57 protein-coding genes and 1 pseudogene (1 of these 58 cut by a window edge) are annotated in these 57671 nt (G+C 46.4%); 47 read left to right on the top strand and 11 right to left on the bottom strand.

Annotated features, from left to right (window positions below; genetic code table 11):
• The first annotated feature begins 183 nt into the window (after positions 1-183).
• The 12 genes from MHB54_RS08245 (at position 184) to MHB54_RS08185 (ending at position 14201) form a co-directional block, all read left to right on the top strand.
• Complete coding sequence (locus tag MHB54_RS08245; RefSeq protein WP_053324717.1) at positions 184-1209, top strand: ATP-grasp domain-containing protein; 1026 nt, start codon at positions 184-186, stop codon at positions 1207-1209.
• A gap of 320 nt (positions 1210-1529) precedes the next feature.
• The gene (locus MHB54_RS08240; RefSeq protein ID WP_264454856.1) at positions 1530-3245 is read left to right on the top strand and encodes an IucA/IucC family protein; all 1716 of its coding nucleotides are present in this window, start codon (positions 1530-1532) and stop codon (positions 3243-3245) included.
• Positions 3233-5017, top strand: a complete 1785-nt coding sequence (locus tag MHB54_RS08235) for an IucA/IucC family protein (protein ID WP_264454126.1) — start codon at positions 3233-3235, stop codon at positions 5015-5017. Before MHB54_RS08240 ends, MHB54_RS08235 begins: the two co-directional genes overlap by 13 nt.
• Positions 5014-5790 carry an HpcH/HpaI aldolase family protein gene (locus tag MHB54_RS08230; protein WP_076265224.1) on the top strand — a complete coding sequence of 259 codons (777 nt, stop codon included), beginning with the start codon at positions 5014-5016 and terminating at the stop codon, positions 5788-5790. Before MHB54_RS08235 ends, MHB54_RS08230 begins: the two co-directional genes overlap by 4 nt.
• Positions 5787-7040, top strand: a complete 1254-nt coding sequence (locus MHB54_RS08225; protein ID WP_076295766.1) for a type III PLP-dependent enzyme — start codon at positions 5787-5789, stop codon at positions 7038-7040. Before MHB54_RS08230 ends, MHB54_RS08225 begins: the two co-directional genes overlap by 4 nt.
• Positions 7000-8922 carry an IucA/IucC family protein gene (locus MHB54_RS08220; RefSeq protein WP_264454125.1) on the top strand — a complete coding sequence of 641 codons (1923 nt, stop codon included), beginning with the start codon at positions 7000-7002 and terminating at the stop codon, positions 8920-8922. The genes MHB54_RS08225 and MHB54_RS08220 overlap by 41 nt, the downstream gene beginning before the upstream one ends.
• 218 nt (positions 8923-9140) lie before the next feature.
• Positions 9141-9482, top strand: a complete 342-nt coding sequence (locus tag MHB54_RS08215) for an iron-sulfur cluster biosynthesis family protein (protein WP_023987184.1) — start codon at positions 9141-9143, stop codon at positions 9480-9482.
• Positions 9483-9894: 412 nt separating this feature from the next.
• Positions 9895-10452, top strand: a complete 558-nt coding sequence (locus MHB54_RS08205) for an SLOG family protein (protein ID WP_023987185.1) — start codon at positions 9895-9897, stop codon at positions 10450-10452.
• 157 nt (positions 10453-10609) lie between these two features.
• Entirely contained in the window at positions 10610-12475 is a 1866-nt protein-coding gene (locus MHB54_RS08200) for a rhamnogalacturonan lyase (RefSeq protein ID WP_413630606.1), read from the top strand.
• A 175-nt stretch (positions 12476-12650) separates the two neighbouring features.
• The gene (locus MHB54_RS08195) at positions 12651-12884 is read left to right on the top strand and encodes a hypothetical protein (RefSeq protein ID WP_023987187.1); all 234 of its coding nucleotides are present in this window, start codon (positions 12651-12653) and stop codon (positions 12882-12884) included.
• Positions 12885-12995: 111 nt separating this feature from the next.
• A complete protein-coding gene (locus MHB54_RS08190) occupies positions 12996-13865 on the top strand; it encodes a DL-endopeptidase inhibitor IseA family protein (RefSeq protein WP_023987188.1) in 870 nt (289 codons plus the stop codon).
• Positions 13866-13955: 90 nt separating this feature from the next.
• On the top strand, positions 13956-14201 hold the full coding sequence (locus tag MHB54_RS08185; protein WP_023987189.1) for an HPr family phosphocarrier protein: 246 nt from the start codon (positions 13956-13958) through the stop codon (positions 14199-14201).
• A gap of 77 nt (positions 14202-14278) precedes the next feature.
• On the opposite strand, the gene MHB54_RS08180 is transcribed toward MHB54_RS08185, so the two are convergent.
• Together MHB54_RS08180 and MHB54_RS08175 are read right to left on the bottom strand one after the other, a co-directional pair.
• The gene (locus MHB54_RS08180) at positions 14279-15067 is read right to left on the bottom strand and encodes a formate/nitrite transporter family protein (RefSeq protein WP_013308962.1); all 789 of its coding nucleotides are present in this window, start codon (positions 15065-15067) and stop codon (positions 14279-14281) included.
• An 89-nt stretch (positions 15068-15156) separates the two neighbouring features.
• Entirely contained in the window at positions 15157-15939 is a 783-nt protein-coding gene (locus MHB54_RS08175) for a Cof-type HAD-IIB family hydrolase (protein ID WP_023987190.1), read from the bottom strand.
• Positions 15940-16137: 198 nt separating this feature from the next.
• Between MHB54_RS08175 and MHB54_RS08170 the strand changes: the two genes are divergently transcribed.
• From MHB54_RS08170 to MHB54_RS08095, 16 genes are all read left to right on the top strand, one after another.
• Positions 16138-17169, top strand: a complete 1032-nt coding sequence (locus MHB54_RS08170; RefSeq protein ID WP_053324723.1) for a WXG100 family type VII secretion target — start codon at positions 16138-16140, stop codon at positions 17167-17169.
• A gap of 517 nt (positions 17170-17686) precedes the next feature.
• Positions 17687-18133: a tellurite resistance TerB family protein gene (locus tag MHB54_RS08165; protein ID WP_023987192.1), complete on the top strand. Its 447-nt coding sequence runs from the start codon at positions 17687-17689 to the stop codon at positions 18131-18133.
• A gap of 28 nt (positions 18134-18161) precedes the next feature.
• Positions 18162-18755: a TerD family protein gene (locus tag MHB54_RS08160; RefSeq protein ID WP_013308969.1), complete on the top strand. Its 594-nt coding sequence runs from the start codon at positions 18162-18164 to the stop codon at positions 18753-18755.
• A 47-nt stretch (positions 18756-18802) separates the two neighbouring features.
• Positions 18803-19378: a TerD family protein gene (locus tag MHB54_RS08155; RefSeq protein WP_023987193.1), complete on the top strand. Its 576-nt coding sequence runs from the start codon at positions 18803-18805 to the stop codon at positions 19376-19378.
• Between the two features lie 31 nt (positions 19379-19409).
• Positions 19410-19991, top strand: coding sequence for a TerD family protein (locus MHB54_RS08150; RefSeq protein ID WP_023987194.1), 582 nt, complete (start codon positions 19410-19412; stop codon positions 19989-19991).
• 102 nt (positions 19992-20093) lie between these two features.
• A complete protein-coding gene (locus MHB54_RS08145; RefSeq protein ID WP_028542071.1) occupies positions 20094-21362 on the top strand; it encodes a TerD family protein in 1269 nt (422 codons plus the stop codon).
• A gap of 26 nt (positions 21363-21388) precedes the next feature.
• Complete coding sequence (locus MHB54_RS08140) at positions 21389-22123, top strand: TerC family protein (RefSeq protein ID WP_023987196.1); 735 nt, start codon at positions 21389-21391, stop codon at positions 22121-22123.
• A gap of 167 nt (positions 22124-22290) precedes the next feature.
• The gene (locus MHB54_RS08135; RefSeq protein ID WP_068938761.1) at positions 22291-23478 is read left to right on the top strand and encodes an HpcH/HpaI aldolase/citrate lyase family protein; all 1188 of its coding nucleotides are present in this window, start codon (positions 22291-22293) and stop codon (positions 23476-23478) included.
• Positions 23479-23530: 52 nt separating this feature from the next.
• Positions 23531-24877 carry a phosphoribosyltransferase family protein gene (locus MHB54_RS08130; protein ID WP_023987198.1) on the top strand — a complete coding sequence of 449 codons (1347 nt, stop codon included), beginning with the start codon at positions 23531-23533 and terminating at the stop codon, positions 24875-24877.
• On the top strand, positions 24874-26025 hold the full coding sequence (locus MHB54_RS08125; RefSeq protein ID WP_023987199.1) for a cysteine protease StiP family protein: 1152 nt from the start codon (positions 24874-24876) through the stop codon (positions 26023-26025). The genes MHB54_RS08130 and MHB54_RS08125 overlap by 4 nt, the downstream gene beginning before the upstream one ends.
• The gene (locus tag MHB54_RS08120; RefSeq protein WP_023987200.1) at positions 26022-26858 is read left to right on the top strand and encodes an HAD family hydrolase; all 837 of its coding nucleotides are present in this window, start codon (positions 26022-26024) and stop codon (positions 26856-26858) included. The genes MHB54_RS08125 and MHB54_RS08120 overlap by 4 nt, the downstream gene beginning before the upstream one ends.
• Before the next feature lie 17 nt (positions 26859-26875).
• Positions 26876-27907, top strand: coding sequence for an ATP-grasp domain-containing protein (locus tag MHB54_RS08115; RefSeq protein WP_053324726.1), 1032 nt, complete (start codon positions 26876-26878; stop codon positions 27905-27907).
• A 58-nt stretch (positions 27908-27965) separates the two neighbouring features.
• Entirely contained in the window at positions 27966-28646 is a 681-nt protein-coding gene (locus MHB54_RS08110; protein ID WP_068938757.1) for a hypothetical protein, read from the top strand.
• A 98-nt stretch (positions 28647-28744) separates the two neighbouring features.
• A complete protein-coding gene (locus MHB54_RS08105) occupies positions 28745-29845 on the top strand; it encodes a toxic anion resistance protein (RefSeq protein WP_071559139.1) in 1101 nt (366 codons plus the stop codon).
• A 337-nt stretch (positions 29846-30182) separates the two neighbouring features.
• Complete coding sequence (locus MHB54_RS08100) at positions 30183-30728, top strand: hypothetical protein (protein ID WP_023987205.1); 546 nt, start codon at positions 30183-30185, stop codon at positions 30726-30728.
• A gap of 43 nt (positions 30729-30771) precedes the next feature.
• Positions 30772-31449 carry a vWA domain-containing protein gene (locus MHB54_RS08095; protein ID WP_340981517.1) on the top strand — a complete coding sequence of 226 codons (678 nt, stop codon included), beginning with the start codon at positions 30772-30774 and terminating at the stop codon, positions 31447-31449.
• Between the two features lie 311 nt (positions 31450-31760).
• Here MHB54_RS08095 and MHB54_RS08090 read toward each other — a convergent pair whose 3' ends face one another.
• The 4 genes from MHB54_RS08090 to MHB54_RS08075 all read right to left on the bottom strand — a co-directional run bounded on the left by MHB54_RS08090 (position 31761) and on the right by MHB54_RS08075 (position 35859).
• A complete protein-coding gene (locus MHB54_RS08090; protein ID WP_071559137.1) occupies positions 31761-32141 on the bottom strand; it encodes a DUF3899 domain-containing protein in 381 nt (126 codons plus the stop codon).
• Positions 32141-33784, bottom strand: coding sequence for a peptide ABC transporter substrate-binding protein (locus MHB54_RS08085; RefSeq protein ID WP_071559136.1), 1644 nt, complete (start codon positions 33782-33784; stop codon positions 32141-32143). Before MHB54_RS08085 ends, MHB54_RS08090 begins: the two co-directional genes overlap by 1 nt.
• A gap of 196 nt (positions 33785-33980) precedes the next feature.
• Positions 33981-34931, bottom strand: coding sequence for an ABC transporter permease (locus tag MHB54_RS08080; RefSeq protein WP_053324730.1), 951 nt, complete (start codon positions 34929-34931; stop codon positions 33981-33983).
• Position 34932: 1 nt separating this feature from the next.
• Complete coding sequence (locus MHB54_RS08075; RefSeq protein WP_023987210.1) at positions 34933-35859, bottom strand: ABC transporter permease; 927 nt, start codon at positions 35857-35859, stop codon at positions 34933-34935.
• Between the two features lie 318 nt (positions 35860-36177).
• Here MHB54_RS08075 and MHB54_RS08070 point away from each other — a divergent pair, with 318 nt between their 5' ends.
• The 5 genes from MHB54_RS08070 to MHB54_RS08050 all read left to right on the top strand — a co-directional run bounded on the left by MHB54_RS08070 (position 36178) and on the right by MHB54_RS08050 (position 40052).
• Positions 36178-36945, top strand: coding sequence for an amino acid ABC transporter substrate-binding protein (locus tag MHB54_RS08070; RefSeq protein WP_053324731.1), 768 nt, complete (start codon positions 36178-36180; stop codon positions 36943-36945).
• Between the two features lie 40 nt (positions 36946-36985).
• Entirely contained in the window at positions 36986-37645 is a 660-nt protein-coding gene (locus MHB54_RS08065) for an amino acid ABC transporter permease (RefSeq protein WP_023987212.1), read from the top strand.
• Positions 37646-37660: 15 nt separating this feature from the next.
• Complete coding sequence (locus MHB54_RS08060) at positions 37661-38413, top strand: amino acid ABC transporter ATP-binding protein (RefSeq protein ID WP_025683111.1); 753 nt, start codon at positions 37661-37663, stop codon at positions 38411-38413.
• Positions 38414-38831: 418 nt separating this feature from the next.
• On the top strand, positions 38832-39437 hold the full coding sequence (locus MHB54_RS08055; RefSeq protein WP_053324732.1) for a VC0807 family protein: 606 nt from the start codon (positions 38832-38834) through the stop codon (positions 39435-39437).
• A gap of 6 nt (positions 39438-39443) precedes the next feature.
• Complete coding sequence (locus MHB54_RS08050) at positions 39444-40052, top strand: TetR/AcrR family transcriptional regulator (protein ID WP_023987215.1); 609 nt, start codon at positions 39444-39446, stop codon at positions 40050-40052.
• A 138-nt stretch (positions 40053-40190) separates the two neighbouring features.
• Here MHB54_RS08050 and MHB54_RS08045 read toward each other — a convergent pair whose 3' ends face one another.
• Positions 40191-40478, bottom strand: coding sequence for a DUF6809 family protein (locus MHB54_RS08045; RefSeq protein WP_023987216.1), 288 nt, complete (start codon positions 40476-40478; stop codon positions 40191-40193).
• Between the two features lie 297 nt (positions 40479-40775).
• Here MHB54_RS08045 and MHB54_RS08040 point away from each other — a divergent pair, with 297 nt between their 5' ends.
• Together MHB54_RS08040 and MHB54_RS08035 are read left to right on the top strand one after the other, a co-directional pair.
• Positions 40776-41021 (top strand): helix-turn-helix domain-containing protein, encoded by a 246-nt coding sequence (locus tag MHB54_RS08040; RefSeq protein WP_023987217.1) that lies wholly within the window; start codon positions 40776-40778, stop codon positions 41019-41021.
• 230 nt (positions 41022-41251) lie between these two features.
• Entirely contained in the window at positions 41252-41464 is a 213-nt protein-coding gene (locus tag MHB54_RS08035) for a helix-turn-helix domain-containing protein (RefSeq protein ID WP_023987218.1), read from the top strand.
• A gap of 64 nt (positions 41465-41528) precedes the next feature.
• Here the strand turns inward: MHB54_RS08035 and MHB54_RS08030 are convergent.
• Positions 41529-41630: pseudogene (locus MHB54_RS08030) on the bottom strand (GNAT family N-acetyltransferase); the annotation flags it as partial.
• Positions 41631-42101: 471 nt separating this feature from the next.
• Between MHB54_RS08030 and MHB54_RS08025 the strand changes: the two are divergent.
• On the top strand, positions 42102-42740 hold the full coding sequence (locus MHB54_RS08025) for a glycoside hydrolase family 11 protein (protein ID WP_023987219.1): 639 nt from the start codon (positions 42102-42104) through the stop codon (positions 42738-42740).
• A gap of 217 nt (positions 42741-42957) precedes the next feature.
• Here the strand turns inward: MHB54_RS08025 and MHB54_RS08020 are convergent, their stop codons facing one another.
• Positions 42958-44271 (bottom strand): hypothetical protein, encoded by a 1314-nt coding sequence (locus MHB54_RS08020; protein ID WP_023987220.1) that lies wholly within the window; start codon positions 44269-44271, stop codon positions 42958-42960.
• Between the two features lie 226 nt (positions 44272-44497).
• Here MHB54_RS08020 and MHB54_RS08015 point away from each other — a divergent pair, with 226 nt between their 5' ends.
• From MHB54_RS08015 to MHB54_RS07990, 6 genes are all read left to right on the top strand, one after another.
• Entirely contained in the window at positions 44498-45724 is a 1227-nt protein-coding gene (locus MHB54_RS08015; protein ID WP_034095150.1) for a M20 metallopeptidase family protein, read from the top strand.
• A 28-nt stretch (positions 45725-45752) separates the two neighbouring features.
• Positions 45753-46592, top strand: a complete 840-nt coding sequence (locus tag MHB54_RS08010; RefSeq protein WP_023987222.1) for an enoyl-CoA hydratase/isomerase family protein — start codon at positions 45753-45755, stop codon at positions 46590-46592.
• 61 nt (positions 46593-46653) lie between these two features.
• A complete protein-coding gene (locus MHB54_RS08005) occupies positions 46654-47418 on the top strand; it encodes an enoyl-CoA hydratase/isomerase family protein (protein WP_226887840.1) in 765 nt (254 codons plus the stop codon).
• 91 nt (positions 47419-47509) lie between these two features.
• Entirely contained in the window at positions 47510-47905 is a 396-nt protein-coding gene (locus MHB54_RS08000; protein WP_023987224.1) for a serine dehydratase beta chain, read from the top strand.
• Positions 47906-48105: 200 nt separating this feature from the next.
• Positions 48106-48654 carry an L-serine ammonia-lyase, iron-sulfur-dependent, subunit beta gene (locus MHB54_RS07995; protein ID WP_340982137.1) on the top strand — a complete coding sequence of 183 codons (549 nt, stop codon included), beginning with the start codon at positions 48106-48108 and terminating at the stop codon, positions 48652-48654.
• A gap of 8 nt (positions 48655-48662) precedes the next feature.
• A complete protein-coding gene (locus MHB54_RS07990; protein WP_340981514.1) occupies positions 48663-49169 on the top strand; it encodes a TetR/AcrR family transcriptional regulator in 507 nt (168 codons plus the stop codon).
• Positions 49170-49513: 344 nt separating this feature from the next.
• Here the strand turns inward: MHB54_RS07990 and MHB54_RS07985 are convergent, their stop codons facing one another.
• Positions 49514-50866, bottom strand: coding sequence for an MATE family efflux transporter (locus MHB54_RS07985; protein ID WP_023987228.1), 1353 nt, complete (start codon positions 50864-50866; stop codon positions 49514-49516).
• A 137-nt stretch (positions 50867-51003) separates the two neighbouring features.
• Between MHB54_RS07985 and MHB54_RS07980 the strand changes: the two genes are divergently transcribed.
• Both MHB54_RS07980 and MHB54_RS07975 read left to right on the top strand, forming a co-directional pair.
• The gene (locus MHB54_RS07980; protein WP_023987230.1) at positions 51004-51690 is read left to right on the top strand and encodes a TetR/AcrR family transcriptional regulator; all 687 of its coding nucleotides are present in this window, start codon (positions 51004-51006) and stop codon (positions 51688-51690) included.
• A 1560-nt stretch (positions 51691-53250) separates the two neighbouring features.
• On the top strand, positions 53251-53829 hold the full coding sequence (locus MHB54_RS07975; RefSeq protein ID WP_310169224.1) for a sugar O-acetyltransferase: 579 nt from the start codon (positions 53251-53253) through the stop codon (positions 53827-53829).
• A 93-nt stretch (positions 53830-53922) separates the two neighbouring features.
• Here MHB54_RS07975 and pdxR read toward each other — a convergent pair whose 3' ends face one another.
• Positions 53923-55404 carry a MocR-like pyridoxine biosynthesis transcription factor PdxR gene (gene pdxR, locus MHB54_RS07970; RefSeq protein ID WP_310169223.1) on the bottom strand — a complete coding sequence of 494 codons (1482 nt, stop codon included), beginning with the start codon at positions 55402-55404 and terminating at the stop codon, positions 53923-53925.
• 125 nt (positions 55405-55529) lie between these two features.
• On the opposite strand from pdxR, the gene MHB54_RS07965 reads away from it, so the two are divergent.
• The 3 genes from MHB54_RS07965 to panB form a co-directional block, all read left to right on the top strand.
• Positions 55530-56315, top strand: a complete 786-nt coding sequence (locus MHB54_RS07965; protein ID WP_310169222.1) for a PhzF family phenazine biosynthesis protein — start codon at positions 55530-55532, stop codon at positions 56313-56315.
• A gap of 74 nt (positions 56316-56389) precedes the next feature.
• Positions 56390-57607: an MFS transporter gene (locus tag MHB54_RS07960; protein ID WP_340981508.1), complete on the top strand. Its 1218-nt coding sequence runs from the start codon at positions 56390-56392 to the stop codon at positions 57605-57607.
• A 30-nt stretch (positions 57608-57637) separates the two neighbouring features.
• On the top strand, positions 57638-57671 hold the beginning of the coding sequence (gene panB, locus MHB54_RS07955) for a 3-methyl-2-oxobutanoate hydroxymethyltransferase (protein ID WP_023987235.1). It continues 803 nt past the right edge of the window; 34 of the gene's 837 nt are visible here — the first part of the coding sequence; its start codon is at positions 57638-57640; its stop codon lies off the right edge, out of view.

The following is a 57671-nucleotide window of genomic DNA, read 5'->3' as shown; positions in this document are numbered from 1 at the left end:
TCTCTCCCTGCAAAAACCATCTTATTTTTCCTAAAAAGCTTATTATTGACAAGGTGACTGAAATTGCCATAAAATAGATTTTGTTTGAAACTGATAATCATTATCAATATTATTTCCATCAAATCAATCCGATGAAAGCACAACCAGGAGCGAACGCCTTCATTCGGTCGGGGAGGATTTTCATTGTTTCCGAAAGGAATTCATAATCTGCAAAACCGACTCATCATAAGCAAAGCAAGAGAAATGGGAATGACCTGCGAGCCACTTCTCGCAGAATGTGAAGATTTTTTGGAATTATCCTATGGGGATAAGCGCAGAGTCATTAATAAAACCAGATCGCATCGTCTACCCTTGATCGCTGGACTGCTCGCCAAGAACAAGCAGGTTTGTAATATGCTACTGCATGAGCGGGGAATGCCTGTGCCGCCGTTTATCGTTATCGAGGCAATGGGTGACAAGGCAACGCAGTTTCTGAAACTGCATCGTTCCGTTGTAGTGAAGCCGCTGGACGCAAGCGGCAGTGCAGGTGTGACACTGGACGTTCGAACAAACGAGGAACTGGAAGCGGCTATTGCCCGGGCGGCTACCCATAGTAACAGCATCATGCTGCAGCAATTCGTAACGGGTGTGGATTACAGGGTACTGGTCATTAACGGGGAAGTGGCGGCAGTAAATGAGTATCGACCTGTCTATGTAGAAGGGGACGGCACCTCAACCATCCGGGCGTTGATTCGAATGTTGAATCAGCAGCGAATCCAGCATACCAGTATAGGGAAGTTCGAGGCCTTTCCCAAGATTAATGAAGACGCAGAGCCTTTGCGAAAGGTTCTGCTTGGACAGGGAATCACACTGGAGGAGGTACCTGCGGCAGGAAGGGAGATCGAGCTATATGATCTTCGCAATTCGGCCGCCGGGAACATCAGTGAATTTTATATGGACTGTACGGAAGCGATTCTTCCTGACAATGCACAAATGGCAATTGAGGCCGCAGGAGCCCTCCGGATTGATGTGGCTGGCATTGATATCCGTTGTGAGGATATCCGCCAGCCGCTGACAAGAGATCAGGGAGGCATTCTGGAAGTCAACGCATTGCCGGACCTGACCCACCATGTCTTTCCTTTTGGGGGGACCACACGTGATGTTGTCCGGTTGTACCTGGAGTATCTTTTTCAGATGGAACATCATTTCGAAAAGTCGATTGCAGAATAAGGGCAAATCATTGCTTGTTCTGGCTGAAAGGCCCGCTTGCGTTTTGCGTTGTTCTTGCTCCTATGGTGTGATCGGTATATTCGAATGTACGTGCCTGCCCGCCGCAAGCGGTGGCATCCATCCAGCATTCCGCTGCTGGTCAGCAGTGTAGGTACTCTAGATGGATTGGTCTGCTAATGGTTCAACGGGTCAGAACACCAGCAGATACGGCCAGATGGGCGGCACTGAAAGAGATTAGTATGGGTCTCGGCTGTGCCATCCTGTGACCTTGTCCCTTGTTTTATTTATAACCCGAAAGAAGGTTGGCAACATTGTTCGAGATGGAAAACAGGCTCAGGTCTGAAGCAGAGCAGCAGGCGAATATACACTCTTGTAAGCTGCTGCTCAATTGTTATATCCGGGAGCTTGCGGTGGAGAAGGAGGGCGACATTCGGATTGATCCGAATGCGATGACGTACGCAGTTGCTTTTCAGGCCAGCGGGGTGATGATAACCGGACAATTAGCGTATTACTCGGCTATGGGAGAGCATGAGTACCGAAGCGTACAACAGCACGGGCAAGCGGTGCATTATCAGGACCTGGTTCGCTGGATCACACGGGAGTTGAGTGAAGACACGGCGTATGGAAACAGCCGGCATGAGCAAGGCAGGTTGACCCATGCGGCTGATGTGCGTGATTTTGCGGAAAAGGTAGATAACAGCGTGAATAATCTTGCACTGTATATCGAGCAGGCTGCTGGACTTGGCATATATGATTACTGTACTTCCGAACAGTCTCTGGTATATGGTCATCCCTTTCACCCGTTTCCGAAAAACTCCAAAGGCTTCACCGAACACGACGTACGGATGTACAGCCCAGAACTGCGTACCTCGTTCCAACTCTGTTACGTTGCTGTGAGGAAGGATGTGTACATGCAGGAATGGGTGGATGATTACACTAGGATCAATCTGCATGCCAGCCTGCACGGGCATGTGGAACAAGCTTGGGAAGCAGAGTGGGGTGAGCATGGGGATGAGTATGAACTACTGCCTATCCATCCCTGGCAGTATGCGTACGTGTTGGGCTTGTCCGAGGTCCAGCAGTATATTCTGGATAAGAAACTCATTCCGATGGGCAGCGGCGGGCCGAAGGCCTACCCGACCTCCTCGGTACGCACCGTTTATATTCCAGAGCTGAATTGCAATATCAAGCTGTCGCTAAACATGCAGATTACCAACATGATTCGCACCAATAGTGCGGAGCAGATGCGAAGGACGCTGGACGCCTCCAGGTACATCAAGCAGCAGAATTGCTTCGGTGCAGATCAGCATACGCAGATTGCCTATGAGACAGGTGTAGCTACTTGTGACTTTCAGGAGGGAGAATTAACGAGTCTGTTTACCGTCGCATACAGACCGATTGAGTTTGACCCGGAATGTACATATGTCCTGTCGAGTCTGGTAGAAGCCCCCTTGCCGGGAATGCAATCACGACTTATGACGATGCTGGGTGGCGTACGTGCTGAAGCCGAGCGCTGGTTTGCACGTTATCTGACCTTGTCTTTGCTGCCCATTGTACGAGCGGCCGGAGAGCGCGGCATTCACTTTGAAGCTCACTTGCAAAATACTCTCGTGACGCTAAGGGACGGAATGCCTGAGGCATTTATCGTGCGTGACTTGGAAGGAGTCAGTGTCGATGAGGAGCTGATCCATGAGGAGGATACCGCTCCCTCCAGATTGCTGTTTTATCCACGGGACAAGGCTTGGGCGAGGACATCCTATTACTTTATCATCAATCATCTGGGTTCCCTCATTCATGCGATGGCAAGGGATGTGAACGTACCGGAGGAGCATTTCTGGGCAAAGGTCCGCGAAGTGCTGGTGAAGGAACTAGACCGAACTGGAAACGTATATGTGCAGCATTTGCTGACCGCGGACAGTTTTCTGGCGAAACAAAATCTGGTGAGCTGTCTCAGGGGGATCAGTCAGACCCCGGCGTATGTGCCGGTGAGCAATATAATGAACCGAATAGGGAGTGAAGTGGCGTGGGGTTCATAGGGTACAGGGCTGAGAAAGGTCACAAGACGGCAGTATACACGGATGTACAGGAACGGATCATGCGGCAGGCGCTGGAAGCCATGTGGTTCGAGGGTATCCTTGACTGTAAGGTGGGGGAAAACGAATGGTGTACTGTGGGGCGGAGTACGTCAGGGCAGGCTGTGACATACAGCTGTGAGGCGGAGCGAAAATTTTCATTTGGCCGAGTGAAGGTGGCGAAGGGCTCGATTCGAAGAGAGGGCGTTCCCTGCACCGATCTGGATCTGTTTCTGGAGGAAATGGTACTGAACCTTCTGGAGGGTGCGAATGTGACGGCCTTCATTCAGGAATTGCTGGAGACGATGGCGAAGGACAGTCAGTGCCGGGCTTTGCTGCCTGAGAAGATTCCGGATGAAGACCTGCACTATGATGCCCTCGAAAGCCATATGAGCGATGGTCATCTCTACCATCCAAGCTACAAGTCGAGGCTTGGCTTCACCCTAAAAGACAATCTTGCTTACGGTCCAGAGTTTAACTCGGATGTGACCGTATACTGGATTGCCGTGAAAGAAGGACTTGTGCAAACGTCTCTTTCCACAGGCTACACGTCAGAACAGTTGGTGAGACAACATCTCACAGAGGAGGATATCAGCCGATTTAATCGGATACTTCAGTCGGAAGACACGGAGGGTAACCGCTATATATTCATTCCTGTTCATCCGTGGCAGTGGGAACACCAGCTGGAATCGGTGTTTGCCCGGCAACGAATGGACAGAGATATCGTTTTTCTCGGCCCTTCGGACTCAACCTATCGCGCCCAGCAGTCCATTCGTTCCCTGTCGAACCGGATGAATTCGAAGGCACCGTATCTCAAGCTGTCGCTGAGTATTACCAATACATCGAGCATACGCATTTTGGCACAGCACACGACCCAGAATGCACCGCTAATCAGCGACTGGCTGGAAGCACTCATTCGAGAGGATGAGTTGTTGCAACGGGAAGAGTTTTCCATTCTGAAAGAGATCATGGGACTCTCGCTCCGGTACGAGAATTTGCCTGCAATCCAGTATGGACGGGCGTATGGCACAACAGGGGCGATCTGGCGTGAAAATGTATCTGTTCATCTGCAAGAAGGCGAGACTGCCTGGCCCTTAAATGCACTTATGCTGGTACAGTCGAACGGGGTACCGTTTATCCAGGGTGCAGTTAAGCATCATGGCATTCAGAAGTGGAGTGAAGCGCTCGTTAGAACGGTATCGCTGCCTATTATTCATCTGCTCTATGCACACGGCATCGCGCTGGAATCGCATGCCCAGAATATCATTTTGGTGCTGGAAAATGATCTGCCGAAACGGATCATCATCAAGGACCTTCATGATGGTGTCCGCTATGTACCCGAGAAGTTGCTGAATCCAGAACGAGCCCCGAAGCTGCACCCCGAACCGGAGACCCACCGCAAGTTCAATCGGTATTCCTTTATCTACGCGGGTGACGTGTCGGAAGTCCGGGACTATACGTATGATGCGTTCTTTTTTATTTGCATGACGGATATTGCGCTGACGCTGGAGAATTTCGGTCTGACGGAAGAAGCGTTCTGGCAGCTGTGCGCGGCCACGATTGTGGACTATCAGCGGGAGCACCCGGAGTACGAGGAACGGTTCGAGTGGTTTGATCTTTTTGCCGAGGATGCGCTGATTGAAGAGATGACCAAGCGCCGCCTGTATGGGGATGGGGAACTGTATTTCCGTAAGGCCAGTAATCCGCTGAAGTTGGCGAAGGACGTTCTCAGATGAGAACCAACACGCTGAAGGAGAAAATTGAACGTAAACAGCCGGTGTTTGGCCTCTTTGTCTCTATCCCACATCCGGTCATCATTGAGATGATTGGACATGCGGAGTATGATTTTGTAATTATCGACCTGGAACATGCCGCAACGAATATGGAATCGGTGGAAGAGCTGGTTCGTGCTGCGGAGCTGGCAGGAATGACCCCGCTGGTACGCATCTCGAAGGTAGAGCGAACAGAGATTCTAAAGGTATTGGACTGCGGCGCACAAGGCATTGTCATACCTCATGTGGAACAGCGGGAGCAGGTGGAGGAAGCGGTTCGTCATGCGTATTATCATCCGCTTGGCATGCGGAGTCTGAACAGTGGGCGACCGGGGGTATTCGGCAAGTATCCACTCACCGGGTATATTCAGGAAGCGAATGAACAGGTGATGGTTGTACCGATGATCGAAAGTGTGGAGGGCGTCCGGCAAAGTGCGAGCATTCTGTCTCATCCCCAGGTGAGCTGGGTACTAGAGGGGGCGGCAGACCTGTCGCAATCACTTGGTGTACCGTGGCAGACGGAACATCCAGACGTGCAGCGTGCGCTAGGCGCATTATACGAAGACGCGAAGGAGTGCCAGGTACCGTATGCAACGGTGGCCAGAAGCCAGGAAGGCATGGCGCTGTGGGCCGAACGAGGGGTATACATATACGTGTTGGGCGATGACCGGAATACGGCTTTTCGGGCATACGAACAGAAACGGAATGACTATGGAAATGCGGGTGGACTGATATGAAATCAAGCGTATGGAATATGATCCATGAACTGCAAAGGGATAGTGAAGACCCGGTATGTGCTTATGTCTACGATCTGGCTGGTATTCAGGAGCAGGTCCGTCACATGCTGCACACGCTGTCCAGAGGCACGCGGCTATTCTATGCCATAAAGGCCAATCCGGATCCTCGAATTATTGAGGCTTTGCTGCCCTGGGTTCACGGGTTCGAGGTAGCTTCCATTGGTGAGTTGCTCAAGGTGAGGAGTGTAAGTAGCGAGGTTCCAATCCTGTTTGGCGGTCCAGGGAAAAAGGAGAGTGAGTTGAAGCAGGCTATCGAGCATCAGGTGAGTTTCATTCATGTGGAGAGCCTGCTGGAACTGCGGCGTGTCATCACCATTGCTACAAGGAGAGAACAGGAAGTCCGCATTCTGCTGCGGATCAATCTGAGAAGCAGCACATTGCCGCGGACCCGGATTGTAATGGGCGGCGGTCCGAGTCCATTTGGCATGGATGAGGAGAGCGTGGAAGAAGCAGTCCGGGTCATTCGTGAGGAAGGCGCAGGTTTGGTGCGTTTATGCGGATTTCATTTTCACTCGTTATCGAACAATGTGGACGCGAGACTGCATGCCGAGATGATTGAGATGTATTTGCAAAAGGTGGAGATGTGGCAGCAGGCATATGACCTGCATCTTGAAGTAATTAACGCCGGAGGCGGGTTTGGCGTCACATATGATGGTAGCCCCGGGTTTGATTGGTCCCTGTTCACATCCTTAATTGAGCGCAGTGAAGCCAGAGGGCGCCTTGCTTCACGCGGCATACAGTTGTATTTCGAGCCGGGTCGCATGCTTGTCGCTGACCACGGTTATTATGCGGCAGAGGTTACGGACATCAAAACATCGCATGGTCAGCATTTTGCCGTGTTAAGAGGGGGTACACATCATAATCGTCTGCCCGCATCATGGGGACACGACCATCCATTTCACATTATGTCTACGGACCGGTGGAGGCATCTGTTCGCAAGACCAGAGGTATGGAACAGCAAAGTTCATATAGTCGGAGAACTGTGTACGCCCAAGGATCGTATGCATTCGGATGCGGAAGTAGAGCGGCTGCGGGTAGGCGATATTGTTGTGTTTGAGAAGTCGGGAGCTTATTGCTGGACCATTTCGCATCATGATTTTCTGGGCCATCCGCACCCGGCATTCCATTATTTGACGGAGGACGACAACCATGTCAACAGTGATGAAGCGTTCCAGTCTGCAAGACGCTGAGCGCCGGATTATGGAGGATCTGATCAATGCATTTCTAGCCGAGCAATTACTTCCGCTGGAAGGGCATCCGTTCATTGAACTCTCTACTTCACCAGAACCGTTCCGCCGAATGCTTCTGGGGGATGGTAATGGAGGTCCTTCGCAGAGCGGAGGGGGAACGGGTAACGGAACCGACGGCAATGTCGCAGGTAAGGATAAGCAGGATGAGAATGGGGCAGGTAGACATAGTGGACAGCTTATGCTGCATCAGAAAGGGATTTTGTTTCTGGTGAAAGCAGGCAAAAGGCAGGGATATCAATGGGTACAAGGTTCACCCGTCTATGGAGAGACACCGGATGGAGGCTGGAAGCTTCTTGAATCTCCGGCAGTCGTAGGACAGGCTGTGTTTCGGATGACGCTTTCGGATGAAGCATACGCGCATCCCGGGGTTGCGGAATTCTTGGCAGGCGTGAAAATAGCCACCGAGCAATTGGCACTGGGACTCCAGCAGGTACAACGTCTGGGAGAACAAGTTCCGTTCAATGCCTACGATTGGTTTATCAAGGGAGAGCAGGTGGCAGCGCTGCGAGATCGTCCATTTCACCCCACCTCCAAGGCCAAGGTGGGGTTCACAGAAGCGGATGTGACCCAGTATGCAGCGGAATTCAGGAAGGAGATCCCGCTGCGATGGGTGGCGGTGCGTTGGGATGCCGTACAACAGGGATGTAAGGAAGGATTGTCCACACTGGATGTACTGGATGAAGAACAGCGGAGCAGGCTGGAAGCAGAATTGGCCCGGAAGGGCCTGAATCTGCAAGAATACATGCCCATGCCAGTACATCCATGGCAGATGGAACATATCATCTTGCCACGTTTCAACGGAGAGATCGGGGACGGTACCATCGTTGTACTGGATATTGAATTGGGAGAGGTTCAGGCGACATCGTCCCTGCGCTCGATGGCCCCGATGGAAGAATCCACACAGATGCTCAAGCTTCCGGTCAGTGTGTTGTCTCTCGGGGCCGCCCGCTATCTCCCGGTGGTGAAGCTGCTGAATGGTCTGGCTGGGGAGAAGATGTTACGACAGGCGGTGGCCTGCGATGAATCGCTCACAGGTAAAGTGTGGCTCTGCGAGGAACGGAATTGGTGGGGATACATGCCGGAATCCATGGGATTGTTCGATGATCATCCTCGCCATCTGGCCGCCCAGATTCGCATCTATCCGCCAAAGTTGCTGGAAGAAGGTATGCAGGTCATTCCCATGGCTGCGCTTGGGGTGACGCTGGAAGGTCGCCATATGTTATCCGACCTGCTGGGCAGAGAGTTAACCAGTGAAGAGGTTATAGGATTCTACACCGATCTGACGGCGTTATTCTATGATGTGGTGATGCGGCTGTTCAAGGTAGGCGTTGTACCCGAAATTCACGGTCAGAACTGCTGTGTGGTCCTGCGGGACGGACGGGTGAACGGCCTGTTATTCCGTGACCACGACTCCGTACGTTTGCATCAGCCGTATCTGGACAAACACGGCATTGCGGACCCAGGTTATCATATCCGGCCGGGATACTCGAACAGCTTGTATAATGAGACGATCCGCAAGCTGATCTTCTACGTGCAGTCGCTGGGCACGCAGGTGAACCTAGCTGCGATTATGGAAGCGCTAAGCGAAGTGTATCCTATCCCGGAAGCGAAATTATGGGATATCACCGAGCAGGCGTGGAAGGAAGCGCTACGGGTGGTGCCGCTTCCTGAAGCTGACCGGGCCGAGCTGTTCCAAGCGGTATTCGAGAGCAGGGAATGGCCGGTGAAGCTCATTGTCCGTCCGCTGCTTGAAGCGGACGGGGTGCCTGGGGCGATGCCATCGGGCAAAGGCACAGGTCATAATCCTTTTTACAAAGGATAGAAGTTGTGACTAGAATGTTGGTTTAGATAAGATGAGAGATGACGGAGGTGACCCGGTGTAATCGGGTTGCCTTTTTATGTAAGAGTTCATTGATAGCAGTGAGTGCAGTCACATAGACACATTCGAAAACATGACTATAATGAACACATAGTTAAAATTTAGTCTTTATGGAGCTGACGGTTCCAAACATCTCATTTACAAAGGAGAGAATTCATCTCATGAGCATACATTTAGAATTGGATTCCTTGTCCGTTGAAAGACTAGAATTGGCTCTTTCAGGACGACCGGGAATGTTCAAGTTGTTTTATGACACCGAGGATTGTGGATGCAATGGCGTACTTGTCATCTTGGTTGTCACTACACCGAATACAACTGATAAAGTAGTTCAGTCTGAGCCTTATTCTTTTTGGGTAGATCAGCAGCAGGAGCAGCAGTTCGATAGCAGAATGCGGCTTGAGGCAGACCCTAGTTACCCGTCATTCAAGCTAAGTAGTGATGCCGGTTTATTTAGTAGCAACATTAGAATTAAAGATGTCCGCATAAAATCGTCTGAGGAGTGATAGGGAATGGAAAAAAATAATCTTACCCAATTTCAATAATATCAGGAGAACAAATTCAACAAACGTATTATTCGTAAGGAAGCGGCGGTAGTCAAAGGGGATATCATTCATATCACTGGGGACGAGCATTTTGCTTATCGCAACGGCGCAGATACTACGTCTAGCCTGTATGTCGTTTTAATGAAAATACCAAGTGAGGATTATGCTCAGAATAGATAATAAGAATTCATTAGGCACCCAAAAAGCATGAATGAATACCAAACTCCAAAAGACGAACCTGATCCAGCCCAATTGGAAGAGGTTCGTCTTTTGCGTTATATTCAATTCGTTCCTCCAAAAAACGAAGTGTTTAGTGGTCTGCTCTGAAGTGGTACAATAACCTTTATGATAATCGGAGAAGGACGTTGAGAAGATGAAAAACTTGCTTGTTTCGGGCTATCGTGCCCATGAGCTGAATATTTTCAGTCAGAAGCACGAAGGCATTCCATATATTAAAAAGGCGATTGCAGGCAGGCTTATTCCCCTGGTCGAAGAAGGGTTGGAATGGGTGATTACCCCCGGCCAATACGGGGTGGACTTGTGGGCCTGTGAGGTCGTTACTGCACTAAAACAGCAATATCCCCACCTCAAATGCTCTATTATGATGGCTTATCAAAATATGGAAGAAAAATGGAAAGAGGACAAAAAGGAATATTTTCAGCAGATTTGTGCCGAAGTTGACTATGTGGGAGTAGTCAGCCGCCAGCCTTATCAGGGAATATGGCAACTTAAGGCACGGGATGAACTCCTTTTCCGCAAAACAGACGGTTTATTGCTTGTTTACGATGAGGATGCGGGAGAGGGCAGCCCACGTTTTATGAAGGAACTTGCATTGAAAAAACAACAGGCAGAGGGCTATCAGTATATCAGCATCAGCTCGGAGGATATCCAGAGCATTGCGGATGAAGAACGATTATTCATGGACCTCTGATTTTTAAAGCATTAGCCCGGATTTTTGAACAAAAAGGACGTATTCGTCCCTTTACATTTATGTAAGCGCTATCATAAAATTTAAATAACAATAACTTATCAGTCACATAAAATAAATCTATTGAAAATACAAACCATGAAAGGAGCTAATGATTCAGATGAACAAAAGGTTTCGGTATACTGCGTTGCTCTGTCTCGGTGTAATGTTGAGTGGAGTGGTCACCCCGATGGATAGCCAGGTCTCTGCTGCTTCTACGAGGCAAATGGAAAAGCTAAGCCGGGGAGCTGTCGCTGTTAAGGTGCCTGAGGGTGTACTGGTGAGCTGGCGCTTGCTGGGCACGGAAGCGGATTCGGTCGGCTTTAATTTGTACAGAGGGACAAGCAAGGTGAACGATGCGCCGATTACATCGAGAACCAACTTTTTGGACAAGGCAGGTACGACCTCATCTTCGTATACCGTTCGTGCCGTGGTCAATGGAGCAGAGCAGGGCGCTTCTCCTGCGGTGAAGGTATGGAACAACAACTACCTGGATGTTCCGATCCAGCAGCCCGCGGGAGGCACAACTCCGGATAATGTGAACTACACATACCATGCCAATGATGCCAGCGTAGGGGATCTGGATGGGGATGGCGAGTATGAGATTGTGTTAAAATGGGACCCTTCCAATGCCAAGGATAATTCGCAATCCGGTTATACGGGAAATGTATTTTTGGATGGCTACGAGCTGGATGGAACACGCAAATGGCGGATCGACCTGGGACGGAACATACGGGCTGGAGCTCACTACACGCAATTTCTCGTCTACGATTTTGATGGAGATGGTAAAGCAGAGATCGTATGTAAAACAGCAGACGGCACAGTGGATGGTACAGGTGTAAAGATTGGGGACGCTTCGGCTGATTATCGAAACACGAGCGGATATATTTTGCAAGGTCCTGAGTTTCTAACTGTGTTCTCAGGTGATACAGGCAAGGCTCTTAGTACGATTGACTACGTGCCACCGCGCGGAACGGTATCGAGCTGGGGAGATAATTATGGTAACCGTGTGGATCGTTTTCTCGCCGGGGTTGCTTATCTGGATGGCGTGAGACCCAGCATAGTGATGGCACGTGGTTATTACACCCGCACCGTTCTGGTCGCATATGATTGGCGGAACGGTAACCTGAGCCGACGCTGGACCTTTGACAGCAACAGCTCCACCAATGCCGGGACGGCTGGACAGGGGAACCACAGTTTGAGCGTGGCGGATGTGGATGGAGATGATAAGGATGAGATCGTGTATGGCTCGCTGGTTGTAGACGATAACGGAGCGAAGCTGGCTAACACGGGGATGGGACATGGAGATGCACTTCATGTTGGCGATCTGGACCCCGACCGTTCAGGTTATGAAGTGTTCAAGGTGAACGAGGACAAAAATGCCACCTACGGAGCTGCCATGTACGACCCGCGTAATGGAAATATTTTATGGGGCGTAAATACAGGCAAGGATACCGGAAGAGGCATGTCGGCAGACATTGACCCGCGGACCAAAGGGAACGAGCAGTGGGCACCGGGTATTGGTTTGCGTTCAGCCAAGGGGCAGCTCATCACCAACACGCTACCGTCTTCCATTAATTTTGGCATCTGGTGGGATGGGGATCTCCTCCGTGAACTGCTGGATCATACCTCATCAAGCGCTGGAAAGATAGACAAGTGGAACTATACGAACTCGACTACTTCCAACTTGCTTACGGCAACAGGAACGAGTTCCAATAACGGAACCAAAGGAACACCGTCCTTGCAGGCCGATCTCTTCGGTGACTGGCGTGAGGAAGTCATTTGGCGCAAAAGTGATAATTCGGCGCTGCGGATCTACACAACACCATACGAGTCAGAACATCGATTCTATACGCTTATGCATGATCCAGTGTATCGCCTGAGTGTTGCCTGGCAGAACGTAGCTTATAATCAGCCGCCGCACACCGGGTTTTATCTCGGAGAAGGGATGTCCAAGCCCCAGCAGCCGAATATATATACTCCTTGATATGTCGTTCGAAAGTGGTCTGAAAGCAGGTAGAATGAACAAAAACAGAGAGGGCTCCTAGCTAATTGGAGCTCTTTTTGTCATGAGAGCCCAAAAGATAACGTATGATTTCCATAAAAATGGGAACATTAGTTCTTATTGATGGAACATATGTATGAAAAAGGAGGCGGAATCTGTGAGTTCTTTAACGACTGAAGGCATGATCGAGCTCGTAACTAATGTCGGATTCCCTGCTGCATTAAGTCTGATTCTGTTAAAATACATCCTCGTCACTTTGAGTCGCAGATTGGAGGAGCTGGACCGATCTGTTAAGCAACTGTCGCTATCCTTGGAAGAGATGGAGGCAAAGCAGTTGAAACAATCAGAACAGCCGTCCCCGGCAAATACGGACAAACTTCGTGCAGAATGAACAAAAAAAGGCAAATAGAAACAATTTAGCAACCCAATCGAGAAGCGAAATTCTTATAATAGAAACGTGTGCAGTTTATGCAGACATATGATTATGGAGGTGTATATGAGTATGAAAATAAATACGAAGCTATCCGCGCTGTGCATTGCGGCCACACTTATGAGCGTGGCACAGGCCGCCGCTGCCGCGCCCGCCGTGACCGCTCCAGCGGAAGCGACGCAACCGAGCGTGGCCAATCCGGCTGCATCCGTCCCAGCCCAGGTGCCAGCACCAGCAGCGTCTGCATCGGCTACGATGCCAGCCCCGGCGCAAGCGCCATCGGTTCCAGCAGCCTCGACCCCGGCTGCAGCCGCAGGTTCTGCTAAAGCCGCTACACCAGTAGCTCCGTCTGCACCAGCACAGCGTCCATCTACATCGGTAGCACCAGCGGCTGCTCCGTCCGTACCGTCGACTGTGAAGCCGTCTAAGCCGCAACAGCCGTCCACTTCGGCGCCAGCAGCCGCGGCTACCAGCGTGAAACCGACGCAGCTGGACAAGCTGAACCACGAGAGTGCGGTTCCGCTAGTGCTGGAGGCGCAGTCTCGTTATCAGTATGCGATTAGTGGTGGCAGCCCGGTAGGTGAGTCGTTCCAGTTGAACGGTAAAAGCTACCGCTATCTGTCCGAGGACATCGGCACGAAGACCAAATTGATCAGCTATCTGACGCAGGCTTACACAAAGCAGGCCAGTGAGCAATTTGTCGGTAAATTTTTCGTTGAAGTTAACGGCAGATTAGCTCAGTTGAACGCAGATGGTGGCAATTTGCTAGAGTTCAGCCGGGCTACGGCGAAAATGGTAACCATGACTCCGGTGAAGCGCAGCTACCTGCTAACCGTGCCTTATCCGGCAGAAACCAAGCAGCCGAATGCGAAAATCACCGTGAATTTTGAAAAGGTCGGCAGCTACTGGAAAATCAGCTCCGCGCCGCATGTCATTTTCTAAATTAAGATTTTGCAACAGGCTTCATATGGGGTAAAGTGATGTTAAGGCTTGTTTCGTAAGCCCCAATTCAATACAGGGGAGTGCTGTGCAATGATGACACCCATCAAGGTAAAAGACGTGAAGGATATTGAAAAAATCAATCAAATCGTTTCGAATTATACCTATGACATCTGGATTCATGGCAAAAGCGGCATGGCAGATGCCAAATCCATTTTAGGCATGTATGTGCTGAAGCTGGATGAGCCGCTAACTCTGGTTGTACCTGACAATGTTAATCCCAAGAAGCTGTTCAAGGAGTTGGAGGAGTTTATCCATTTTCCTGCTCAAGAAGGATAAAAGGCAAGAAAGCACCTGCTCTATTACTAAAATAACGCAAAGAAGCCGTGGAACCAAAGTCCCACGGCTTCTTTTTTTTAGTGTTCTTCCTCGTCCAAAAACGGGAGATTCACCGAATAGTACATAACCCCCATAAGCAACACGCCACCAACCAGATTTCCGAGCGTAACCGGAACGAGATTATGGATCACGCCAGCGACAGAAACCGTACCCGGATGATCCAGCACGAGCGCAATGGCGAAAGTACACATATTAGCCACGCTATGCTCATATCCCGAAATGAAAAAGCAGAATACAAACAGCATCATGGCAAACATCTTTGCACCATTTTCCTTCATAAACATTGGAACAAAAAAGGCAAGACAGACCAGCCAATTACACAAAATAGCTCGGAAGAATAGCTGCATTGCAGGCGCTTCCATTTTATGCTCAACCACGTTCAGTAGAAAGCTGTTCACGCTGGAGGAGTCAAACAGCCCGGTCAAGTAAATAAGGAGTGCAAATACCCCCGCACCCAGCAAATTACCTCCATAGCTGGCAGCCCATAATCGAAGCACCTGCCCCCAGCGCAGCTTTTTACGGAGAGCAGCATACGTGTAATAGAAGGTGTTACCTGTAAACAAATCCCCGCCGCCGTAAGCGATCAGAATGATGGCCGCTCCGAACGTGAGTGCCGCCATGGGATAAGTGAATGGAGAATGCTCCATGTAAAAAAAGTTGCCCGTCTTGAAGGCTACAATAACGCCGAACCCGATGAACATACTCGCCAGCATGGAACGTGCCAAATACCGGAGTAGGCTCTGCTTGTAAATTTTGTACTTCTTCATGGCTAGCTGTTCGACATTGCGTAAGCCTTCCGTCTCCATATTTAAGGACAACCTCCTATTTTCTCATATGTAAGTCTTTAAACAGACTTTATTTTTCCCGAAACATGCCCAGTCTATCAGCAATCCTATTAGCTTAACAAGCCAAGCTTTTGCAGTCCGTACAAAATACCGTCTTCATCTGCGCGTTTTGTGACCATTTTAGCTGCGGCTTTGGCTTCATCACAGCCGTTGCCCATCGCGACGCTGTTATGTATAGCTGTCAGCATCTCCACATCATTTAAGCCATCGCCAAAGGCGTATTGATTTTCATCGGCAATGCCCAGTCTGGATGTAATTTCGCGAATGCCCTTCGCTTTGGAGCCAGCATGAGGAACAACGTCCACAGAACTCGGATGCCAGCGCACAAAGTCAAACGCCTTGAATACCGCTTCATAGAAAGGCTCTTCTTCTGCTGTACACATCAACAGCGTCTGATAAATATCTCTTCCCTGGAAATAGAGCGGGTCGTATCCAACTGAAATCTTGGCCTTAAGCGTTTGGACTGATCTCTCCACAAGCTCATCGTTAGGAATATTGGCCTTCATGTCCATATGATCCATATATACGAGAGCATGATTATGTGTGAGGGCCAGATCGGTCATTGCTTGCAAGGCTTCTCTGTTCAACGGATTGGTAGCGACCACTTCCCCGCGAAGCACGACATATTGCCCATTAAAGCTGACGTAGGAGTCAATTTCCAACTGCTCGCGGATATCTTTGAACATAAAAGGCGCACGGCCTGTTGCGATGGCCACCTCATGTCCCAGCTCTTTCAAAGCAAAGACGGCCTTTTCTGCCGTTAACGGCATTTTCTTGTCATCGTCCAGTAATGTACCGTCGATATCGAAAAAGATAATTTTTTTGTCTGACATGTCCCTACACCTGACTTTCAATAATGTATTGTCGAAATAAACTCATATGGATTCATTATATCAAAGGAACTGCTTCTGAATACACAAATACGTATAAATCCTCATGAATGTCCGACCTCTATAGCTTACAATATGAAATAAGGATTACTGTAAAATATAATTTCTATCTCCTATTTTCATAGATGGGATGTGATCACCATGACAAAAATCCAAGTCACACCGGAGCAGCTGGACAGCGTGGCCTCCCAATTTGCCAATGCCCACGGCACACTGTATAACCAGTTAAACGGCCTGGATAGCACAATGAACCGCCTTCACAGCCAGTGGGATGGTATGGAGAGGAATCGTTTTTATAATGACTATCGTACGGCTAAATATACACTTTCTTCTGTATTAAATAAGGTTCAATCCATTGAAATTGAGCTGAAAAGCATCGCTTCGAAGTTTAGAAATGCGGATGGTGAAAGCACACGTGGCTTCTGGACAGCCCTAGCAGCGGCAATGAACGCTAGCGCAGCGCTGGCAGGCAGTGGAGAGGCTGGAGATCATGATGGTGAAATTGCCAAACAGCCCAAAAACATAGACAAATGGGATCAGGCAGACGCGGATAAATATCATCAATATGAGGAACTGCTGAAAAACGCCGAGGCCATCGGCGACAAGCAGGTTATGCAGAAAATTCATGACCAGATGAATGTCCTGCGGCTGCAATATGAGGACTCAGTTCCCCGTACAGATTACAATACAGGAGAGACCTCCAAGATCACATCCGATTCCCTTGTCGCCGTCACCGAACTGACAGGTAAAGACGGAAGCAAAACGGATATATCTATCGATAAAAAAGGGAATGTTGTGAGTTATGAGCAAAATACGGATAAATACGATTACTGGGTCCAAAAGCATACCCAATCAGCCGGAGAACACGCTCTAGGTAAAACGGCCCAGACCGTCACCGGATATGGAATAGGTCTTATTTTGTCGCGCGGGGCTGGAGTTAGTGGGGCAGGTTCGGGCATCGGTTCTGGCGCAGCCTCCGGGTGGGGGGAACACGTCGTCGGCATTGGTGGCGGCATGCTCAGTGACAAAGTACTCTTCTCTGTACCCGATGAGGGCGAAACTCGTACCATGATCTACCGAACGAATAAAGAAACCGGACATATTGAAAATATGATCATCGTCACCAAAGGTGAGAATGAAATGGAGTATCGCTATTGGGAGGATTATAACTAGGTCTTGAGCTGTGAACGATAATAGCGTGAATAGGAGTATCTATAAAATCTACAGTCTTTTTTTCTGGAACATGTGAGCGGCAGGTGGAAACTGTAAACTCGCTAGCTGGAGAAGTCTGTAGATTTTTTGGTTACCAATTTTTTTCGGAAAACCGATATATTAAATAGATAGAATACATATCCAAAGAGAAGTGAAAATTAAGTAGAACTAAATTTATAGATGGATAAACCGTGGATTATGGTCAAAGGCACAGTGCTTCTGTTGAAATTGGAAGGCTGTGCCTTTCTATCAACTCTACCATTTCACAGACTTGCAATTGGGGTACCAAATGATGGATGATGGAAGAGAGGGTTTTATGTAGAAATAGGGCTAAAGATAGAGAGGATACCAATAATAAATAGATCGGATTTACCGTATTTTTGTATATTATTGTAGAAAAAGATCGTAATTCAGGTTATAGTAAAGGAAGAAATTAACTAGGATACCTTTACCCAAATACGTAATTGTGGAGGGAAACATGAGTACATTTAAAAATTGGTTGAATACAACTAAAAAAGGACTTGGAGACCAAGTTAAGAAGTTTAAGAATAAAGATTTTATGGAAGCTGTTGTTGCAGGCTGTGCGTTAGTAGCATTTGCTGACGGTACGATTAGTCCGGAAGAGAAAACAAAAATGGCCGGATACATAAATATCAGTGAAGAATTGAAAGTGTTTGATATGGGTGAGGTCATCAACCGTTTCAATCACTATGTAGCGAACTTTGAATTTTCACCTCAAATCGGTAAACAGGAAGCACTGAAGGCGATTGGTAAATTGAATGGCAAGCCTGAAGTAGGCCGACTCGTCGTTGGCGTATGTAGCGCTATTGGCGCAGCTGATGGTGACTTTGATACCAATGAGCAGCGAATTGTGGCTGAGATTTGCGGCGCGCTTGGTTTGAATCCGTCTGAATTTAGTCTGTAAATTTTACGGAAGGGAGGTGTGTTAATCAGTGGCTGTAATTAATCTGGTCAAGGGCCAGAAAATTGATTTGACCAAGGGAAACACAGGACTAACCAAGGTTATAGCAGGATTGGGATGGGACCCTGTACAGTCCAAAGGATTTTTTGGCTTCAAGAAGCAACCCAATATTGATTGTGACGCTTCTGCCATTTTGCTGGACGCCAACGGAAAACTGACTCAGTCAGATAACGTAGTGTGTTTCCACAATAAAAAAAGTCCATGTGGCTCTGTCGTGCATTCCGGTGATAATTTGACCGGACAAGGCGACGGTGATGATGAACAAATTGCGATTGACCTGGCACGTATTCCTGCCAATGTCGACAAAGTGCTTGTTGTTGTGAATATATATGATTGCGTAAACCGGAAACAGGACTTCGGCATGATCGAGAAAGCGTATATCCGTATTCTGGATGGTGCTAATTCCAAGGAACTGGTGACGTTTAATTTATCTGATAATTATGAAGGGCTGACCGCACTGGTCTGTGGAGAACTCTATCGTCATAACAACGAATGGAAGTTTGCTGCAATCGGTGAAGGAACCCATGCCGTACATATTGATGTGCTGGCTCAGCGTTATATGTAATTTTAGGTTGCTCATACAAAACTTAATGTGAAAAGGGGTTCTTACTCATGGCAATTAACTTATCCAAAGGTCAAAAAATCGATTTGACGAAAACAAATCCAGGTTTGTCTAAAATCACAGTTGGTCTCGGTTGGGACACAAACAAATACGATGGCGGTAAAGATTTTGACTTGGACGTATCCGTGTTTTTGGCTAATGCGGAAGGTAAAGTAGAATCCGATAAGAACTTTGTCTTTTTTAATAACCCACAAAATGAGAACGGCTCTGTCATTCATACAGGGGATAACCGCACAGGTGATGGCGACGGAGATGACGAGCAAATTAAAATTGATCTGGGTAGCGTGCCAGCTAACGTTGAAAAGATCGCTTTTACGATTACAATCTATGAAGCACAAGAACGCAGCCAAAACTTTGGACAAGTGTCCCGTGCTTACGCTCGTATCGTAAATGAAGCAAACAATGAAGAATTGGTCCGCTTTGATCTGGGAGAAGATTTCTCGATCGAAACAGGCGTTGTTGTAGGCGAACTGTATCGCCATAGCGGTGAGTGGAAGTTCAATGCCATTGGTAGCGGCTACCAAGATGGTCTTGCAGGATTGACGCGCGATTACGGTTTGGCGTAAAAAATCTATACAAAGAAAGCAGGTATGCGGAATGACCATTAGCCTTTCCAAAGGACAGCGTATTGATCTGACCAAAACGAATCCCGGCTTGACTCGTGTCGTTGTAGGTCTTGGATGGGATACGAATAAATACAGTGGTGGCGCGGACTTTGACCTGGATGCTTCGGCTTTCCTACTTTATGAAGACGGTAAAGCCAAAGCTGCGGATGATTTTGTATTTTACAACAACCCGACAGGCGGAGCAGGATCGGTTACTCATACGGGCGATAACCGCACAGGTGAGGGCGATGGGGATGACGAGCAAATCATCGTTGATTTCTCGAAGATTCCTGCGAACATCCACCGTATCGGGATTACGGTTACCATTTATGATTACGAGGCACGCGCGCAAAACTTTGGTCAAGTGTCCAATGCTTTTGTACGTGTGGTAGATGCGGCAACAGATCGTGAAGTGCTGCGCTACGATTTGGGAGAAGATTTCTCCACCGAAACGGCCGTCGTATTCTGTGAATTTTACCGTCAGAATGCAGACTGGAAATTCCAGGCTATCGGTAGTGGCTTTGCTGGTGGATTGGGTGCGCTTGCTAAAAACTATGGCTTGGACGCTCAATAATATCCACTTGGGGTGGTGTCCATAGGGCGCTACCCTTTCTTTTTAAGCTATTACATTAGCGTACGCTGACACATGACAAACGGACAGAAAGGTGACACAATCATGGCTGCTATCGTAGTAAAGGGACAGAAGGCGGATTTGACGAAAACAAATCCGGGCCTGACCCATGTCAACGTAGGGATTGGCTGGGAGTCCCCAGCGTCTCTGGAGCTGGATACTTCGGCATTTTTGCTGGGTCCTGGAGGAAAAGTATCGGGCGATGAGGACTTAATTTTTTACAACAATCCGACCACGCCCTTTATCACCTATTCAGACGGACAACAGTCCGGTGACAAAAAGCAATTTGCCCTTGATCTGACGCGAATTCCTGCAAACATCGAGAAGATTGCGTTTACGCTAACGATTTATGATGCGGATCAGAAACGGCAAAATTTTGGACAGGTTCAAGGTGGGTTCATTCGTTTTGCTCATCCGGTTAGCGGAGAGGTTTTGCGGTTTAATTTGGACAGTGGATTTACAGTGGAAACGGCGATTGTCATTGGGGAACTGTATCGTCATAACGGGGAATGGAAATTCAACGCGATTGGCGCAGGTTTTTCCGGTGGATTGGATGCGTTGTGCGTTAATTTTGGGATTGAAGTGGAAAACAGTCCGGCTCCTCCCACGCCAGTGCCTACACCTCCGTCTCCAGCGCCTCGGCCAGCACCAACGCCGCCACCAGTACCACCTGCTCCGAAGCCAGAGCCATCTGCAACACCGGTGAATCTGAATCTGCGGAAAATTGAGCTGAAGAAGAAGGGCGACACCATCAACCTGAAAAAAGGCTCAGGCGGATTGGGTGAAATCCTGATCAATCTGAACTGGAATCAGGTGCAGCAAAGCAAGGGCTTTTTCAATCGCGGCTCCAAGGGTGTCGATCTGGATCTGGGCTGCTTGTATGAGATGAAGAACGGAGATAAAGGCGTTGTGCAGGCGCTCGGGGAAGTTTTCGGTTCTCTAAATCGCTTCCCGTACATTGCTCTGGATGGCGACGACCGTACAGGCTCTGTGAAAACAGGGGAAAATCTTCGCATTAATGGTGCTAAAATTTCTGAAATTAAGCGAATTTTGGTATTCACCTTCATCTATGAAGGAGTCACGAACTGGTCACAAGCGGACGGGGTAGTCACGCTGTACCAGAAGGATGGGCCGGACATTATCGTTCACATGAATGAACATGACAATCGCAAAGGGATGTGTGCGATTGCCATGATTCAAAATGTAAACGATGAAACGTTCAGCATTGAAAGACTCGTGCAGTTCTATGGCGGTCATCGTGAGTTGGATCGGGCCTATAACTGGGGCATGCGCTGGTCGCAGGGTAGCAAATAAATTGAATTATCGGAGGCACTCTTTTCATGTTGAATGATTTGTTTAAAAATATCAGCGAAAACTATGGCCATTTCTTTTCATGGAGTGATGTTGTAGCTACGCTTACTGATCCAGTGAGTTGGGGGATTATAGGAACTCTCATTTTGCTGGAAGGACTTTTATCGGCGGATAACGCCTTGGTTCTCGCAGTTATGGTTAAACACTTACCCAAGGAACAACAGAAGAGAGCCTTATTTTACGGGATTTTGGGTGCGTATATATTCAGGTTCCTGGCTATCGGCTTGGGTACATTCCTGATTAAGTTCACACTGATTAAGGTACTGGGTGCGGCTTATCTGCTCTATATCGCTTATAAGGGCTTATTCAAGTCCGAAGGTGATGGAGAAGTGAAAAACAAACCTACTTCTTTTTGGAAAACCGTATTAATGGTCGAACTGATGGATATTGCCTTCAGTATTGACAGCGTCATTGCCGCTTTCGGTGTGAGCGAGAAAGTATGGGTTCTGTTCCTGGGTGGTATTCTCGGCGTTCTGATGATGCGTGGTGTTGCTCAAGTGTTCCTCAAGCTCATTGATAAATTTCCGGAACTGGAACAGACAGCCTTTATTATGATCGCCATTATCGGGGGTAAAATGCTGGCTGCTGCTTTTGGCTTTCATATGTCGCAGGTTTTATTCTTCGGCATTTTGATTGCTGTCTTTGTAGGCACAATGGTTATCAGCTCGGCGAAAAGAAAGAAAAAGGCCGACAAAGAGGCTTAATGTACAAAGTATAGCGAAATCCCTCCTGAAACTAAGGGGGGATTTCTTTTATACCCGAAGCACAGGGCTTCAGTCAGGCAAGAAAGAGCAAGAGGAGGGGAAGGGCCCTGAAATATTTTAATGATTTAACCTCTGAGGAAGTAGAAGCGATCTTTTATACTCCACCGTTGGAGTTTCATAACCGTTCTCCCAAAAGTATATTGGCTTATGCGATAGGAGCAGCTTTGTACATGCCTGCTACCCGTTCAGAAGTAGCGGAAGAGATCAAAAATGGAAAACATGAAGGACTAACTACGGTCATTTTGGATTTGGAGGATGCTATAGGGGATCAGCAGGTCGGACAGGCAGAACAATCGCTGGCACAGCAACTGCTTCAACTATTATCCTATGTACGGACGGGGATGATGAGTGAACAGCAATTACCTTTGTTATTTGTACGTGTGCGCTCTGTGGAGCAGTTGGAACGACTGCTGAACGGTTTGGGTGAATCTTTGTCGCTGCTCACGGGCTTTGTCTTACCTAAGTTCTCTTCTGATAATGGACGGGCGTATTTTGCACTCATTTCCGAATATAACCGGAATATGCATACAGGGGCAGGAAACGCAAGCGACATGCCTGTGCTGTACGGATTACCGATTCTTGAAAGCTCCAAAATTATTTATCGGGAAACTCGCTGGAAAGAGCTACTGTCGATTAAAGAAATTTTAGACGAGTACCAGGAATATGTGCTGAATGTACGAATTGGGGCAACCGATTTCTCCAGTCTATATGGCTTGAGACGCAGCCCGGATATTACGATTTATGAAATTGCCGTCATTCGGGATTGCATCGCAGATATTATTAACTTGTTTGGACGCGTGGGCTCAAATTATGTCATTTCCGGTCCTGTATGGGAATATTTCTCTCACCGAGAACGTGTCTTTAAACCTCAATTAAGAGTGTCTCCTTTCGAAGATGCACTTGGAAAGCCGGGAAGACACTTGCGGATGGACTTCATCTCAGATGCCGTAGACGGACTGATTCGAGAAGTCATGATGGACAAAGAGAATGGGATTATCGGCAAAACGATTATTCATCCCTCCCATATTAAACCGGTACAGGCCATGTATGCGGTGACACATGAAGAGTATATGGATGCACTTGAAATTGTTGAGCGTAACGACGGTAGTCTGGGTGTATTCAAAAGTACCTATGCCAACAAAATGAATGAAATTAAGCCGCATTTGAATTGGGCTCATCGTATTATCAATAGATCAAAAGTATACGGGGTGTTACATGAACAACAACATTTTGTCAGTCTCTTACCCAACCACGAAAACACATCTGCTGCCAATCCTGGAGCAGTTCAGCGTTAAAATTACGGAGACGCATAATCCATTCCGCCTTCCTGTGGACAAGCTGTTTGCGATGGCGGCACGGGTCAATAAAAAGCGTTCGTTTTTGTTTGTCAGCAAGGTGCTGGGCAAGCATATTCCGGTAAACCCATACACTTCTCTGCTCAGTGGTGCGGCGCTGGCGATTCTACTATATAAGGAGCTTGTCCCGCAGGCAGGACAACAAATGGATGAACTGATTGGAGAGGCCGTGAGAGGACTTCTTGACCCGGACTATGCGAAAGAGGCCTACCGAAAGCTGATGGATGAACGTCTAGCTTTTGCTTTTACGGAGCCGATCAAGTTTGTTGGTTTTGCCGAGACGGCTACAGCATTGGGACACAGCATGTATCGGTTGTTTGACGACGGAGCCTCGTATATTCATACGACGCGCGAGGATATTCCGGGCCTTCGGCCTATTATTCGGTTTGAAGAAGAGCATTCGCACGCTGTTGACCATCGTTGCTATGCACTGGATGAAGATGCTTTTGCGGGAGATGGCCCGATTGTGCTGGTAGATGATGAAATTACGACGGGAAAAACAACGCTTAATATCATACGGGATATTCAGGAGCATTTTCCGCGTAAGCAGTATGTGATTGCTTCATTATTGGATTGGCGGACAGACAGCGATGAGCAGGCTTTCACTGATCTGGAGGCAGAGCTAGGCATTACGATTACGCCTTTAAGCTTGCTCAAAGGAAAGATTGAGGTACAGGGAGTACCCATATTGGATCACGCAGAATATGCTGGACAGGCTGGGCACCCAGAACATGCAGCCACTAGCATGGCAGAGGTTAATAAAGACGCTTCTGGGATAATTGACCACCGTTTTGAAAAGGATACTTCCGGTTTTGAGCGGGTAGTACACAGTTCCATGTCAACGGACGGATACGCGAATACAGCTCCTTATCTAAAATATACAGGCCGTTTTGGTCTACAATCCGCTGACAATTCAGCGTTGGATGAAGAAATCACGCGTACAGCTGAACGACTGAACGAACTTCGTTCTGGGCAACGCACGCTGGTTATGGGCACGGGGGAATTCATGTACATTCCAATGCGGATTGCAGCAGAGTTAGGTCCGGATGTGTATTTTCAATCGACGACACGCAGCCCGGTGTATCCCCACCGCGAAGAAGGGTATGGAGTCGCTTGTGGTGTGACATATCCATCACCTGAGGACAGTACGATACGCAATTTTATTTATAATGTAGACCCCGGTCAGTATGACGAAATATTCGTTTTGATGGAAAGGGAGTCGGACCCAGAGCGGATGAACCCCATGCTGGAGGCTTTGACCCGTCTGGGCTGCGATAAAGTGCATGTCGTTTATTTTAACGGTTTAACTAGTCAGGAGAGTAAAGGAGCGCGGATATGAAGCAAGCACTCATGGAGCAAATACAGCAGAAGAACATTCATCCGCCCGAACCGCTGGGCAGTTATCCTGCCTCGGATGTCACTTTTTTATTGAAGGATTTGAGCCGGGTTACGTTGGAAAAAGGGACGGAGGATCGTGAAGAGGCGATTCAGTCGGGAGTCCATTATTCAGAAATGCTGCCAGTGGAATACGAGCCCACAGCAGAGTATATTGCACTGTTTCACGAAACGCTTGCCCAATCTGCCAAAAAGGTTGCATTAGCGGCAGCTTCTGTGGCTGAGATGATTGTGAGAAAAAGAGGCCTGAACACGGCGATTGTTTCTCTTGCCAGAGCAGGGACGCCCATTGGTATCCTGATCAAGCGTTATATTGACTGGAAGTATGGCGTATCCTTGCCGCATTACAGCATTTCTATTATTCGTGGCAAAGGCATTGACCGGAATGCGATTTTATACATTTTACAGCAGCATGGACTGGAGATTGAACTTCAGTTTGTCGATGGCTGGACGGGGAAAGGGGCGATTCGCCAGGTATTGATTGAGGCCTGTCGTGAGATGAACGCGGATTACGGGTTGCGTCTAAATGATGATCTGGCGGTGCTGGCCGATCCGGGCAGATGTTCAGAAACCTTTGGTACACGAGAAGATTATTTGATTCCAAGTGCTTGTCTGAATTCGACTGTATCAGGTTTGATGAGTCGGACGGTATTACGCGACGATCTCATAGGCCCTGACGATTTCCATGGGGCCAAATTTTATGAATCCTGGCGGTCAGTGGATCAGTCCAATACGTTTGTGGATACGGTATCCGGGTACTTTCAAGACGTGGCTGAAACGGCCGTTGCATATGCTGAACAAATGACATTGAATCCGCCTGCGGTGACATGGCAGGGCTTACGGGATATTGAGGCGATTCAGCAGGCATTTGGTATTCGGGATATCAATTTGGTCAAGCCCGGAGTGGGGGAGACGACTCGTGTACTGCTGCGCAGAGTGCCGTGGAAAATTCTGATTGACCGCGAAGATAATCCGAATCTTCAGCATATTATGCTGCTGGCAAAGGATCGTGGAGTGCCTGTAGAGGTATTTGAAGGATTGACTTATTCCTGCTGCGGAATTATCAAGCCGCTCAAGGGGGGACAAGAATGATCTACGCAAGTGATCTGGATCAGACACTGATTTACTCCAAACGTTCGCTTGGCGTACCGCTGGAATCCCCTGGTCTGTTGCCTGCGGAACAGATAGACGGGGCGACGTCGGCTTTTATTTCTGAACAAGCCCTGCAATTGCTAAAGACACTGCCTGAAGATGTGATGTTTATGCCCGTGACGACTCGGACGATAGAACAGTATAGACGAATCACTGTGTTTCAGACGGAGTTGGTTCCCGCATATGCCGTGACGAGTAATGGTGGAAACATCATCGTCGGAGGCGAGGTGGATCGAGAGTGGAATCGGCGTATTCATGAACAAGTACGCCGTGATGGTGCTCATGCGGAAGAAGCACGTCAGGTGTTCGGACAGGTGCTGGATGAAGACTGGGTCGTAAACGAACGCTTTTGCGACGAGTTATTTTATGCTTTCATGATTGAACGGGATCGTATGCCGCTGGAACAGGTGCTGGAGAAGGCGCGAATCATGCGTGAAATGGGCTGGGAGGTATCCATTCAAGGTCGTAAGATATATCTGGTGCCTGCGGCGGTGAATAAACAGGCAGCCGTGGAGCATATCCGTAATCTCACGAATGGAGGGGCTGTGGTTGCGTCCGGTGACTCTTTGCTGGACCGATGTCTGCTGGACTATGCTGATTATGCGATTGCTCCCCGTCATGGTGAATTGTATCGGGAACAGCTGCGGGATAAGCTGGAGGTCAATTACCGTTTTACAGAAGTGTCGGGGGTGTATGCAGCGGACGAAATCATGGCGTATGTTCATGCAATACACCGGAGTGTGTTCGCAGCTCAAACTTCATTTTCAGAATAGATAGGGGACGTGGCTCTGTGAAGAAGGTTAAGGTGTATTTTAACCGCTGGTTTTCAGTGGCGTATCATTATATGAATGCTATTCGTAACAATGAGGACGGTATTCCGTTCGAGATCTATGCGACACACTCAGATCCGCAGCACATGGCGCTACAGGCCAGTGATGTGGCTGAAGTAGAGCCTCGCACCAGTGGTGTGGAGTACGCACAATTCTGCGCTGATTTTTGCAAGCGGCACGGAATTGATGTCTTTATCCCACGGTGGAATATGCTCGATATTAGCAAGCATCTTTATTTGTTCGATGATATTGGGACAAAAGTGATGGTATGCCAAGATACCGAACTGCTGGAGCAACTGATGGAAAAGGATTTGTTTTATGAATCCATTCGTCAAAAGGAAATTGTCACGATTCCCGATTATGCCATTGCCAGCAATGCCGAGCAGTTTAAACAGGCATATGAGTCGTTAATAGCACGTGGGCATAAGGTATGCTTCAAGCCATGTAATGCAGAAGGCGGAATGGGCTTTCGTATCATCGACAATGAACGTAATCCGCTGGAGGAACTGTTCGGCCATGCGCTGAATCATATTTCGTTCGAGGAAGCACACCGCGTATTGTCATCCACAGAATCATTTCCCAATCTGATGGTGATGGAGCTGCTGGAGGGATACGAATACAGTATTGACTGCCTGGCTGACCGGAACGGAAAGCTGCTAGCGGCAGTTCCGCGTAGGAAGGCAGGAGGACGATTACGGCTGCTGGAGCAGCATCCCGAGCTGTTGGAGGTGGCACAGAAGGTCGCTGAGGCGTATCACATTCCGTACAATTATAACATTCAGGTAAAATATAACGGCGAGCATGCCAAGCTGCTAGAGATCAATCCGCGGATGTCCGGAGGACTTCATGTATCATGTTTGTCTGGTATCAATTTTCCTTATCTAGCGGTGAAATCGGCTTTGGGTCATGAGATCGGTTCACTTCATCCGCAATACGACATTTTAGCCAGTCATATCGAGCAGCCAATCACCATACGTAAATCCGTACATTGACACACATAAATATTGTTTTCTACAATATGGTAAGGGTTTACGTCAGGAGGTACAAGCTATGACGTCAAAAATGTGGGGTGCCACGATTGCTGTGGTTAGCTACCTGATTGCGCTTTTACTAAGTTTTTGGTTGCCACTGTTTGTGTGTTTGGCGATTCCGATCATTGGTTTGGGAGGATACAGCGCCATCATGGCTGTTCGCCATCCTCGCCCCAATCTGACCGGTTCCGTGATTCCGGTGGTGCAGGAGCAGGTCGCTGAGACACATCAGCATGAAAAGGAAGCTGCTGTTCGACCGGAGTCTATGACAGGACAAGTACGTCAACCAGATCAGGTGAGCAGTGAATTTGCTCAGGTGATGGAGTATTTGGAGGTACTGGAGGATATGGTGATCTCCGAGGGACAGAAGGATGCGCTTGATAACGAGATTGTCGAGAAGGCGCTGGCTCTATTTGCACGTTTGCAGCGGGTCATTCCACTTTTGCATGAACTGAACAACAGCGAAGTGAATCATACGGTTCGGAGATTGATTTTGAAGGATTTGAACGGACTGATTAATCCGTTTCTTCGGCTCAGCGGCGATGCGAAGCGGACTAACCGGAGGACGTTATTAAACGGATTACGGGATGTGGACAGCAAAATATCGGTAATTGTATCTACGGTGGAGCATAAGGATCTGTTGGAATTACAGAGCAAAGCGGAGCTTATTCACCAGCGATATAGCAGTTCCGAATTGTAGGCGATTTTTTGGGAAAATAAAAAAAGTAGCAGTATAGCTGCTCTGAATAACAACGATTAGACTTGGGTAACAGTTGTTTTCAGAATAGGAGGTAGCGTATGGCGACCCCATGGGCTGAATTGAAAAAAGAAGATGAACAAAAGGTGACTGAGGAGGCTTCACAGCTGATTCAGAAGGTATCACAAAGCGATGTCATGAGCCTGGATACCTTAATGGATGATATCGGTAAGTTGGGGGTTAAAACGCAGGAACGTGCGGGGCAGACCCTTAAAATGCTGGATCGTCCGGTAAACGACCTCATGTCCGGTGATCGGGCTGAGGTATCCAATATGATCTTAAAGCTGCGTGATGAATGCGAAACGCTCCAGCAGAGCAAAAATATGAGCTTTTTTGGCAAGCTCCTGCGTAAAAGCCCGTTAAAGAACTACATTTACAAGTATCAGTCGGTGAAGATGAACATCGAGAAAATCATTACTGCCTTGAGAGATGGTAAGGATAATCTGGAAGAAAACATCGTCAGCATGAGACAGTTGAAGAAGGCTTCCATTGAAGAAATCTACAATTTACAGACGAAGATTGCCTTTGGTAATCGCTTGAAAGAACTGTTTGAGACCGAGATTGCCAAGCCGGAAAACGAAAACCGTAAGCCACATCTGGAGCGGGGATTGCGCAAGGTGGTTACTCGTACACAGTCGATGACAGAAATGATTTTGTTATACAATCAGGCGATTGCGGCAACGGATATTATTAATGATAACAATGATAAACTGATTGATTCTGTAAATAACGCGATTGATAAAACATCGAATCTGATCACTGTATCGGCTATGATCGCGATGGCGCTGGCGGATCAGGATAAAATCATTTCAGCCGTCGATGCGACCAACCGTACCATTGAAGATCAATTCAAGGAAAATGCGAAGCTTCTCAAAACGACGACCGAGAGAACGACAGATCTGCTTAGCAAGCCTTCTATGTCACTGGAAGCTGTGAATCAGGCGATTGGTGATTTGGTATCTGCTTTGGATCTGTCTGAAAAATCGAATCGCCAAATTATTGAAAGTTGTCATGATTATACAAGTAAAATGACAGCAATCAATGCCAACCTAAGCCAACGTTTGGGGATCGAAGGGAAAGAATCATCCAAACCGCTGAAGGATAGCAATTCTTCTGAGGGTCTAAGTTCGTTTTTGAACTGATGACAGTGTAGAATAATAGACCCAATCTATGAAAAAGACGCCGGAGTGACTCCAAAAGGCGTCTTTTTTGGTTTGGCAGCAGCCAATAAAGGACATGATGAACATACATAGCATTCTCGTGCATAAACTCTTAAAAAGCGAATGACAAAAGGAGAGAGCGAGCGTATGATGTCCTTTATTTTAGGGTGTGTGATTGTCTATTTACTCGTGGCTGTCAGCAGCGAAAAAGCAGATTCAATTGTGGAGTTAAATGATTCTGTGAAATAAAATTTTTTATTGAAAATCATGCATTTTCTGATAGGATAGAGTTAAATATTGGAATCCCAAAGGAGAATGCATGCTGGAATTTTCATTTGAAATCATCGACGAATCGAAAATCAACATTGTATATCAGTATGGAAGCAGCAACTTCAATTTTAATTTATTTTTTAACTACGGTGTGTGGACGCTGCATCCTTTTGACGGGATTCTGCTGCAGAACAAGGAAATGTGCCGTCTGATCGTTACGGATCTGTTTAAGAACAAAGATTTTCATGTCATGCTGGCGCGCGAAAATATTTTATTGTCAACCCTGCGTACCTCTATTGATCTCAATCCCGAAACTCGGGGAGAGCGATATCAGGAACAGGAGTTTGATGAGCTGTCTGATTTTGCTGAGACACACAGCTTTGAAGAGGTACTGCAAATCGAGCAGGATTCTGTCCGCGAGCGTATGGATTTCTTCCAAAACATCATTCAAAAAATGTATATGGAAGGATTCGGTCCGGAAGACAATGATTTTAACAAGGTACAAGCTATTCTTCGCATTTATAAGGCTGCACATGACCAACTCGGAGAATTGAGCGACTTTCCCCTGAGAGGCGACGAACGACGCAGATGGTAGAGTAGGCGTACAAACGCAAACATCATAGAGGAGCGTGGGGAACATGAGCGGTATTTCTTTACTTAAAAAGAATGCGCAACTGGTACTGACTAAAAAGAATCTAACAAATGTGACTGCGAGAGTTGGATTGGTGCTCGATATTTCAGGATCTATGAGAAGTTTGTACAAAAATGGTACCGTTCAAAAGGTGTTGGAACGAATTGTTGCAGTAGCGAGTTCTTTGGATGATGATGGTGTACTGGACGTATGGGTGTATGATCACCGTTTTTCACGTTTGCCGTCCGTTACCGAAAATGACGTTGACAACTATGTTGAAAGACATATTCTGTCCAATGATTATTTGCCCAAGTTCGGTCGCAATGATGAGCCGCCTGTGATGCGCGATGTCATCGCCAAATACACCAAGGAAGAACCCTCTTCTGATCCGGCCTTTGTTATTTTTATTAATGATGGCGGTGTGAAGCGTGGAAAAGGAGATAATATCGATAACGCAGTCATTGATTCGTCAGGAGAGCCGATTTTCTGGCAATTTATCGGTGTGGGTGAGTCCGATTTTGGCGTATTAAAGAAGCTGGACAACATAGTAGGCCGTGTGGTAGATAACGCTAACTTCTTTCAAATTCAAGATATCGAATCTATGGAAGACAATGAATTGTACGAACTATTGCTTAACGAGTTCCCGTTATGGCTGCAAGAAGCCAAGGAAAAGCATATTTATTAAGGCTACTAAGTATTGTAATATGCGATCCTATAAAGCTTCATATAAAAAATACAAAAAGAGAGAGTTACGCTAGCAAAAGCTTTGCGAAACTCTCTTTTTTCTTTACACACCTCTAAAACGTGTAGAAGCTCTACGGCGGTTTGCCAGCGGAGCGGGCAGAATTGTTCTGAAGAAGCGAAGCGTTCGCCTTTATCCCCGGATTTTACCCTTACAGGTTCTATTCAATAGAAATCCGGGGATAACAGCGATCGGAAGAACAATCTGCACGCGCAGCGCCCACCAACCAACCAAAGGCTTCTAATCGTTTTAACCTAACTCATCCCCATTAATATCATCGAGCAAAGTATAAGCCCTGTCCCGCACCCCGAAGTGTATACCTTGAGATGGCGGAACATGGATGTTTTCCAGGCTGACAGAGATTCATCGGAACGCAAACGCTCATTTTCCTCTCGTAATGCCTTGGATTGACGAATGAACAACTGTCTGATGTCGGCAAATCCCCGCAGGAAGAGGGTTAGAAAACCGCTTTGCAGAACGTGGAAGATTGCACCGATCACCAAGCCCAGCAACCCCAACAGGAATAGCAGATTTGCAGTAGCCATGTTTTCACGACCATACAAGAGATGGGGTGTGGCGTACAGAATTCCTAAAGTACCGACAATCAGGGCAGAGATCCCGAAACGTAAAATCATTATTTTTCGACCCGTTTCGCAAAGCGCAGGTCTGGGTTCGAACGAGCATCAAATACGATACCTTGAATCTTAGGACTGATTAATGCCGTGTCCGCAGAGAACTGGATCGGAATAATCGGCAGATCTTCCATCAATACGTCTTCTGCCTGATGGAGCTGTTCAAAGCGTTTTGCCGGATCAAGCTCAAAGGTTGAGGATTCGATCAGTTTGTCATACTCCGGGTTGCTCCAGTTGGTAAAGTTGTTCGAATTTTTGGAAGTATAATGCCCCAATACGCCGAGTGGATCCAGGAAGTTTCCTTCCCAGCCCATACGGGCGATCTGGAAGTTCTTTTGTTTAAAGGTATCAATGTACGTTTTCCACTCCTGATTCTCCAGCGTCACTTCAACACCCAGGTTTGTTTTCAGCATTTCCTGAATCGCTTCAGCTACTTTTTTATGCTTGTCCGAAGTGTTGTATTTGAAGGTGATCGGTGGTAGCTTGGTCAAACCTTCTTCTTTCAGACCTTCGGCCAGCAATTGTTTCGCTTTCGCAGCGTCAAACTCATAGTATTTTTTCGGTGCTTCATCACGGAAGTCCTTGCCGGATGGCGTTGTTGTTCCGTATGGAACATAACCGTAAGCCGGAGTTTCGCCACCTTTGGTTACGCTGGTAGCCAGTGCTTCGCGGTCAATCGCGTAGGCGATGGCCTGTCTGATTTTTTTATTGTCAAACGGCTTTTGTTTTACGTTAAAAGAATAGGTGTACACACTGAAAGATGGATGCGACAGGAATTCCTTGTTGCTCTTTTCCTGATCCAGTGTATCCACGGGAAGGCTCAAAATCAGATCCAGATCGCCCGTTTTATACATTTGATAATAAGTTGTGGAGTCTTGAACCATTTTAAAATTAATCGTTGCCATCGTAATGGCATCTTTGTTCCAGAATTGATCGTTTTTAGCCAGCGTAATTTGCTCGTTATGTTTCCATTCCTTGGCTACATACGCACCGTTGCCGACAATTGTGCCCGCTTCTGCTGCCCATTTGTCATTTTTCTCAACAACCGATTGGTTTACCGGCAGATAGGCATGACCCACAGCGATCGTTGGGAAAAAGCTCAGCGGTGATTTCAGCTCAACTACAAGAGTTTTATCATCTTTGGCTGTAACACCCACGTCTTCAATTTTACCTTTGCCTGTGTTGTACGCTTCGGCACCTTTGATGTAGTAGAGGGCAGAAGGATCGTAGGCAGCTGTTTTCGGATTCAGTACCCGTTTCCAAGAGTATTCAAAATCCTTAGCTGTCAGTGGGTCACCATTCGACCATTTTGCACCATCACGGATAGTAAAGGTGTAGGTTTTGCCGTCAGGAGATACATCTACTTTGCTGGCAGCGCCTTCTACGATTTTACCGGCCTTATCGTATGTATACAGCCCTTCATACAAGTTATCAATCACAAAGTAGGACGTTGTATCTGATGCGAAAGCAGGGTCTAGCGTATAAGGCTCCCCACCTGCCAGATTGGCAGTAATTTCTTGCGGGATATCTGCTTGAGGCGTAGCGGACGGGTCGTTGCTTGCTGTTTTGTCCGAAGTACCCGAGCATCCAGCTAAAGCCGTTACGGCCAAAAGTAAGATGATCGTCATCCAATGCATTTTTTTCATCGTGGTTTTCCTCCATTACTGTGATTAGTTATGCCAAAAATAAGGTACACCGTACCGGGATTTATTCATCCTCCTTTCCCGCAGGTATGCCGCGTGTGCGCACTTCGATAAAGGAACTGCCGTTTTTCCTGCGGTTAGGCGAGAAGCTGCGGATCATGGTGACACCCCTCCTTGTCCAATTTGGATCTCTCTGTTGTTAATGTTGTGAGCGCGGGTCAAGTGCATCTTGAAGCCCGTCTCCAAGTGTATTGAACGCCAGCATGGTGAGCGATATCATCAGCCCGGGGAAAAATAGGCGCCACCATTGACCGCTTAAAATAACGCCAAGTGAATCGTTAGCCATCGTCCCCCAGCTGGCCGAAGGAGACTGAATCCCCAGACCGAGAAAGCTCAGGAACGATTCGGCAAAAATAGCCGACGGAATAGTGAACGTCAAATTTACAATAATGATTGCCGCTGCGTTCGGTAGCAAATGTCTGAAGATAATACGCGAATGAGATGTCCCCAAGCTACGGGCTGCTAACACATATTCCTGCTGCTTCAGCTGTAAGATTTGCCCACGCACTACACGGGCCATACCGACCCAGCCAGTAATAGATAATGCAATAATCATCGTGAGTAGGCCTGGCTTCATAATGACGAGCAGCAGAATGATGACCAGCAGATAAGGAATACTATACAAAATTTCAATAATACGCATGAGAATGCTGTCGATCCGGTCGCCCGTTTTACCGTGCCCAGCACAATAGCCAGCAACACAGCCGACGAGAATGCCAAGCACCAAATCAATGGCGGCAGCGGCAAAGCCGATCATGAGTGAAATTCTAGCCCCGGCCCATGTCCGTGCCCATACGTCCCTCCCCAGATCATCCGTGCCAAACCAGTGCTCTCCCGAAGGAGAAAGATTCGTCTTCAAAAGGGATTGATCACTGGGTGCATAAGGAACCATGGAAGGTCCAACAATCGCCAGCACAATAATAATGATAAGTAGGGAAAGCCCCAACAGAGCAAGCTTGTTGTTAAAAAGTCTGCGTAGCCGATCCCGCCAGGGTGATTCTTTGGGTCTGGTCAACGTGGGGGTGGGGATCTGGCTACGGTCTACAAGACTAAACAGGCTGTCCTTTTCGACAGTAGGTGCTGCTTTCATGTTAATCTCCTTTGCTGTCTAATTTGATTCGCGGATCGACAAGGCGATAGGATATATCAATTAAAAATAAAGTAACGACCAGAATGGCACTATAGAAAATGGTCGTCCCCATAATCACTGGATAATCCCGGTTAAAGATACTGTCTACGAAGTATTTACCGATGCCGGGAATGGCGAATATTTTTTCAACGACAAAGGTACCTGTAATAACGGAAGCGAATAACGGTCCGATAAAGGACAGCACCGGAATCAACGCGTTGCGTAATCCGTGACGAATGACTACTGCCCAAGAGGACAACCCTTTTGCTTTGGCAGTGCGTATGTACTCCTCATGCATAACTTCCAGCATACTCGTCCGCATAAAGCGGGCGATAACGGCAAGCGGTGAAACAGCGAGAGCCAGCGACGGAAGCACCGTATGCTGCCAGGTTCCCCATGAGGCGACCGGAAGCAGGTGCCATTGGACGGCAACATACTTGATTAACAGCGGTGCCAATATGAAGCTGGGTACGGAAATACCAACAATGGCGATAAACATCGAGATATAATCCAGTGGTCGATTATGGTGTAGAGCAGCCAGCGTTCCGAGCGAAATACCGGCAATAATCGCGACCACGATGGATTGAATACCCAGCAATGCAGAAGGTGGAAAACCTCGGGCGATAAGCATATTGACGTCCGTCGTTTTCGATTGAATAGACGGGCCCATATCCAGCACTAGCAGATTTTTTAGATACAGCACATACTGCACAGCGAGCGGCTTGTCCAGATTGTACCTGGCACGCATGTTTTGCAATACCGCTTCCGGAATCGTTTTGGAATCGTTCGAGAATGGATCACCCGGAATGATGTGCATGATGATAAACGTTAAAGTGACGATAATCCACAACGTTATGAACATCGTAAAAAGACGCTTTAAAATGTACATGGGGCTTTATTTCTCCTGTCTATCAAGCTGATTTACATACTATTGCTGCTGAAATTTTAAAATAAATAAAAGTATATAAGAATACTAGGAAATAATAAGACGGTTTAGGTGACATGTCAAGGTAAGGTTTTACATTATAGAACACAGGTCAAATTTTCGTCACAGGTTTTCCATTTATATGAGGCTAAGATTCCGCTCATTCCTCTCGACGAGTATCCTGCGGTGTGTTATGATGATACTCTGATAACGTGTTAACGAACTAAAGCGTTTGCCACCTGTTCTTGGATACGGGGGTCACCATTGTTGGAGGGGAATAAGATGAGAAAAGCAGCCATGTTTACGATGTTAATTGGATTGATGATGATCGTGTTGGCCGGATGTTCCGGCGGTAAGGATGACAGTAAATTGATTATTGGAATTGATGATAAATTCGCCCCGATGGGCTTTAGAGATGAAAATAACGAGCTGACCGGCTTTGATATTGATTATGCGAAAGCGGCCGGGGAACAAATGGGTAAACAGGTGGAATTTCAGCCGATTGACTGGTCTGCCAAAGAATCCGAGCTGAACAGCGGACGTATTGATCTCATTTGGAATGGATACACCATTACGGATGAGCGTAAGGAAAAAGTGCTGTTCACGAAGCCATATCTGAAAAACAGTCAGGTGATTGTCATTCCGACTACTTCCAGTCTTTCCAAGCTGGCTGATCTGACGGGCAAAACGGTCGGACTCCAGACGCTGTCTTCAGCAGCCGATGCATTGGATGCAAATCCGATCAAAAGTAAATTGAAGCAAGTGTCCGAGTTCCCGGATAATGTTCTCGCTTTGACAGACTTGAAAACCGGACGTCTGGATGCGGTGGTCATTGATGAAGTTGTTGCCAAGTACTATATGTCGAAGGAACAAGGGACGTATAAGCTGCTTGATGAATCACTGGCCCCTGAGGAATACGGCATCGGTGTGAAAAAAGGGAATGAAGAGCTGTTGACGCAGCTGCAATCCGCTTTGGATGAGCTGCACAAGAACGGAAAAGCTGCTGAAATTTCGAAAAAGTGGTTTGGTGAAGATAAAGTATTAAATTAATACGTAGTGTATCGAACTAAGGGTTTAGGAGTCGAAGGTTATGAGTATGGAATATATTTTACGAATTATGAAGCCTATGCTTGAAGGGGCACAGATGACGGTTATTTTATTTTTCATCACGCTCATCTTGTCTATTCCATTGGGTTTTATCGTTACTTTACTGGCCAAAAGCCGGATTAAGCCAATCGCCTGGCTGATGCATACGTACATTTATGTTATACGCGGCACGCCGCTTTTGCTGCAATTATTGTTCTTTTGTTTTGGTCTGCCGATGTTGCCTGTCATTGGGGAGTATCTGGTATTGGACCGGACAACGGCTGCGGTACTGGCATTTGTACTGAATTATGCAGCTTATTTTGCAGAAATTTTCAGAGGCGGGATGTTGTCGATTGATAAAGGGCAATACGAGGCTTCGCAAGTGCTTGGCTTGAGCAAGTCGCAGACGCTGATTAGAGTCATTGTGCCGCAAATGGTACGGATTGCTTTGCCTGCGGTAACGAATGAGGCGACAACACTGGTAAAAGATACGGCACTACTGTATGCAGTAGCGGTACCGGAACTGCTGCATTTTGCCAATACGGCTGTAAACCGTGATTTCTCGATTGTACCTTATGTTGTAGCGGCGGTTATTTATTTGTTATTAGCTTTGGTGCTGACGCTATTCTTCAGGGCGCTGGAAAAACGTTTTAAATTCGAGTAAAAGGAATGTCGAGATATGAATACTAATGCAATAGAAGTTACCGATTTGAAAAAATCGTTCGGCAAGCTCGACGTTCTGAAAAGAGTGAGCTTTAACGTTAAAGCGGGCGAGGTTGTAGCCGTCATCGGTCCTTCAGGTTCAGGAAAAAGTACCATGCTCCGTAGTTTGGTGCACCTGGAAGATGTGACGGGCGGGACGATCCGCATTCATGATAAAGCACTGGTGGAAAACGGTCAGTACGCTCCAGCAGGTGATATTAAGGGCATTACCACCGGGATGGGCATGGTGTTCCAGCATTTTAATCTGTTCCCTCACTTGACGGTGCAGGATAATCTGGAGCTGGCTCCGAAGCTGGTGAAAAAGGTGAGCAAGGCTGAACTGCGTCGCCAAAGCGCTGAGTTGCTGGCTAAAGTCGGATTGGCAGATAAAGCAGATGCGTATCCATCCCGACTGTCGGGGGGACAGAAGCAGCGTGTGGCGATTGCCCGGGCAATGATGATGAACCCTGATATTTTACTGTTCGACGAGCCGACCTCGGCCCTTGATCCCGAGCTGACGGGTGAGGTGCTGCGAGTTATCAAAAAGCTGGCTGAGGAACATATGACGATGGTCATCGTGACCCACGAGATGAATTTTGCGAGAGATGTGGCGGATCGTGTCATTTTTATGGATAATGGAGAAATCGCGGAATCCGGTACACCAGAGCAGATTTTTGGAAATCCGCAGCTGGAGCGGACGAAGGTATTTTTGAATCGGGTGGAGGCTTAAAAAAATAGTTGCTTGTTAGAGTGTGTGTCGGGGAGGCGCTGCGCGTGCAGATTGTTCTTTCGAACGCACATGCTTCTTCAGAACAATTCTGCCCGCTCCGCTCACCGACCACCTTTGCCGCAACAAGTTTTTAAGCAGGAAGTGTGGGAGAAGAATAAAAGCAAGGGAGATGGCAAGCGCCATCTCCTTTTTTTTGTAGTTGTAGGGTATGCGAAACGTGTAGCAACATGAGGAAATATAGAATGTAAGCTCTCAAAAAGCTGGTTTAACAAGGAGTAAAAAACCTTAATGATTCTTATGTAAAAAGTCATGACGTTAGGTATTATTATTTTTTAATCTTTACATACCTACCGAAGGTATGTAAAATAAAAGATACCTACCGAAGGTAGGTTTTAAATGATGAGAGGATGAGTCGATCATGAATAAATCTCGCAACGAAATCATCTTTACGTTAATCATCAATCTTGTATTGCCTTATTTGACTTATCGCCTGCTAATTCCGTATACGAGCAGTGTGGTGGCTCTGTCTATCGCTGCTCTTGTACCACTATGCGACTCGATCTACAGCCTTATACGGACCCGTAAAGCAGATGTGTTCTCTGGCTTTATTTTTCTTGGTCTGATTCTTGGCGTCGTGGCCGTTCTCTTGGGCGGTGATGAACGCTTTATTTTGCTACGGGAGTCTTATGTGACCGGTATTATGGGGGTGGTGTTTCTAGGTTCGCTGCTCTTTGGTCGACCATTAATTTATTATTTTGCGGAAAGATTCACAGGCCATAATCCTCAGATGAACGATAAATGGGAGAAACTTCCCCGCTATCGCTTTAATTTCCGCCTGATAACGGCGGTGTGGGGACTCAGCCTGCTGCTGGAAGCCTTCATCAAAGTAGTGCTGGTATACTCGTTGTCCATACCGACCTTTCTGGCCGTATCCTCGTTCTTCACTTACGTGATTATTGGTTTGACGATCTGGTGGAATATTGGTTTCATTAAACGAATAAAAAGACAGACAACCGGGAGGTAAAAGATTATGCAAGACAAAGCGATGAACGACAGTCTAAAAAAGCTGCTTGAGATTGCCGAAGAGATGATTATGGAGAAAGGCTGTCGGGCGACGACACTACAGGATATTGCGGATCGCAGCGGACTGACTAAAGGAGCCATTTACCATTATGTCAAAAGCAAAGATGAATTGTTCGGTATGATTCTGGAGGCGGGAATGGAGAAAACCAATCAGCGTTTTTTTGAATCTGTCGCCCGGACTCCCGCAGGACCAGAAGGAATCAAGTCCCCGCTTAACACCTTAACTGAACGGCTTCGTAACATCGGCAGTGGGGACAGCGCTACCAGCCTGATTTTTATCTATCTACTCAGCCAACAGGATAAGCCCGCCGTGGCAGGAATTCTGAAACGTTATCATGAAGCATCTATCCTCACTGCCAAAACGTGGATCGAAGTCGGACAGCAGAATGGAGCTATCCCTATTTCAATCGATGCGGACAGGACAGCTCGGATGTTCACCGTGTTCAAGAACGGACTGCAAGTTCAGCATAACATAGTGACCGATGGCGATAAAATCAACGAACTGGAAATTTACGAGTTCTTGATGAATGCGCTGGGGGGCGCAGGCAGAGGCTAGTGAGCCCCTCCATTCGTTTTGTTATCCCCGGATATTACCTTTAAATTTATATTTATTGAGGAAAAATCTAGGGATAACAGCGATCGGAACGGGTAATTTGCATGCGTAGCGGGTTCACCACCATAACTCCTCCATCATCTATCTATTACGATCAACAATTTCTTTGTCCTCGCTAAATACTTCAATCATCGTTAATGCCCCCGCCCGGTACCCGTGAATGAATGCTGCTGCGGAGTGCAGGGAAGTTGACTCGCTTAATAAATCAAACATGACTTCAATTGACTCAAACTCGACTGCTGGTAATTTGCTTTTCAACATCTCCATGAGATCACTAATTTTTTGATTCACTTTTTGAGATTCAGGGTCGGTTGAATTTATCTGTTCACTGGGACGCCAATTCCCATAATACATATCCTCCAAAATCATTTTCATCATGCCTCCTTATGAATACTGATTATTTATATAAGTTGAGCTAAAGATGTACATACGGCGCCACTACGCGGTCGGATGGTGCTTCCCATCGCTGTTGTGCCCGGATTTCTTAATCAAGCTAAGAAGGTTGAAATCCGGCCACAAAGGCGAACGCTATCGCTTGTACAGCACCATTCCGCCCACTCCGTTCTTATTCCACTTGTTATACTCTTTAAATAAATTTATGCGAAAAACGCATAAAAATCAATATGCAGTTTTCGCATGGAGTAAACTTTGCTTGGGTGATGAGCAATGTATAAGAGAATTCGCGATTTACGTGAGGACAAAGACTTAACACAACAGACCATGGCTGAATTATTACATATCTCACAAACGACCTACTCTCGATATGAAAATGGGACCTTGGACGTTCCCAGTGTCGTCTTAATCAAATTGGCAGATTTCCACAAGGTAAGTATCGACTTTATTCTTGGTCAGACAGATGATCCTGAACGTTGTACCGGTAAAAAGAATAGCATGCAAAATAAAGCTCTATGATGACCGCAGGAGCTATATTTCAATATTCTGTTATATGCTTCGTTGGGAAATATACACTTTAATAAAACGAATTTAGGAGAATCCGTCTGTCCCCATTAAGAGCTTTTGCATATGAAGGGACAACTCAAGATTTCAAGGTAAAGTTGAAGATAAATAAATTTTATGCGAAAAACGCATAAAAATCAATATGCAGTTTTCGCATGGAGTAAACTTTGCTTGGGTGATGAGCAGTGTATAAGAGAATTCGCAATTTACGTGAGGACAAAGACTTAACACAACAGAGCATGGCCGACTTTTTAGGTATCTCACAAACAACCTATTCCCGATATGAAAATGGGAATCTGGACGTCCCAAGTGTGGTCTTAATCAAATTGGCAGATTTCCACAAGGTGAGTATCGACTTTATTCTTGATCAGACAGATAATCCTAAACGTTACAGGTAAAAAGGCATAACATGCACAGCAAAAAAAGCTCCCGTGATGATTCACAGGAGGTTTTTTGCTGGAATTATTCATTAAGTCGTCCCATCATAACTGTGTTGAGGTAATTACCATCGGACAGAATTTTGTCCTTTTTTAATATGCCTTCGCTCTCAAACCCCAGTTTTTTTATACTGAATTGCACTCCTTAAAATTGACATTGGAAAAACTCCATATGGGAAACCGACGGGACTGACCCCAGTTGCCATTGGCAGCTTTTTGGTTTTAACGATATAAGTTCTTGTCTTCAGCTTGGGACAAGAACTTATATTGTTTCCGATTAGATGAATATCTAAAAAATCCGACATAAAAATAGATTCGCATATTGCTCGAATAATTAAAAGCAGCGAAGACCTTCTTCCAACGTTACGAAACTCGATTACCCTTCAACGGCTTCTATAAAATTCAAAGAGAGCTAAACATAATAGAGTTAAAGCTTTAATTTGCTAGGTTTATATGCAAACGCTATCATTCTATAATTTACACATAAGGGAGGTAAAAGTAAAAAAACGGGATATGCACAGATAAGAGATGTGTTACAAACAGAATCAACTAACAAGCAGGTGTATGGGACAAACACAAAAATTTTAGGAGGTAGATTATGTTTAATTTTAGTAAGAAAATGATGACAGTAGTTCTTGCAGCTTCCATGAGTTTTGGGTTGTTTGCAACAACCTCAAGTGCAGCGACAGACTATTGGCAAAATTGGACCGATGGCGGTGGGACGGTCAATGCTGTTAATGGATCAGGCGGTAATTACAGCGTAACATGGAAGGATACCGGGAATTTTGTTGTCGGGAAAGGCTGGACTACTGGATCACCAAACAGAACGATTAACTACAATGCCGGTGTCTGGGCGCCGTCCGGTAATGGATACTTGGCTCTCTACGGGTGGACGAAAAACTCACTCATCGAATATTATGTCGTTGATAGCTGGGGGACTTATCGACCTACCGGAACGTATAAAGGTACGGTGACCAGTGATGGGGGCACATATGACATCTACACAACAATGCGATACGACGCCCCTTCCATTGAAGGCGAAAAAACGACGTTTATTCAGTACTGGAGTGTTCGACAGTCGAAGAGACCGACCGGGGGTAACTCCACGATCACTTTCAGCAACCACGTGAAAGCATGGGCGAGCAAAGGAATGAATCTGGGGAATAGCTGGTCTTACCAGGTGTTAGCAACAGAGGGGTATCAAAGTAGTGGGAGTTCTGACGTAACGGTGTGGTAATCACTCAACCACAAGCTGTTCAACGAACAGGCGCGGTTGGGACTGTCTCACGGGATAAGCGGGTTTTGAGAGCTGTCTGATAGATAGGGTTTAAATGAATCGATCATAAGTGATTTGACTTGGTAAATTAAGCGCAAAAAAGGCACGTTTTCAGTTTTGAAAATGTGCCTTTTTTGCCATTAATTTAAAGTCGAAATGGCAAACGTAACAATGCGTGTCATCTGCTTAATTTGCGCCCTTCTTTGTCGAGAAACAACAGTTCGTAGTATTTTTTTGGTCGCCCTTTACTGTTGTCTCGTTTTTCAAATACCGTTTGTACGTATTTACTTTCTTCAATTTTGTTAAGGATACGGTTTGCACCTCTGACGGTCATGGACAGGCATTGAGCAACATCCTCAGAGGATAATTTATTTGTTCTCATGATTTCTGCGTAGGACATGATTTTTTGCAAGTTAATGTTGTTTATTCCGATAGTTTTGGCTAACGCGATGATTTCCGGGTCCCCCTGTTCAGAGAACTGTATGACATTCATGCTCCGCATTGGGCCGATAACCTTCTGATCCTCGTTTATAAAAAAGCTGCAGCTGCCCGTAAAGGCTTCCGCCTGTCTGTGAGCTTTGGTGGCGTTAATGTTAGCTTGAAAATATTCATGCCCTGAGCCCCACCCGATCTTCACCTTGTCGCTTATGCGCTCTTCCAGATACTCCAGCAGGGTGCAGTTATGCGCGTTAGAGGTGATTTTCATGAAATTTCCATAGGTGGTGTATAGTCTGACAAAGCCTTCCGAAATTTGGGCCGTGTCTGCCAGATTCACGCTGCGCAGAAATCTGCCGACAAGGACCTTTAGCTCATGAAGCTGCTCTTCAGATGGCGGTTCCGCCGTTTTGGTCGATAAGCATGCGACAACTGCCCTCTGACTCTTAAGCTTGAGGATGGTAATCTCGTTGATGATCTCTCTTATGGTCTCTTTAACGTTTTCCAAAGTGGGCCGGATTAAGATATATCTGACTCCGTGCTTTTTGAGTTCTGGAACAAAGTGGCCGAACGCCGTGATGGACAGGTCTATTTTCTTATCTTCCCACAGAGTGATATGGTTTTCGAGCATTGTTTCCACCCGTTCGAGCAGATCGTCGTTGTTAATGGGCTTTCCCTCATGAGTCAGGTATTGTTGGAATTCACTGAAAGAATCGATAATATACGCATAATCCACATAGATCCTAGATATATCAAGCTCAGGATATGTAACCAGTAGCCGGAAAAGTTCCCTATATAGAAGGTTTTCATTATCCTGCAAAATGTGAATAGGTACTTTTTCATCCAAGCATTCCTTATCAATTGACTCGTAAAGCATCCTGCCACTGATAACAAATCCATCTACCGAACCTAAGTTTTTAAGATATATGTCTTTTGTTTCCCGGAAGTTGTTGATCGTAAGAAAACGGAACTGACATACCGACCGCATTTCTTCTTCAATGGCGCGGAAATAGTCCATATGGGTCTCAGGCGTGATAATACCCAGCTTGATTTTCATGGTAGATTCCTTTCATAAACAGTTCAATCAAAAGAGTTATATCACAATAAATGTGATATTTCAATGTTCCGGTAGCCTCCAAAAAAAAGCGTTCTTAAAATGTCTTATTTTCTCTTTACATTTAATAAATTTAAAAGTACGATAAAATTGTTCTTAAAAAGTCTTAAAATAAGAAGGGGGGGATGTTTACTCTGTTCTTACGTTCATTCAATTTGTGTTTTGGGAGATGTTCATTGTGATTGAAGAAGCTGGAGACTTTTTGAGTATGGCCCATCAGCTGCAGGAAAAATTGGTCATGTACAGGCATCATCTGCATGCGATTCCGGAACTTGATTTAAGTTTGCCCAGGACAACTGCCTACGTAAAAGAGGTGTTGGAGTCGATGAGTCTTAAGCCCACTCCCGTAGGAGAATCAGGTCTAACGGTTACGATCGGCGGACAACATGCCGGGAAGGTGATTCTTATTCGTGCGGATATGGATGGGCTGCCCATTCAAGAAGAAACGGATATTTCTTTTGCGTCGTTGAATGGAAACATGCATGCATGCGGTCATGACTTGCATACTTCCATGCTGTTGGGAGCTGCGGAGATCCTGAAGGCAAACGAAGAGCAGCTTCGCGGGACGGTTAAGCTTATGTTTCAGCCGGGTGAAGAGACTCTGCACGGGGCAAAGATGATGCTTGAGAATGGGATTCTCGAAAATCCTAAAGTGGATGCAGCCATGATGCTTCACGTGTTGACTGGAATGCCAATTCCTGCCGGGCAATTTGTAGTGCCTGAGGCCGGAGAAGCGATTTCAGCTTCTTCTGATTGGTTCGAAGTAATCATCCGCGGAAGGGGCGCACATGGAGCGATGCCTAGTGCCGCAGTAGACCCATTAAATGTAGCTGCTCATCTTCATCTGGCGCTGCAGGGGATCGTAAGCCGTGAAATTTCGCCAATGGAGAGTGCAGTTCTTACAATTGGAGTGATGGAAGGTGGAAGTACAAACAACGTGATTCCCGATACTGCCAGAATGAAAGGCAGCGTACGCACATTTAACGCCGCATTGCGGGATGAAATGGAAACCCGTATCCACGAAATTTCTGCAGGTATTGGAGTAACTTTTCATGCAAAGGTGGATGTGATTTATACCAGGGGCTGTCCTGAGGTGAAAACGGAAAGCGGGCTGAACCATCAAATGAGAACTACTATTGCCAACACTTTTGGCGCCAGTTCCTTTATCGGTATAACACAATTGATACCCGGTGGTAAATTAATGGGATCAGAAGACTTCGCATTTGTATCACAAGCGGTGCCAAGTACCTCAGTGTTTATTAACGCAGGCAATACCGAAGAAGGTTATGGTTACCCTATGCACCATCCAAAGACGATGTTCTCGGATGAGGTACTTTATAAAGGGGCTGCGGCATACGCTGCTTTCGCCAGAGATTGGCTTGAAAGTAATAGATAATATCTAAACAAAACTAGGAGGAATTGAAATGACTGAGCGACGTATGATTGGACCAACAAAATTTGAAGAGTACTCGGTGAAGTACAAAGACTTTCTATTAATGACCCGTCGTGACGGAATAATTGAAGTGCGGTTGCACACCGACGGAGGGCCGTATCAACATTCTTGGGAAGCCCATACTGCATGGTCCCATGCATGGTCAGATATTGGCCGTGACCCTGAAAACGAGGTAATGATCATTTCTGGAACAGGGGATAAATGGGTAATAGGGAACCCTGATGTCTGGAATACAAAATTTATGGACTGGCCGAAGCAAAAGAAGCTCGAACAGTATCATGAATCGCTGAGACTGCTTGAAAATTTGATATTCTGCATTGACATCCCCACAATAGGGGCGATCAATGGGCCGGGAACGCATTGTGAACTCGCAACTCTCTGTGATATTACTATTTGTACAGAAGACGCGGACTTTTTTGATCCTCATTTTCTGGGAGGCACACCTCCCGGAGATGGAATGTTACTCACGCTGCAGAACATGATAGGTTTCAAGAAAGCAGCATATTACGCTTACACTGGCAAGAATATCAATGGTCAAACCGCATTGGACCTAGGCATAGTTAGTGAAGTCCTCCCCCGCGAAAAGCTCCTTCCACGTGCTTGGGAACTTGCGGAGATGATCATGCAGGCACCACGTTCAACGAGACATCTCTCACATTCAATTATATCCCGTCCATGGAAACAAGCCTTGGTCAGTGATCAAGGGTTCCAGCTTGCTCACCAAATGTTCGATATGGCTATTGATGAAGAAGGTGCTCTTGAGAGACTGATGAAGATGCAAGGACGTCTAATGGGCAACGAAGTTCAATAGAGATATGGCGGGACCTACAAGATTCGAAAAATATTCGGAGAAGTACAAGGACTTGTTCTTCATGACTCGCCGTGACGGCATACTCGAAGTGCGTATGCACACTCGCGGGGGACCTCTTCAATTTGACTGGGCGACCCAAACTGCATATGGCAATGTATGGTCAGATGTTGGCCGTGACCCTGAAAATGAGGTGATGATCCTTACAGGGACAGGAGATTTGTGGCAAATAGGCAATCCTGAAGTCTGGACAACAAAATTCATGGATTGGCCGAATAACCGGAAACTGGAATTATATCATGAATCGTTGAGAATGATTGAAAATATGATCTATTGCATCGACATCCCCACAATTGGGGTGATCAATGGTACAGGCTCACACTGGCAAATGGGAACGCTTTGTGATATTACCATTTGTGCTGAAGGCACAGAGTTTTTCGATGCTCATTACCTAGGCGGTGTACCGCCTGGAGATGGAATCGTCTTAGCACTTCAAAATATACTGGGAATCAAGAAAGCGGCATTTTGCGCATACACGGGTATGAATATTAATGCACAAGCGGCATTAGACCTCGGTCTGGTTAGTGAGGTACTGCCTCGTGAAAAGCTTCTTCCACGTGCGTGGGAACTGGCAGAGATGATCATGCAGGCACCTCGCTTTGTAAGACATCTTACTCATTCGATTGTGTCGCACACATGGAAAAAAGCCCTTGCCAACGATCAAGGTCTCCAGCTTACTCACCAATTGTATGACATGGCCATTGATGAAGAGGGTGTTCTTGAGAGGCTGATGAAAATCAAGGAACGTTTTCAGAGGAACGAGCGATAGTTTAAACGATGCCGAACGTTTATATTGGTCAAGCAGTAGGAAGATCTTATGCCAAAGAAAACTGAAAACTGAGAAAGGATGTAAGGGTGCTATGAAATCTTTGACAGAACTCTATAAGGTTGGCAGTGGACCATTCAGCCCCCATACAATGGGGCCGGAGAAAGCCGCCAGAATCTTCAAATCAGAAAATGAGGATGCCGAACGATTCAAGGCATTGATTTATGGTTCCCTTGCAAAAACAGGCAAAGGCCATATGACGGACAAGGCCATTATTAAAGCACTGTCACCATTTCCAACGGAGATTGAATTTGTTCCACACGCAGATTTTATTCTGCCCCATCCCAATACCATTGATTTTTTTGCTTACAAAGACGGGCGGCAAACAACATCCATGCGTGCTGTAAGTATCGGCGGCGGGGACATCGTTATTGAGGGACGGGAGGAGATGCTGGCGCCCGATGTCTATAGGGAGAATAGTTTTGTATAAATTAGTAAAATTTGTAAAGATAACAATATCCGCCTAAGCGATTACGTCGAGCAGTGTGAAGGCAAACAGATATGGGATTTTTTCTATGGGATTTGGGAAGCGATGAAGCATTCGGTCAACGAGGGGCTTTCAGTCACAGGTATTCTGGAAGGCGGTCTCCATGAGAACGCAAGGCGCAATTTCTTTATAATCAGCGGCATATTGATGAGAGCCCGGAGACGCGGGAAAACAGGATTGTCAGCGCATATGCTTTCGCGGTCAGCGAACAAAATGCCGCCGCCGGTGCAATCGTAACGGCCCCGACCTGTGGGGCCAGTGGTGTCATGCCGGCCGCGCTCCTTTATATGCAGCAAAAGAAGCATGTCTCGGACGAACAGATCCCCCGGGCTCTGGCAGTAAGCGGGCTCATTGGCAATCTGGTCAAGCAGAACGCCTCCATCAGCGGTGCTAAATGCGGCTGCCAGGGGGAGGTTGGCACTGCTTGCTCTATGGCATCGGCTGCACTGGCAGATCTGTCTGATATGGGTATCGACCAGATTGAGTATGCAGCGGAGGTTGCGTTGGAGCACCATTTGAGGTTGACCTGTGATCCTATTAGCGGACTTGTTCAGATCCCTTGCATCGAGCGGAACGCCGTGTGGCTGAAAAGCCTGTGCAAACATTGGGCCGCAAGCGAGATCACACGCGGGATGATAAAATCCTTGAGGCGACAATCGACATCCTCGCCGATACGAGTTTCGATGGTATGACAATGGACATGGTCGCGGCTCGAGCAAAGGCTGGGAAGGCGACGGTTTACCGCCGCTGGTCTTCCAAGGCGGAGTTAGTCCGAAACGCCTTGGCCTGGATGAATCGAAATCATCTTGAGCTCGAAAGCTTGCCTGATACAGGAACCTTGCGCGAAGATCTCCTCGTGCTTTTGAAGCCGCAATCGATCGCGGAAGAAGAACGAAAATTTCGAGTCTTAGCGGGTCTAGGCTCCTTTTTGCAGCATCCGGAATTTGCCGAAGCAGGAACAGCCGGGATTTTCGAGCCATGGGTTGTTGTGAACCGCGAGCTTATGAACCGAGCCGTCGTCCGCGGTGAAATTCCCGCTCACGCGGACATTGAGATGGCTTGCCAGGTCATTACTTCAATGGCTTCCTTTCGCGGACTCATCCAGCGCAAACCGTTCGACAAGCCTTTCTTCACAGCGCTAATCGATGGCATTCTACTGCCTGCACTCAAAAACCCGCAAACAGCTCCAAATATCATGGACAGATGATGACGAGGCGCTTACCAGAAGAATCTACAAGGTGGATCAATCACAGAAATGATTCAACTAACGGGAAACAATATTTGAATTTAGAACAGGGTTTGAAAAGTGAAATATAAGGGATTAGGAGGCACGGGTTTGCTCGTTTCGAAGTTTGCGCTGGGAACGATGATCTTCAGAGGTAAGAACTTTCCGATGAGTGTGGCGATGGGGGCGCTGAATAAGCAAGATCGTGCAGGTAGGGGGCATTTTCCTTTTTTAAATGACAATTGCCCTTATTCCCCGTCCACGTACCTAAAAAAGGCAGGATCGGGGAGTGTCCTTATCCTGCCTTCTTGGGTGTTATATGTTTTCTACTGTACTAACTTATCCAATTCTGGCTGCAATTTGGTCCGCAAAACATACAACATGATGGCACCAACAAGGAATGCGACCGCATCCGCAATGACAAGCGACCAGACCACCCCGTGGAAGCCGTTCATTTGATTGGCGATAAACAACACAGGAATCAGAGTAATCCCTTGAATAATTGACATAATAAACGCGGCAGTTCCTTGCGCTGATGCTTGGAAGATCCCGGTAAACAATGTGGTCATTCCTGTAATGAACAAGGATAGGAACGTCACATGTAGAATGTAGCTGCCCATTCCAATTAATTGCGAGTCATTTGTAAATAAACCAATTAAGTGGTCGGAAATCAAATAGACGATAATGCCGAATACGACTGCTAACGCCACAATCACTTTGATCGTAAATCCAATGGTATTCTTCATGCGTAATTTATTCGCTGTGAAAGAGAAGGCAATCAACGGCACGACTCCCTCGCATAAGCCCATCAGAATAAACTCAGGAAATTGCAATAAACGTGATGAAATTCCGTAAGCCGCTACGGCCTGATCCCCGTATTCGACAAGAAAATGGTTAAAGATGAGCGACATTGCACCCAAAAAGATACTCATAATAAAGACGGGAACTCCGATTTTGAATACATTGCTCAGAATGTCCTTGGTAGCCTTGAACCATTTTACGGAGACGGTTAAGAATTGGCTCTTATATCCCATATGGAAGGCGTAGAATGCACTCGCAACCAAGTTAGAAATGACCGTAGCAGACGCAACGCCGATCACATCCCAATGGAGCACGAAGATGACTAACGCGTCGAGAATAATATTTATAACAACACTGAGAATCATACCGATCATCGACGTGATTGCTGCACCCTCCGAACGCACGATATTCTCCAGTGTGAAGAATAATACGACGAATGGTGAGCCAATAAGCATAATCGTGACATAGTCCTTCGTGAATCCGAAGGAGCCAGACGTTGCTCCCAGGCCATGAACGATTGGATTGATCAACGGGAGACCTACGGCCATCACGATAAGACCGAGAACTAAACTGCTGTAAAAGGCGAATGAAGACACATGCTTTACCTCATCATATTTTTTCTCACCTAGCAAACGGGAGATGAATGTACCGCTACCCATGCCAATCAAATTGCCTAGCGCCATAATGATTGCGAATAACGGCAGGGTTAGTGCAAGTGCGGTTAACATAGCAGTATTGTGAAGTGTACCAAGAAAATAGGCATTCAAGATGGAATAAATGACGCTCATTGACGTGCCTAGCATCATTGGTATAGCGAAATGAGCTACGGCTTTTGCGATCGGTGCTTTTTCAAAGTAATGGAGGTTTTCTGCATCCATGCGGATCACTACTTTCTTTATTTATTTTGCCTTTCAGTCTAACACTGTTAGGTTGTACCTTACAGTGTTAGATGGTATCATGAACCAATGAACCTGTAAAGCATAAACTTACACTGTTAGATAAAAGGGCGGATGACATGAAAAAGCAGCAACCTCAGATTTCGGAGGATAAGATTTTGGAAACCTCGTGGGAGCTTCTTGGAGAGGAGGGCATCGAGAAATTAAGCATGAGACGATTGGCCGACAGGTTAGGGATTCAGGCTCCCTCTCTGTACTGGTACTTCAAGAGCAAACAGCATCTCTACCAGCGTCTGGCCAACCAGGTATCGAAAATGATTCTGGAAGAGTTCCACTCCGAGGGGGAATGGAAGGAGCAGCTGACGGGGCTTGCGGTAACGGTACGGAGCGTGCTCAGCCGATATCCCTGCTCCACGCAGCTCATGATGATGACGCTGCCCCACGAACCGGACATCATCCGGTTCACCAACCGTATGCTGCTCTGCGTGGAATCGACGCCGCTTGAGCAAGAGCAGAAAATGCAAGTGGTTACTACGCTTGTGAACTATGTCTTCTATTTCGTTCTAGACGATTATCAGCATGAGCGTAATGTCTCCGCTATCTTTAAGGACCAGAAAGCGCATCCGGGTGAGGAGATGATTCGCCTTCTGGACTCCATGAGCGAGACGGATGTGGGACTGTTTCGGAGGATGTTCACGAACGGGCTGTTCAATCTGATGGGAACCGACGGGGCGTTTGAGTTCGGCTTGAAGCTGATTCTGTTGGGGATTGAGCAGGTGATAAAGGAGCAGGAAAGTAGTATGTAAAAACCGCCCATCCGGTTATTGGATGGGCGGTTTCAATTAGGTTATGTTTACCCTAAATTGTTAGTGAATTTATAATCTTCTGCCTGTCTTTTTTCCTTTGTAAACGTGATTTACTTGTATTAATCATCAAGACAGGAAATATGTATCTTCAACTCAATTACTAAGCATAAAACCAAACGAGTACGTTATTTATACAAGGAACCATAGAATGGCCGGATATGTATAATATCGCCGAGCACTTCAAGCGTGTACCTGCGATTAGGTTTGCCGAAATCAAAGGAGCTGATCATATGCTTGTCCTTACTCATGCGGAAGAACTAGCAACTAGCATCCGACAGTTTTGTCACAGGTGAGAACCATCCGTGAATAGATTGGGTATCTCTTGAATCAAAGTATTATAATGAGGTGATAAGAAGTTTTGAACCTTAAGAGCAACCCGGAAGAAACATCTTGGTGCTTGGAAGCGGCGGATGAGTGAAAAGCGTTTGTTTACAGATAACATCAACACGATGTCTCTTAAGCATGTCTATACCAAGACCTTACATTCGGAGCAGTTGAATTGACGTACCGCCCATCAAAAGAAGATTAACGCTTTTCACCAAAAATCAGGAAGTGTTTATTGAATTAAAGGGACACGTTAGTTCAATAAAACAGCGGCAGGCTCAGACTGATAAAAATAAAGTCCGAGCCTGCCGCTGTTTTATATTGGAGCCAGTCATATAATTATAATCCGGAGCCTGACGGTAAACTATACCCAGCTACCTTGTATCCCACAGACGGTTCTTGCGAGCTGTTACTCTGAAAATAAAGCATCCGTTGCAACCGGATGAAGGATAGGCAGTGGCTGAAGGGAGATGGTCCGGTCGAGATGAACAAACGCATCATAACGATCCGTCATGCTGGAAGGCACATAATTGCCGAAGCTTTATTGGCTTACTAACACAATCGGGTCGTCAACGCGGATATATTATGAAAATTCACATTCTCTGCCACCATTAGGCTATATAAAAGTACCAACTGGGGTTGCACTATTCCGTGTTTCCTTTTAAAAGATATCCGTCGACAATGAAACCCGAACCAGGGAAATTATCTTTAGGAAAGGTCACGATCGCGCATGTTTGATCTTCATCATAATTTTGCGTTACTCTCGCCCAGAAGGTTGACGATCCTGTACGTAAGAGAATGGAGGCCTCCTTCTGTTTTCACATATAAGCAGATAACATACGAATGGTTGGCATTGTACTTATAACGTCTGGCCGGCCACCGTGAGATTCAACCATTTCTACTTCAATGATTTCTCCGGTTTGTACAAGAGATTTGATGACGTTTCCGCAAGTCGCCACGCTTAAACCGGTAATGTTAGAGACCGATGAAGTTGTTCCATGCTGCATCGACTTTAACTTGTTTTTACCAATTATACATTAAATTGTTAACTCTAATCGAGTTGCGTGGTAGATTTGGCAACTTGATCCTCATTTTTATATAAGTTATTATAAGTCATATAATATTAGATAATAAAAAGAATGTTAGGTATAAAGTCAGACGAAAGGGAGTGCTTGAGTGACTTTAAAAGAGCAATTGAGAAGCGGAGAAATGTACAACGATTATTCGGAGGCGTGTAGTGCTGCAAGACACAAAGCGTCTAAATTAACCAAGCTGTACAATAACAGCGATGATAAGCAGGAAAGAAAAGAAATCTTAGACAAGCTGCTAGAGAAATGCGGAGAAGACGTCCATTTTGCGAATGATTTTCGCTGTGAATTTGGGTTCAACATTACGATTGGCAATCACTTTTTCGCAAATTATGATTGCGTGATTTTGGATTGCGCGGAAGTTATGATTGGTAATGATGTTTTGTTCGGGCCTCGAGTTGGAATCTATTGCGCGAATCATGCAAAAGATGCCGTTGAACGCAGAAATGGTGGTTGTTATGCGAAACCAGTAACCATAGGAGACGATGTATGGATCGGCGCCGGTGTTCATATTAATCCTGGAGTCTCAATCGGTAGCAATTCGATCATTGGTTCCGGGAGTGTCGTAACTAAAAACATCCCGGCTAATGTTATAGCTGCCGGTAATCCCTGCCGAGTGATTCGAGCTATTACCGAAGCCGATAAAACCGGATTTATGGATGCATGACAAAACCGATAGGTGGGATCATAAAAGAAGACTGCTGAAGTAAGCTTCAGGCAGTCTTCTTTGTGTTTTCTTTTCGAGGCGGCCCAAGGATATTTAAAAATAAGGAGAGGAATGCGAGTTTTTTCTACTTAAAATGATACCCGCTAAAATTTCGCATAACGTCGTTATGCCTTCACGAAGCAATTCCTGACTGACGAACGAAAAACTTAATCGGATATGATGATTCTCATGTTCAACAGAGAAGCAGGAGGATCCCGGCAAAAAGGAAATTCCCTTTTTATTGGCTTCTGCTAGAACAAGATGCGATTGTACCCATTCCGGAAGGCTAAGCCATAGATTAAGTCCTCCTTGTGGCACCATCCAAGACACTTCTTTCGGGCAGCGCTCTGACAGAATTTCAAGCGCTAAATCGCGTCTTATTTTCAGTGTCGTTCTTAAGTTTTGCATATGACTTTCTACAATCGAAGGCTCGAGAAAAGGAAGCAGTATTTTTTGAGTCACCAATGGAGTACCTAAATCCGCGTTAGCTTTTGCAGCTAACAGTCGCTTGAAAATAGAACCTGAAGCCGATAAAACGCCGATCCTACAGCCGGGTGCTAATATTTTACTCAATCCTTTTAAATAAATAACATGTCCATATTCATCCATGCTTTTAATTGGAGCAGGGGGGTGCTGATCATAATAGATTTCGGCCCAAGGATCGTCTTCGATAATAAGTGTTTGTGTATTTTGCGCCATTTCCAGAAGTTTCCTTCTTCGCTTATGGCTCATTAAGACACCGGTCGGATTATGAAAATTTGGAATCGTATAAATAAGTTTAGGATGATGCTTATCAAATAATTGCTGCAAAATATCCAAACGCATTCCTTCTTGGTCGAGAGGAACGGTTAGAATCGTAACGCCTCGATTTCGGAAAATATCGATGGCTCCGGGATATGTCGGAGCTTCAAGAATCACAACGTCCCCAGGACCTACGAATGTTCGAGCAATTAAGTCAATTCCTTGCTGCGAACCGTTCGTGACCAACAAATTTTCAATTTGCGTGTAAACGCCTAGACCGCTTAAATATTGCTGCATAGCGAGCCTAAGTTGTTGATCGCCCTGAGTATGACCGTATCGCGATAAAAAGGTTCCATCTTCTTGAATCAAGTGTTCAAACGCCGTTTTCAAATGTCGGTTAGGAAGCAATTCGGGATCGACCATGGAAGAAGCCAAGTGAATTTTTTGCGGCACATGATGAAATTGAGCGAGTTGGGAGCGCGGTAAATAATCCGGAACCGACAATTGCCAGTCCTGAGTTAATGGTTCTTCGATGCAGGCAGTCTCAATATCATTGTTTTTTTTACGGACAAATGTCCCGCTGCCTTGTACGGAATAAAGAAAATTTTGCTGCTCTAATTCGCGATATGCTTTGACTACTGTTAATAAACTGACATTAAGCTGCTTGGAGAGTACTCGAACAGAAGGCAATTTTTCACCTTCCTGCAGGAAACCGGATAAAATTTGATCAATCACAGCCAGCACAATTTGCCGAGTAATTGAAATCCCATTGTTTCGCTGAATATAGATGTGCATACGAAACCACCTCAAGTGTTATATCATCTAGTTGATTGTTATACATATAAGTCCTTTATAATGTCTACATTGTTTCATCATAACATAACACTTTAAGTGTTATTAGCGAAAAAAGGAGGAGAAGGATGAGATACTATGTAGTAGATGCTTTTGCGGAAAAGGTATTCGAAGGGAACCCTGCGGGCGTATGTATTTTGGAAGAATGGCTTCCGGAAGCAACGATGCAAAGCATCGCAACCGAAAATAATCTTTCTGAAACAGCATTCGCTGTTAAAGAAGGTGAAGATTATCGGTTAAGATGGTTCACACCGGCAGCAGAGATTGAGCTATGTGGACATGGGACTTTGGCTACTGCTTTTATTCTCGCTCAGTTTTATGAGCCAAACAGCAACAGGTTTGTTTTTCATACGTTAAGCGGGATCCTGACTGTTTTGAAAAAACAAAATCTGTTTGAATTGGATTTCCCGAATCGGCTTCCGGAATCTTTTGCTTTGACTCAGGATATGGTCGATGCGCTCGGAGTCACTCCTATAGAAACCTATTTAGGTCGTGATCTGATGTTTCTATTAGAAAACGAGGATCAAGTTCGTCAGTTAACCCCGGATTTTTCGAAGCTTAAACAGCTGCCAGATGGGCTAGGGGTCAATGTGACATCTCAAGGCAGTCAGTTCGACTTTGTCTCGCGAAGCTTTTTCCCAAAACTTAATGTCAACGAAGATCCGGTATGCGGTTCGGCTCATTGTAATTTGATTCCATTCTGGGCAGGACGATTAGGGAAGAACGAATTGGTGGCTCGGCAGGCGTCCCCTAGACGAGGCACTTTGTATTGTCGTCTGGAAGGCGACAGAGTCGTGATGGGCGGTACAGCAGTTCTCTATGCTACATCTGAACTGCATCTCGATCACCTATAAAAAAGCCTGAACGGACTAAAATAGCAGTTCAGACCTTTTTTATTCGTATGTATTGAGTAAAGGAGTATCCTGAAATGAAATTGCATTATGGATGGATTGTACTATTTGCCACGTTCTTTGCGCTGTTTGCTGTCCAAGGCGTGCGATTGGCTTTTGGCGCATTTATTATTCCTTGGGAGAACGAATTTTCCCTGGACCGAAGTATGACTTCTTTGATTTCGACCGTCAGTTTTATCGTGTATGGCCTTTCTCAACCTGTTGTGGGACGACTAATCGATCGATATGGCGCGAGAATGATTGTGATAGGGAGCACGGCTTTAGTCGGAGTAAGCGTCATATTGACTGCTATGACTCAGCAATCATGGCAGTTATTTTTATTGTATGGTTTCTTTGTTTCCTTAGGCGTAGGGGGAGCTTCCAATGTAGCAGCTGCAGCAATCGTGACGAAATGGTTTACAGCTAAGCGCGGTTTTGCTTTGGGGATCGTGGAAGCGGGTTTCGGAGTCGGGCAAATGATCATGGTTCCGGGCTCTCTTTTGCTCATTCAAGTTATGGGCTGGCGAGGGACGGTTGTCGTACTGGGATTGTTTTTATTGCTTTTAGTCGTGCCGGTGGTTGTTTTTTTATTACGAAATCAACCTGCTGATAAAAATCTTTCGCCGTATGGCGGCGTCAATGAACAAGGCGATACCGTAGCTGAAAACAAAAATTCTTCCCTATGGAGTGTTTTTGCCGATTATAAGTTTTGGTTCATTATTATGCCATTCGTCATCTGCGGTTTTACAACTACGGGATTAATGGATACCCACTTGATTCCTTTCGCACATGACCATGGGTTCTCAACTCAAGTCACCGGGAGTGCGGTCAGTATCTTAGCCGCTTTTAACATTGCCGGCATCATACTGTCAGGATATTTGGCCGATCGCTGGAGCAGTCGTCGAATGCTGATTTTCTTTTATAGTGTTCGCAGTCTGTCTTTAATTCTTTTACTGGTCAGTCACGAACCGGTATTGCTGCTTATATTCGCGGCAGTATTTGGATTAGTCGATTTTGCAACAGTAGCGCCTACTCAACTGCTGGTTACCAAGCATTTCAACAGACATCGGGTAGGATTTATTATTGGATGGTTATTTTTGGGGCATCAGGTAGGTTCAGCTTTAGGGTCGTATATTCCAGGGTTACTATATTCTCATCATAACAGCTATTCCAGCGCATTTTACGCGGCTATTTTTCTTCTGGTTTTGGCCGTTATAATGACTTATCTATTACCCAAGAAAGAACTTGCTTCCTAACTTCAATACTTCATTTTCAGGAGAATATTCATGAAGCAAACCGTGGATTTTATAAACATGAAGC

This window comes from Paenibacillus sp. FSL M7-0802 (assembly GCF_038004945.1).
In the GTDB taxonomy this organism is placed as follows: domain Bacteria; phylum Bacillota; class Bacilli; order Paenibacillales; family Paenibacillaceae; genus Paenibacillus; species Paenibacillus polymyxa_B.
This window is presented reverse-complemented; position numbering and strand designations above follow the sequence as displayed.

Excerpts from the sequence above, each read along its gene's own strand:
- MHB54_RS08220 (WP_264454125.1), top strand. The coding sequence starts at position 7,000 with ATGTCAACAGTGATGAAGCGTTCCAGTCTGCAAGACGCTGAGCGCCGG.
- MHB54_RS08145 (WP_028542071.1), top strand. The coding sequence starts at position 20,094 with ATGGCTGCTATCGTAGTAAAGGGACAGAAGGCGGATTTGACGAAAACA.
- MHB54_RS08070 (WP_053324731.1), top strand. The coding sequence starts at position 36,178 with ATGAGAAAAGCAGCCATGTTTACGATGTTAATTGGATTGATGATGATC.
- MHB54_RS08080 (WP_053324730.1), bottom strand. The coding sequence starts at position 34,931 with ATGAAAGCAGCACCTACTGTCGAAAAGGACAGCCTGTTTAGTCTTGTA.
- MHB54_RS08185 (WP_023987189.1), top strand. The coding sequence starts at position 13,956 with ATGATGACACCCATCAAGGTAAAAGACGTGAAGGATATTGAAAAAATC.
- MHB54_RS08230 (WP_076265224.1), top strand. The coding sequence starts at position 5,014 with ATGAGAACCAACACGCTGAAGGAGAAAATTGAACGTAAACAGCCGGTG.
- MHB54_RS08180 (WP_013308962.1), bottom strand. The coding sequence starts at position 15,067 with ATGGAGACGGAAGGCTTACGCAATGTCGAACAGCTAGCCATGAAGAAG.
- MHB54_RS08130 (WP_023987198.1), top strand. The coding sequence starts at position 23,531 with ATGGCGGCACGGGTCAATAAAAAGCGTTCGTTTTTGTTTGTCAGCAAG.
- MHB54_RS08100 (WP_023987205.1), top strand. The coding sequence starts at position 30,183 with ATGCTGGAATTTTCATTTGAAATCATCGACGAATCGAAAATCAACATT.
- MHB54_RS08225 (WP_076295766.1), top strand. The coding sequence starts at position 5,787 with ATGAAATCAAGCGTATGGAATATGATCCATGAACTGCAAAGGGATAGT.
- MHB54_RS08020 (WP_023987220.1), bottom strand. The coding sequence starts at position 44,271 with ATGAAAATCAAGCTGGGTATTATCACGCCTGAGACCCATATGGACTAT.
- MHB54_RS08105 (WP_071559139.1), top strand. The coding sequence starts at position 28,745 with ATGGCGACCCCATGGGCTGAATTGAAAAAAGAAGATGAACAAAAGGTG.
- MHB54_RS08175 (WP_023987190.1), bottom strand. The coding sequence starts at position 15,939 with ATGTCAGACAAAAAAATTATCTTTTTCGATATCGACGGTACATTACTG.
- MHB54_RS08015 (WP_034095150.1), top strand. The coding sequence starts at position 44,498 with ATGTTCATTGTGATTGAAGAAGCTGGAGACTTTTTGAGTATGGCCCAT.
- MHB54_RS08205 (WP_023987185.1), top strand. The coding sequence starts at position 9,895 with ATGAAAAACTTGCTTGTTTCGGGCTATCGTGCCCATGAGCTGAATATT.
- MHB54_RS08075 (WP_023987210.1), bottom strand. The coding sequence starts at position 35,859 with ATGTACATTTTAAAGCGTCTTTTTACGATGTTCATAACGTTGTGGATT.
- MHB54_RS08085 (WP_071559136.1), bottom strand. The coding sequence starts at position 33,784 with ATGAAAAAAATGCATTGGATGACGATCATCTTACTTTTGGCCGTAACG.
- MHB54_RS08005 (WP_226887840.1), top strand. The coding sequence starts at position 46,654 with ATGACTCGCCGTGACGGCATACTCGAAGTGCGTATGCACACTCGCGGG.
- MHB54_RS08000 (WP_023987224.1), top strand. The coding sequence starts at position 47,510 with ATGAAATCTTTGACAGAACTCTATAAGGTTGGCAGTGGACCATTCAGC.
- MHB54_RS08240 (WP_264454856.1), top strand. The coding sequence starts at position 1,530 with ATGGAAAACAGGCTCAGGTCTGAAGCAGAGCAGCAGGCGAATATACAC.
- MHB54_RS08090 (WP_071559137.1), bottom strand. The coding sequence starts at position 32,141 with ATGATTTTACGTTTCGGGATCTCTGCCCTGATTGTCGGTACTTTAGGA.
- MHB54_RS08150 (WP_023987194.1), top strand. The coding sequence starts at position 19,410 with ATGACCATTAGCCTTTCCAAAGGACAGCGTATTGATCTGACCAAAACG.
- MHB54_RS08055 (WP_053324732.1), top strand. The coding sequence starts at position 38,832 with ATGAATAAATCTCGCAACGAAATCATCTTTACGTTAATCATCAATCTT.
- MHB54_RS08155 (WP_023987193.1), top strand. The coding sequence starts at position 18,803 with ATGGCAATTAACTTATCCAAAGGTCAAAAAATCGATTTGACGAAAACA.
- MHB54_RS08200 (WP_413630606.1), top strand. The coding sequence starts at position 10,610 with ATGAACAAAAGGTTTCGGTATACTGCGTTGCTCTGTCTCGGTGTAATG.
- MHB54_RS08110 (WP_068938757.1), top strand. The coding sequence starts at position 27,966 with ATGACGTCAAAAATGTGGGGTGCCACGATTGCTGTGGTTAGCTACCTG.
- MHB54_RS08045 (WP_023987216.1), bottom strand. The coding sequence starts at position 40,478 with ATGATTTTGGAGGATATGTATTATGGGAATTGGCGTCCCAGTGAACAG.
- MHB54_RS07990 (WP_340981514.1), top strand. The coding sequence starts at position 48,663 with ATGGTCGCGGCTCGAGCAAAGGCTGGGAAGGCGACGGTTTACCGCCGC.
- MHB54_RS07965 (WP_310169222.1), top strand. The coding sequence starts at position 55,530 with ATGAGATACTATGTAGTAGATGCTTTTGCGGAAAAGGTATTCGAAGGG.
- MHB54_RS08025 (WP_023987219.1), top strand. The coding sequence starts at position 42,102 with ATGTTTAATTTTAGTAAGAAAATGATGACAGTAGTTCTTGCAGCTTCC.
- MHB54_RS08125 (WP_023987199.1), top strand. The coding sequence starts at position 24,874 with ATGAAGCAAGCACTCATGGAGCAAATACAGCAGAAGAACATTCATCCG.
- MHB54_RS08065 (WP_023987212.1), top strand. The coding sequence starts at position 36,986 with ATGAGTATGGAATATATTTTACGAATTATGAAGCCTATGCTTGAAGGG.
- MHB54_RS08215 (WP_023987184.1), top strand. The coding sequence starts at position 9,141 with ATGAGCATACATTTAGAATTGGATTCCTTGTCCGTTGAAAGACTAGAA.
- MHB54_RS08190 (WP_023987188.1), top strand. The coding sequence starts at position 12,996 with ATGAAAATAAATACGAAGCTATCCGCGCTGTGCATTGCGGCCACACTT.
- MHB54_RS07985 (WP_023987228.1), bottom strand. The coding sequence starts at position 50,866 with ATGGATGCAGAAAACCTCCATTACTTTGAAAAAGCACCGATCGCAAAA.
- MHB54_RS08050 (WP_023987215.1), top strand. The coding sequence starts at position 39,444 with ATGCAAGACAAAGCGATGAACGACAGTCTAAAAAAGCTGCTTGAGATT.
- MHB54_RS08060 (WP_025683111.1), top strand. The coding sequence starts at position 37,661 with ATGAATACTAATGCAATAGAAGTTACCGATTTGAAAAAATCGTTCGGC.
- MHB54_RS08010 (WP_023987222.1), top strand. The coding sequence starts at position 45,753 with ATGACTGAGCGACGTATGATTGGACCAACAAAATTTGAAGAGTACTCG.
- MHB54_RS08120 (WP_023987200.1), top strand. The coding sequence starts at position 26,022 with ATGATCTACGCAAGTGATCTGGATCAGACACTGATTTACTCCAAACGT.
- MHB54_RS08095 (WP_340981517.1), top strand. The coding sequence starts at position 30,772 with ATGAGCGGTATTTCTTTACTTAAAAAGAATGCGCAACTGGTACTGACT.
- MHB54_RS08140 (WP_023987196.1), top strand. The coding sequence starts at position 21,389 with ATGTTGAATGATTTGTTTAAAAATATCAGCGAAAACTATGGCCATTTC.
- MHB54_RS08165 (WP_023987192.1), top strand. The coding sequence starts at position 17,687 with ATGAGTACATTTAAAAATTGGTTGAATACAACTAAAAAAGGACTTGGA.
- MHB54_RS08170 (WP_053324723.1), top strand. The coding sequence starts at position 16,138 with ATGACAAAAATCCAAGTCACACCGGAGCAGCTGGACAGCGTGGCCTCC.
- MHB54_RS08040 (WP_023987217.1), top strand. The coding sequence starts at position 40,776 with ATGTATAAGAGAATTCGCGATTTACGTGAGGACAAAGACTTAACACAA.
- MHB54_RS07960 (WP_340981508.1), top strand. The coding sequence starts at position 56,390 with ATGAAATTGCATTATGGATGGATTGTACTATTTGCCACGTTCTTTGCG.
- MHB54_RS07980 (WP_023987230.1), top strand. The coding sequence starts at position 51,004 with ATGAAAAAGCAGCAACCTCAGATTTCGGAGGATAAGATTTTGGAAACC.
- pdxR (WP_310169223.1), bottom strand. The coding sequence starts at position 55,404 with ATGCACATCTATATTCAGCGAAACAATGGGATTTCAATTACTCGGCAA.